This window comes from Microbispora bryophytorum (assembly GCF_006874465.1).
Classification (GTDB): Bacteria; Actinomycetota; Actinomycetes; order Streptosporangiales; family Streptosporangiaceae; genus Microbispora; species Microbispora bryophytorum.
Map to the genome: position 1 here is coordinate 112,936 of NZ_VIRL01000016.1, position 56,359 is coordinate 169,294.

Genomic DNA, 56,359 nt, shown 5'->3' on the forward strand with positions numbered 1-56,359 from the left:
CCCGGCGCCCCGCGCCGGACGCGACGAAGCCCTGACGGCCCCGCCGCACGCCCGGCGAGCCCCCGCCGCGTCCTCCACCTCGTCCTCACGGGGCGGGGGCGCGGCGGGCCGGGCCGGGAACAGCCGGCGGGGTCACCCGTGCACCGGTCACCCGTATACCTGGGAGACCCGGCGCTCGTAGGCGCGGCGCCAGGAGAGCCGGTAGAGGACCCGCATGACGGCCGGAGCGGAGCCGAAGATGTGGTCGCGGTCGGCGGGGGCGGCCACGTCGAGCAGCCAGGCGGCCAGCATCGGCAGGTCGCGGGCGTGGCTCTTGGTGACCTTCTTGCCCGACTCCTCCCACCAGGCCGCGCTGACGTGCTCCCTGATCAGCGGGACGACCTCGGACTCCTCCAGGTCGAGGTGGGTGTTCAGCAGCCGGTCGAGCGAGCGCAGGTCGGCCGCGACCTCGCGGGCCGGCCGGCCGCCGCCGGAGAGTCTGCCGATGACGGTGTCCATCTCCTGATGGTCGGCCTCCAGCCGGTCCAGCGTCGCGGCGGCCTCCGGGACGAGACCGCGCAGCAGCGGCCAGATCGCCTCGTCCTCCTCGGTGTGGTGGTGGTGCAGCGCGCGCAGCAGCAGTGCGAGGTGCTCGTCGACGACCGCGCGGCGCCGCTCGTCGCGGGGGTCGCAGCGGTCGAGGACCTCGGCCAGCCTGCCGAACTCGCGCCGCAGGCCGGTGTGGAAGACGAGGAACGTGACGAGGTCGGGGACGGGGTCGCCCGGTCGGCGCCGGGTCTGCGTCGGTGTTGTCATGGCCCCACGATGGCCCCGCCGCCTTCACCGCCACTCAACGTCCACTTGCGGCCCACTCCCGGAGGCGTCCGCGTGTCATGAAGGGCAGGCCGGACGCGCCGGAAGGGCGACGGGTCAGGGCGCGATCCGGTCCCGCTCGCGGGCGATCCGGGCGGCCCACCAGGTCAGCCCGTTCGCCGCGCAGCGCTTCGCGGCCGTGTCCAGATGCGCCCGCGCCGTCTCCGGCCCGGCCGCCCGGCCCAGGTGGGCCATCCGGCCCAGGTAGTAGCCGACCGGCCCGGCGCAGAACGTCCCCGCCCCGAAGGCGATCCTGTCCTCGTACGGCAGGAGCCGGCGATAGGTCAGGGCGCACGCCTCGTGGTCGCCCGCGATGATCTGGGCCTCGCCCTGCAGGCACAGCCCCGGCAGCTCGCCGAAGTCGCGCGGCAGCGGATGCCAGCCCTGCTCGCGCGCCGCCTCGGCCGCCGTGCGGTCGCCCCGCCAGTCGCCGATGAGCACGCCTATCACCTGCCGGTGGGCGGGGAAGGGGGAGTAGTGCGCCATCAGCTCCTCGGCGCCGTCGTAGTCCCCCATCGCGAAGTGCCGGGTGAGCAGCGCCGAGGAGAGCGTGTTGCTCGTGTGCCACAGGTTGAGCCGCTCACCGGCCTCGGCCGCCGCGGCGTACGCGTTGCCCGCGCCGTCGAAGTCCCCGTCGAGCAGGCGCCGGGTCCCGGTCCAGATGAGGTGCTGGAACCGTGGCCAGGGCAGGTCGAGCCGCTCGACCAGCACCCCCGCCCGTTCGGCGGCGCGGTCGGCGCCCGCCATGTCGAACAGGTCGATCCGGGTCCGCTCTCTGATCATGTGGCCGAGCAGCTCGAACCCGGGCAGCCCGAGCCGGGTGAGCTCCTCGCCGATCGCGTCGAGCTCCGCCATGTGCTCGGGGAGCTGCACGCCCAGATACCGCGCGTTCAGGGTGATCGCCAGCAGTTCCGGACCGGCCTCCCCCGAGGCCGTCAGACGGCGGGCCATCGCCAGCGCCTCGGCCGTGGCGGTGTCGCAGCGGGGGTCGGCCGAGCCGTCGTAACGTTCCATTCCCAGGCAGCCGAGCAGCCTGCAGCGCAGTTCGGAGTCTCCCTCCGGCAGCGCGGTGAGGGCGTCCTCGATTCGCCGCACGGTGTGCAGCTCGACGTCGCCGTAGGTGTAGAACTTCCACAATCCCGGGGCGTCCAGGCTGGTCAGCGCCCGCGCGGCGAGCAGCGGGTCGCCGGACCTGTCGGCCGCGAGCACCGCCTCCGCCCGGGTCTGCCTGGCCGAGAAGCCGTGACCGGCCGCGAGCTGCGCGCGGACCAGCTGGAGCAGGAGCTCGACGTGCTCGCGGGGGTCGGCGCCGGGCAGCGTTCCGTGCGCCTCCACCGCCCGGCGCCACCACTGCGCGGCGTCCTCGTACGCGTGCCGCCCGGCCGCCTGCCCCGCCGTGGCCGACGCCCAGCGCACCGCCTCCGCCGCGGCGGCCGAACCGGCGGCCAGCGCGTGCCTGGCGAGGACCGCGAGATCGGCCCCCGGCCGCAGTTCGAGCGCCCGGAGCGCGGCCAGGTGCAGCCCGGCCCGGCGGCGCGGCGGGATGTCGGCGTAGACCGTCTCCCGGACCAGATCGTGGGTGAAGCGCAGGTCCTCGTCCAGAACGCGGAGGGCGGTCGCGGCGTCGAGCGCCTCGTCCACGTCCGCGCCCGAGGCGTCCGCGACGACCTCGGCAAGCAGCCGCCGGTCCGCGCCGGTGCCGAGCACGGCCGCCGCGTCGATGGCGGGACGGTGCCGGGCGGGCAGGTCGAGCAGGCGGCGGCGCAGGACGTCGGCCAGCCCCTCGGGCACCCCGGTGAGCGCCCTGTCGATGCCCTGGTCCTCGGCCAGCCGGAGGGTCTCGCGGATGAACAGCGGATTGCCCCGGGTGCGCTCGGCGAGCGCCGCCACGCTCGCCGCGTCGCGCAGCCCCGACAGCTCGGCGACCGCGGCGGGGTCGAGCCCGGCCAGCGGCAGGCGGAGGGCGTCGTGCCGCCCCAGCAGGCCGAGCGTGTCGTGCACCGCGGCCGCGCCCTCGCCGGACCGCACGGTGATCACGATGGCGACCGCGCCGCGCAGCAGCAACGCGAGGTCGGACAGCAGGCCCAGCGACGCCGTGTCGGCCCACTGGAGATCGTCGATCGCCACGAGCAGCGGCCGGTCGGCCGCGACCGCCATCAGGTACGCCGCGGTCGCCTGGTGCAGCCGGAACCGGGCCTCGCTCGCCTCGGCGGGCCGTCCGGCACCCGGAGCGGGGTCGTCCCCCGCGGCGGCGTCGCCGAGCAGCACCCGCAGGGCGGCGGCCTGCGCGGGGGAAGGGGGGACCCGGCCGGCGAGATCCCGCACGACCTGCTGCCACGGCCACAGCGCGGGCGCGCCGGAGGTCTCGTGACACCTGCCCCAGGCGACCAGCCAGCCCTCGGCGGCCCGCCGCTCCGCGAACGCCTCCGCCAGCCATGTCTTGCCGATCCCCGGCTCACCGGAGATCACCGCGATGCCCGGCCCGCGCTGTGCCACGCCCCGGGCCGCCTGGATCACGTCCCGCGCCAGCTCGTCGAGCCGGTCGCACTGCGTCCCCCGGCCGACGGCGCGCCGCTCCGGCCGGTCCGCCCGCGCCGCCTCGGCCCGCACCGCTCCCGCCCGCGCCGCTTCGGCCCGTGCCGTTTCGATTGGCGCCGCCCGGCCCTGCCGTACGGGGGCGGGACCGTCGAGGGCCGGGTCCTGGGCGAGGATCGCCTGCTCCAGGCGTCGCAGCGCAGGTCCGGGGTCGAGGCCGAGCTCCTCGGCCAGGTGGCCCCGGGCCGTGCGCAGCGCCTCCAGGGCGTCCGCCTGCCGGCCCAGGGCGTAGAGCGTGCGGGCGAGCAGCTCCCACAGCCCCTCGCGCAGGGGATGGGCGGCCACCAGTGCCTCCAGCTCGCCCACCACGTGCGGGTCGCCCACCCGCCCGGCCAGGAGCCGTTCCCGCGTCACCAGATGCGCCTCGGCGAGCCGTTCGATCTCCGGCCGCAGCCAGGGCACGTCGCCGAACTCCTCGTACGGCGTGCCGCGCCACAGGGCCAGGGCGCGTTCCGGCTCGCCGGCCTGGGCCAGGCGGACGAAGTCGTCGGCGTCCACCTCGTGCGCCCCGAGCGCATAGCCCGGAGGGCGGCTGAGGAGCACGGACGAGGGCGTGCGCGGAGCGCGGCCGGGTTCGAGCACCCGGCGCAGGTTGGAGATGTAGCTGTGCAGCGTGCTCTGGGCGCGCGGCGGCGGCGTGCCGTCGTACAGGTCGTCGAGGATCGCGTCCACCGACACGGTCGCGCCCCTGGCGATCAGCAGACGGGCGACCAGCAACCGGGGCCGCGGCCCGCCGAGGTCGACGGGAACGCCGTCGACGTACGCCTCGACCGGGCCGAGCACCCGGAACATGACCGCCATGCCGGGATTGTGCCACGATCATCGGCCGAGACAGAGCTCTCAGGCCCACAGCGACGCGGTCTCAGGCCCACAGCGACGCGGTCTCAGGCCCACAGCGACGCGGTCTTAGGCACAGAGCGACGCGGTCCTAGGCACAGAGCACGGCGGGCACGGCCTCGCGCAGGTGGGCGAGGCTCGCCGCTGCGGCGTCCATGGCCCGCCCGACCGGCCCGGTGAGCACGCCGTCCCGCTTCACGACCACGCCGTCGCAGACGACCGTGCGGACCAGCCCGGGGTGGCCGGCGAGGACGACGGCGGCGCGCGGGTCGAGCATCGGCGCCATGGCGGGGGTGCCGGCGTCGACCACGATCAGGTCGGCCCGCTTTCCGGGCGTGAGGCTGCCGGTGACGGCGGACAGCCCGGCGACCGCGGCGCCGTCGGCGGTGACCATCCGCAGCAGGCCGGCGGCGGTCAGCGGCGCCGGGTCCTGCGTGAACCGGTGGTGTGCCAGGGCGGCGCGCATCTGCGTGAACATGTCTCCCGAGGTGGCGACCTCGGTGTCGGTGCTGAGGCCGGTGACGAGGCCCGCTCGCAGGAGACGGCCGGTCGCGGGCGTGCCGAGCCCGGGCATGGTCATCTCGATGAACGGCGACACGCTCGCGGTGGCGCCGGCGCCGGCTGCGGCCTTCAGCTCGTCGTCGCCGGTCGCGCTCGCGTGCACCAGCGTGATCGTCTCGTCGAGCAGGCCCTCGTCGTGCAGCCATCCGACGCTGCCGGCCTTGTCGGCGGAGCCGACGTGCATGGTGGCGCGCAGGCCGAGCTCCCGCGCGAGCAGCAGGTCGCGCCGGGCCGCGGCGGGGGCGGAAATCTCGGGGCCGCGCGCCGCCAGGGCCATCGTCACGCGGGCGGTGTCGTCGCGGAGCACGTCCCTGACCCGGCGGACGTCGGCCGGAAGCTCCGCGTCGCTGTGGTCGCCCACCCAGCGGAGCGGGTCGACCTGGGGCCAGCCGTAGGCGAAGACCCCCCGGATCCCGCTGTCGCGCAGCGCGGCCACGGCGGCGTCGCTGTGCTCGGGGGTGTTCTGGATGTGGGACCAGTCGACGAGCGTGGTGATCCCGGATTCCAGCGCGCCGAGCGCGCCGAGCAGGGTGCCGGCGTAGACGTCCTGCGGCCGGAAGTTCGGCCCGAGCTGGAGGAACGCGGCCCCGAGGTAGTCCATCAGGCTCCAGTCCAGCCCGATGTGACGCAGCGCCGACTGCCAGGTGTGGCGGTGGGTGTCGACCAGGCCCGGCATCACCACGCAACCCGAGGCGTCCACGACGTCCGCCTCCGGGGACACTCCGGCGGCGGGGCCGACCGACACGATGACGCCGTCGCGGACCACCACGTCGGCGGGGCCGTCCGGCACCGCCGGGTCCATGCCGATCACGTGGCCGCCGGTGATGATCAGATCGTTGCTGAGAGGCATCCTTGGCTCCTTCGTCGTTCGAGGTGATGCCTCTTTGTCCCACCGCGCACTTGTGGCCGGCTCCACGCGGAACGTCCCGCCGCGTCAAGCCGGCCACAAGTCGGCGTGGATCCCGATCAGGCGGCGGGCGCCGTGGTCTCCAGTTCGTGGACGCGCGGGTCGCCCTTGTCGGCGAAGTAGTCCTCCGGCCGGGTGCCGTCCGGGCCGTCGGCGCTCTTGAGCGCGCGGGCCACGACGGTCCCGAGCACGGCGACGACCAGGTTGACGATCAGCGCGAGGAACCCGGCGTACACCGTGATCTTGGTGTCGAACCCGAGCTGCGACAGGGGGAAGGCCGAGCTGCCGAAGTGGTCGTGGTTGGTGGCCGGGTTGGCGATGTTGTACAGCAGCAGCATCCCGGCCGCCATGCCGGTGGCCCAGCCCGCGATCAGGCCGCCCCGGTGGAACCACCGGGTGTAGAGGCCGAGGCCCACCGAGGGGAGCGTCTGCAGGATGATCACGCCGCCGATGAGCTGCAGGTCGATCGAGAACTGCGGATCGATGAGCAGGATGCACAGCACCGCGCCGACCTTCACGACCAGCGAAGCGATCTTGCTGGCCGTGGCCTCCTGGGAGGCACTGGCGTTCCGGTTGAAGTACTCCCGGTAGATGTTGCGGGCGAACAGGTTGGCCGCGGCGATCGACATGATCGCGGCGGGCACGAGCGCGCCGATGCCGACGGCCGCGAACGCCACTCCGGCGAACCAGTCGGGGAACATCTTGTCGAACAGCTGCGGCACGATCGTGTTGTTGTCCTTGCCGATCGGCGTGACCCCGGCCGCGATCGCCATGTAGCCGAGCAGCGCGATCAGGCCGAGCAGCAGGCTGTAGGCCGGCAGGGCCGACATGTTCCGCTTGATCACGTTCCGGTTGCGCGAGGCGAGGATGCCGGTGACGCTGTGCGGATACAGGAACAGCGCCAGCGCCGAGCCGAACGCGAGCGTGACGTACTGGAGCTGGTTGTTCGCGTTGAGCAGGGTGCCGTCGCCCGGAGCCGGGGTCGCGTCGAACTTCGCCTTCGCGGCGTCGAAGACCGAGCCCATGCCGCCGAGCTTGGCCGGGATGTAGATGATCGCGACCAGGATCACCAGGTAGATCAGCGAGTCCTTGACGAACGCGATCAGCGCGGGGGCGCGCAGCCCGGACTGGTAGGTGTAGGCCGCGAGGATCGCGAACGCGATGATCAGCGGCAGGTCGCCGGTCAGGCCCATCGTCTTCAGCACCGCCTCGATGCCGACGAGCTGCAACGCGATGTACGGCATGGTCGCGACGATGCCGGTGATCGCCACGAGCAGCGCCAGCGTGGGAGAGCCGAAGCGCACGCGGACGAAGTCGGCCGGCGTGACGAGGTTGTGCACGTGCGAGACCGACCACAGCCGGACCAGCACCAGCATCACCATCGGGTAGACGACCACCGTGTACGGCACGGCGTAGAAGCCCATGGCGCCCGCGCCGAAGATCAGGGCGGGCACGGCCACGAACGTGTAGGCCGTGTAGAGGTCGCCGCCGATCAGGAACCAGGTGATCCAGCTGCCGAAGCTGCGCCCGCCGAGACCCCACTCGTCCAGCGTGGCGAGGTCCTTGGGACGGCGCCAGCGGGCGGCCACGAAGCCCATGCCGCTGACGACCAGGAACAGGAGCGTGAAGATGACGATCTCGGTGGTCTTCACCGGCTCCTCCTCGTCGCGCGGTAGACGAGGGTGGTGGAGGTGACGCCGAGGATGATGAAGGCGAGTTGCAGCCAGTAGAACATCGGGATGCCGAACAGCCGCGGTTCGTCGGAGTTGAACAGGGGCGGGATGAGCGGGATCGCGATCGGCAGCAGGAGCAGCCAGTTCAGCGGGCTTCGGTCGGGGTTTCGGCCGCGGTCGGCGCGGGGGGTCGTCACACGTTCTCCAATCGGACACGGACCAGGCGTGCCCGGCCGATCCGCGTGACGGAGCCGTCGCGCGGGCCGGCGGGACGGTTACTCGGCGGCAGCGTAAGGACTCACGAGTCACAGGGAGATCACCAATCGCCGAACGGTCGTGTTGGCGCGCCCAGCGACGATCGGTGGCCGCCGGTCAGACGACCGCCGATACCTGACGCGGGCTGACAGGAACGGGCGGTAGCCTCCGGCGGGAAGGAGGCGATGCGATGCGATACGTGGCGCTGCTGCGCGGCATCAACGTCAACCCCGCCACCGCGCTGGCGATGGCCGATCTCAGGGCACTGCTGGAACGGCTCGGATACGGAAACGTGCGCACGCACCTGCGCAGCGGTAACGCCCTGTTCACCGCGGACGGCGACGCCGGCTCGGTCGCCGCCGCGATCGAGCGCGGGCTCCGGGAGGAGCTCGGCCTGTCCGTCGCGGTGATCGTCCGTACGGCTGAGCAGCTTCGCGGCGTGGTGGAGCACAACCCCCTGGAGGTCCGGGACCCCGCCCGGTTCGCCGTGGTCTTCCTGTCCCGTCCCCCCGACCGGGAGGGGCTGGCGAGCATCGATCCGGCGGCGTACGCCCCGGAGGAGATGCGGGCAGGCGAGCGGGAGCTCTACGTCTACTTCCCCGACGGGCTGCGACGTCCCAAGCTGCCGCCTCTGCTGGACAGGCATTCGGCCGGCCCCGCGACCATGCGCAACTGGAACACCGTCACCCGCCTGCTCTCGCTCGCCGAGGACCTCTAGGAATACGTGGCGGCCCGGGACCCAGTAGGGTCGGTGTCCTGATGAGCGCCACTCTTGTCGCGAAGGAGCTCGCCGCCGGGCACGGCGAGCGCGTCCTGTTCGCGGATCTCGATCTGGTCGTCGCGCCCGGAGACGTCGTGGGGTTGGTGGGGGCGAACGGCGCGGGCAAGTCGACGCTGCTGCGCCTGCTGGCCGGCCTCGACGCCCCCGAGCACGGCGGCGTACGGCTCAGCCCGCCCACCGCCAACGTCGGCCACCTGCCGCAGGAGCCCGAGCGGCGGCCCGGCGAGACCGTCGCCGCCTTCCTCGCGCGCCGCACCGGGGTCGCCGCCGCGCAGCAGGCCCTCGACGCGGCCACCGAGGCGCTCGTGAGCGGCGATCCCGGCGACGCGTACGCCGAGGCGCTCGACCGCTGGCTCGCCCTCGGCGGCGCCGACCTGGAGGAGCGGGCCGCGGAGGTGGCCGCCGACCTCGGGCTCACGGTCGGCCTCGACCAGGAGATGACGTCGCTTTCCGGCGGTCAGGCGGCCCGGGTGGGGCTGGCCTCGCTGCTGCTCAGCCGTTATGACGTGTTCCTGCTCGACGAGCCCACCAACGACCTCGACCTCGACGGCCTGGACCGGCTCGAACGCTTCGTGACGGGGCTGCGCGCCGGGACCGTGGTAGTCAGCCACGACCGCGAGTTCCTCGCCCGTACGGTCACCAGGGTGGTCGAGCTCGACCTGGCCCAGGGGCAGGTCCGCGCGTACGGCGGCGGTTACGACGCCTACCTGGAGGAGCGCGAGGTCGCCCGCAGGCACGCACGCGAGCAGTACGAGGAGTACGCCGACACCAGGGCGTCCCTGGAGGCCCGCGCCCGGGCACAGCGCGCCTGGATGGAGAAGGGCGTCAAGAACGCGCGCCGCAAGGCCCCGGACGGCGACAAGCTCGGGCGCAAGTTCCGCACCGAGGCGACGGAGAAGCAGGCGGCCAAGGCCCGGCAGACCGAGAAGACGATCGAGCGGCTGGAGGTCGTCGAGGAGCCGCGCAAGGAGTGGGAGCTGCGCATGGAGATCGCCGCCGCGCCCCGCTCCGGGGCCGTGGTCGCGACGCTGCGCGGCGCGCTCGCGCGACGTGGCGCCTTCACGCTCGGACCCGTCGACCTGCAGATCGACTGGGCGGACCGGGTCGCGATCACCGGCGCGAACGGCTCGGGCAAGAGCACCCTGCTCGGCGTGCTGCTCGGCCGGGTGCCCCTCGACGAGGGGACGGCGGCGCTCGGCCCCGGTGTGGTCGTGGGCGAGGTCGACCAGGCCCGCGCCCTCTTCGAGGGCGACGAGCCGCTGCTCGACGCGTTCGGCGCGCTCGTCGACCTGCCGCCCGCCGAGGTCCGCACGGTGCTGGCCAAGTTCGGCCTGCGCGCCGGCCACGTGCTCCGCCCGGCGGCCACGCTGTCGCCCGGCGAGCGCACGCGGGCGGCCCTCGCCCTCCTGCAGGCCCGTGGGGTCAACCTGCTCGTCCTGGACGAGCCCACCAACCATCTCGACCTCCCGGCGATCGAACAGCTGGAGTCCGCGCTCGACTCGTACACGGGGACCCTGCTGCTCGTCACCCACGACCGCCGCATGCTGAAGGCCGTCCAGACGACACGCCGCGTCGTCGTCGAGGCCGGCCGGATCCACGAAGCCTGAAGGCCCCGTCGCGTACGGCATATCGCGCTCTCGTCAGATAGATCGCGCGATGTCACCATGTGGGGATGAGAGGCTGGGCCGGTTGGCGTCGCGTCGTGCTCCCCGCCGCAGGGGTGGTCGCGGTCGCCGGGATCGGCTACGGGCTCACCACGCTCTCCGAGTCGGACGCGGCGGTCAACTGGGCACAGCTCGCCAGCGTGGCCCTCGGCGTTTTCGCACTCGTCCCTCCCCTGGTCGGCATCTGGCGGCGGCGGCAGACGGGCGGCACGAGCACAGTCGAGCAGATCGATCGCGCGGAGCGGGCGCTGCGGGCGCTCGTGCACGAGCAGTGGCGCGAGGAGATCGTGATGCGCGATCTCGACGAGCCGGCGCGGTTGCCGGTCCGCTGGAAGATCTCCGGTCTCGACGTGATGGACCAGGACGAGCGCGTCGACGGGTTGCGGCTGGTGCGCTCGTGGTTCGGCTTCGGGCGGGTGCGCTTCGACGGGCGCACCGACCGGATGCCGGAGATCGCCGATCGGTTTCGTAAGCTCGCCCGGCGCCGGCTGGTGATCCTCGGCGAGGCCGGCATGGGCAAGACGACGCTGGCCGTGCTCCTGCTGAGGGAACTGCTGATGGAGCCCCAGCCCGGTGATCCGGTGCCCGTGCTGCTGTCGATGTCCGGATGGGATCCGGCGGCCGAGCCCGTCCATCGGTGGCTGGGCAGGCGGTTACGGGAGAACTATCCGGCGCTGCGCGCCCCCGAGCTCGGTCCGGACGCGGCTCGCGGCCTGGTCACCTATCGGCGGATCCTGCCGGTCCTGGACGGCCTGGACGAGCTGCCCGACACCGTGCGGCCGAGGGTGATCAACGCGCTGAACGCCGCCTCGGCCGTCGAGTCGCTCATCCTCACCTGCCGCACAGCCGAGTACGTGACGGCCGTCAACCTCCGCGACGGCGCGGCGCTCGCCGGCGCGGCCGTCATCGAGCCCAGGCCCGTGAAGAGCTCGGACGTCATCGCGTATCTCCGCTACCGGCTCACTCCCGGGCAGCGAGCCGATTGGGCCGGTCTGCTGTCGGCGTTGAAGGCCGACCCGGACGGCCCGCTGTCAGAGGCCCTCTCCACGCCGCTCGTCGTGTGGCTGCTGCACAAGGTGTACGTCGAGACCCGCGCGAACCCCGCGCCGCTGTTCGACACCGATCGCTTCCCGACGGCGGCCGCCGTCACCGACCACCTGCTCGACAACCTCGTGCAGGCGAGCTTCGCGGCCACGCCGCCCGACGACGATCCGAGCGAACGGCACGAGCACGACCACCCGTTCCGTTCACAGCGGTCGTGGGATCCGGACGAGGCCCGCCGGTGGCTGTCGTTCGTCGCTCATCACATGTCGGCGATCGGCGCCAGGGACTTCCGCTGGTGGCGCCTTCATCGGGCGATCTCGCGACGCTGGAGCATTCTTGTCGGAGGCGTGACCGTCGGGCTGTCCGTCGGCGTCACGGTGGGGCTGACCAGCGACGCCGTGGTGGCGCTGCGCAGCCCGCACGAAGGCAGCCTCCGGGACGCGCTCCTTTTCGGGCTCGCCGGTGGACCGGTGGGCGGGCTCGTCGGCGGGCTCACCGGCGGGCTCATCCTGGAGCGTTTGAAGGGCTACACGCTGGAGCCGGCGTATGCCAACCTGCGCTGGCGCGGCAGCGTGCGCCGGTTCGTCATGCAGCTCACGCTCGGGCTGGTCACGGTGCTCCCGGTCGGGATGATCGCGGCGTACGCGCTGTGGCGGGTCGCGGGGATATCCTCGCGGGCCGACGGCCTGATCCTGTACGCGCTCGTCATCGGCGCCATCGGCGGTGTCACCCTCGGATTCAACAGGTGGGTGACGACCCCGCTCACGAACGACCGGCCGCAGGGCCCGCTGATCACGCTGCGGCGGGACCTGCGGCTCGTGTACGGGCGCTCCCTCACCTTCGGGCTGGCGCTGGGCCTCGCGTTCGGCTTCGCCGGGACGCTCGTGAACGGTTTCTCCGGGCTGCTGCGCGGCGCCGAGGCCGGGATCGCCTTCGGGCTCGCGGGCGGTGTCGTGTTCACGCTCACGTTCGGGTTCACGGGAGCCAGCTCCATCTACCTCGTCGCCGTCGCCATGCTCCGCGCCCGCGGACGGATCCCGTTACGGCTGATGAGCCTTCTGGAGGACGCCCATCGCGTCGGGCTGCTCCGCCAGGTGGGGCCGGTGTACCGGTTCCGGCACGAGAAGCTGCAGGACCGTCTCGCCCACCTTCACGCGCACAACGACTCCTGAGCCGGCTCAGGGGAGCGTGGGGAGGATCACGGCCGAGGGGTGGCGGGGGTCGTGCAGGATCTCCTGGTCGGAGGCGACCATCGGGGTGCCCGCCGTCAGCGGCGCGCCGGTGCCCGGGTTGCGCGCGATGCGCGGGTAGGCCCCGCTGGCCACCTGAACCCGGATGCGGTGTCCGCGGCGGAACCGGTGGCCCATCGGCCACAGGTCGACCTCCACCCGGCGCACGCCGTCCTCGTCGCCGCGGTCCGCCGGGGTCAGGCGGCGCACGCCCTCGCAGACGTTCATCGACGTGCCGTCGGGGTGCACGTCGCACACCCGTACGACGAAGTCGGTGTGCTCCCTGCCGGTGCGCACGAACAGTTCGGTGCTCACCGGGCCGATCATGTCGGTGTCCCGGTCGAGCACCTCGGAGCTGTAGACGAGCACGTCGCGCCGGGCCTCGAGACGCCGGTTGTCCCTCGGTTCGGAGTTGCCGATGAGCACCGGGCCGCCGATCACCGGGGTCGGGTGCTCGGGGTCGTAGCGGTAGCGGTCCGGCTCTCCGTCCGCCGGGTTGTCCGGCGACAGGGCGAAGCCCGGCTGCAGGTGCCAGCGCTCGCGCCGCATGCGGGGCGGCGGCCAGTCGGGTTCGTCCCGCCACTCGCCCGCGCCGGTGACGTACAGCCGGACGGGGGAGGGGCGCAGCCCCGACGGGTCGCCGAGCAGGTGGGCGCGGAACCAGGCCAGGGCGTCGGCGTTGGCGGCGCGCCCGTGGCGGATGTCGGCGTGATACCACGGCCCGATGGTCAGGTGCGGCTGCCGCCCGGCGGCCCGCAGCGCCGCGTAGTCCTTGAGCTGCCAGGGCAGGAACACGTCGTACCAGCCGCCGGTCATCGTGATCTCCGCGCCGACCTGCCCCACCGACGCGGAAAAGTCTGCCTTGTCCCAGTACGTGCAGAGAGTCTCGCCGTGATGGGCCAGCAGTTCGCGGAAGAACGGCAGCGGCCTGCCCGCCGACAGCAGGTCGAGCTCGGGCAGCGGGCGGCCCGACAGCACGGCCCGCCGTGTGCGCCGGGGGGCGATGAACGCGGCCACGCCGCCCAGCCGGCCCTCCAGATGCGCGGTGAGCGTCGTCCAGATCAGCGTCGACTCCAGCGCGAACGACCCTCCGACGTACGCCGCGTCACGGAAGCACGAGGCGGTCACCTGGACGGCCATCGCCCGCAGGTCGGGAGTCTCCGCCGCGATCGCCCACTGGGTGTAGCCGAGGTAGGAGGGCCCGTGCATGGCGAAGCTGCCGCCGTACCACGACTGCGCCCGCATCCACTCCACCGTCGCGAGGCCGTCCGCCTGCTCGTGGACCAGCGGATCGAGCCGTCCGCCGGAGCCGAAGCCGCCCCGGCAGCTCTGCAGCAGCACCTGGAACCCGTGCCGGGCGAAGGTCCAGCCGTACATCCAGCCGACCACTCCGCCCCTGCCGTACGGCGTGCGGATCAGGATCGTCGGGGGCCGGTCGGCGCCGACGGGAGCGTAGTGATCGGCCAGGAGCGTCACGCCGTCCGGCATCGGCACGGGCACGTCACGGCGGACCCGGACCCGGCGGCCCTGCGGCCCGCCCGGATGCCCGACCGCACCCCTCGGCCCGCCCAGCCCTTGCGGGCCGTGGCGGTGCACGGGCAAGTGGGCCGGCACGCGGACCATGCCCCCTCCTTTCCCGGCTTCGGGCTGATCGCCCCGCGCGAGAGTGAGGTTTCCCGACCAGTAACAGAATATCTATCCGCTGTTCGCCCTTCCAGTCATGCCGCGTTGCATGATCGCGCTTGTCGCCGCTACCCTTGGCTCATGCGAACTCATGCACCTTCCCAGTGGTGGCGCCGCTGACAGGCGGCGTTTTCGCATTCGCGTCGAAGAGACCGGCCGCCCCATGAGTGGCGGCCTTCTGTGTGTCCGCCCCGGGGCATACGAATAAAGGGGCGTGGACAGTGGAGATCAGCGGATTTACCACGGCCGGCGGCATCGCGGTCGAGCGCCGGGTGCGCGAGGTGGCCGAGGAGGCGCTGGAGGAGATCGTCACGTCGCTGGGGGAGCGGCGCGGCGGGGCCTTCTCGTCCGGCATGGACTACCCGGGCCGGTACAGCAGGTGGGCGTTCGGCTACGTCGATCCCTGCCTTGAGATCGTGGCGCGGGGGCGGACCATCTCCGCCCGCGCGCTCAACGAGCGGGGACAGGTCGTGCTGCCCGTGGTCGCCTCCTGCCTGCTGGCGGCCGGCAAGCCGGTGGCCGAGCCGGCTCACGGCTACATCGAGGTGCACGTCCCCGAGTCCGAGGACCTGCTGCCCGAGGAGATGCGCAGCCGCAGGCCCACGGTCTTCACCGCCATCCGCGAGATCATCGCGGCCTTCCGGTCCGACGACCCGCACCTCGGCCTGTACGGCGCCTTCGGCTACGACCTAGCCTTCCAGTTCGAGCCGATCCGTTACCGCCTGACCCGCCCCGGCGACCAGCGCGACCTGGTGCTGCACCTGCCCGACCGGCTCGTCGTGATCGACCGGGTCCGCGAGACCAGCGTCGAGCACTGCTACGAGTTCACCGTGGACGGCGTCTCCACCAGCGGCCTGGCGCGCACCGGCGAGACGATCCCCCCGGTCGAGCCCCGCGAGATCCCGCCGAACCCGGTGCGGGGGACCTACGCCGAGGTCGTCGCCAAGGCCAAGGAGAAGTTCCAGCGCGGCGACCTGTTCGAGGTCGTCCCCGGCCAGGTCTTCCACGGTGCCTGCACCGACCCGTCCGCCTTCTACCGCTCGCTGCGCACGGAGAACCCGGCGCCGTACGAGTTCCTGCTCAACCTCGGCGACGGCGAGCACCTGGTCGGCGCCTCGCCCGAGATGTACGTCCGGGTGAGCGGCGATCGGGTCGAGACCTGCCCGATCTCCGGCACCATCGCCCGCGGGGCCAACCCCGTCGAGGACGCCGAGGCGATCCGCACGCTCCTGTCCAGCGTGAAGGAGGAGTCGGAGCTGACCATGTGCACGGACGTGGACCGCAACGACAAGTCGCGGATCTGCGTGCCGGGCAGCGTCCGGGTGATCGGCCGCCGTCAGATCGAGATGTACTCCCGGCTGATCCACACCGTCGACCACATCGAGGGCCGGCTGCGCCCCGAGTTCGACGCCCTCGACGCGTTCCTCACCCACATGTGGGCCGTCACCGTCACCGGCGCTCCCAAGACGTGGGCCATGCAGTTCGTCGAGGACCACGAGGAGACCACCCGGCGCTGGTACGGCGGCGCGGTCGGCTTCATCGGCTTCGACGGCTCGATGAACACCGGCCTGACCCTGCGCACCGCCCAGATCCGCGACGGCGTCGCCACCGTGCGTGCCGGGGCCACGCTGCTGTACGACTCCGACCCCGAGGCCGAGGAGCGGGAGACCGAGCTCAAGGCCAGCGCCCTCCTCGGCGCGCTCGCCGCGTCCGCCCGTCCCCGGGAGGAGGCGCGGGCGGAGCCCCGCGCCGACCTGCCGGGCGAGGGCCACCGCGTGCTGCTGGTGGACCACGAGGACTCCTTCGTCAACACGCTCGCCGACTACTTCCGCCAGCAGGGCGCGTCGGTGGTCACGCTGCGGCACGGGTTCCCGCTGGAGAAGCTGGACGAGATCGCGCCCACGCTCGTCGTGCTGTCGCCCGGACCCGGCTGGCCGTCCGACTTCGGCTGCTCGGCGCTGATCGAGGCGCTGTATGCCCGCAGGCTCCCCGTGTTCGGGGTGTGCCTGGGCCTGCAGGCCATGGTCGAGCAGGCGGGCGGCACGCTCGAACTGCTGCCCTACCCGGAGCACGGCAAGCGCGGCCGGGTCCGCCGCGAGGGCGACAGCGCGCTGCTCGACGGCCTGCCCGGCGAGTTTGTCGCGGCCCGCTACCACTCCGTGCACGCCAAGGAGCCGGGAGTCAAGGGCTTCCGGGTCACCGCGTACACGCCGGACGGCGCGGCCATGGCGATCGAGGACGCCGAGAACCTGCGCTTCGGCGTGCAGTTCCACCCCGAGTCGATCCTGACCACGCAGGGCGGGGCCGGGGCGCGGATCATCGCCAACGTCCTGCGGCTCTGCACACGCCATGGCTGAGTAAAGGGGCCGTTTAGGGCGGTGCCGGCGCGGCGGGGGAGCCGTAGAGTCCACTGCCGTGCCGGAGCCGAGATCCCATGACATGCTGCCCGCGACCCTTCCCGACGCGGTGCGGGCCGCCCTGCTCGCGCCCATGGTCGACCAGCACTGCTGCGGTGTGCGCCGTGACGACACCACCAGGTCGGGATTCGAGCAGCTCATCGGCGAGGGCGGCACGCCGGCGCCGCCCGGGACCACGCACTTCGACACCCCGGCCGGCGCCGCCATCCGCCGTTGGTGCGCGCCGGTTCTCGGCCTGGAGCCGCACGCCTCGCCCACCGTCTACCTGTCGCGCCGCGCCGAACTCGGCGCGGGCGAGGTCAACCGGCGGCTGCTGCGCGGCGCCGGGGTGTCGGCCTTCCTGGTCGACAGCGGGCTCGACGTCCCCGCGCTGCTCTCGCCCGCCGAGATGGGACGTCTCGGCTCGGCCGCCGCCGACGAGATCGTCCGGCTGGAGCAGGCCGAGCAGGACGTCGCCGAGGCCGGGCTGCCCGCCGCCGACTACGCCGGGATGCTGCGGGACGAGCTGGCGGTCCGCGCGGCCCGCGCCGCCGCGCTCAAGTCGGTCGCGGCGCACCACTGCGGCCTCGGCTTCGACCCCTCCCGGCCCTCGCGCGGCAGCGTGATCGCGGCGGCCGGGCGCAGGCTCGCCGACCCCAAGTCGCGCCTGGACGACCCCGTCCTCGTACGGCACCTGCTCTGGGCGGCGGTCGACGTCGCCAGAGAGCGGGGTCTGCCGCTGCAGTTCCACTGTGGTCTTTCCGGATGGGGCGTGACCGGATGGGGCGTGTCCGGATGGGGCGTGTCCGGCGCCGCGGCCGGCCACCTGACCGATCCCGCACTGCTGACCGGGTTCGTCCGCGCCCTCGCCCCGCTCGGGGTGCCGGTCGTCCTGCTGAACTGCTACCCCTACCACCGTCAGGCGGCCCACCTCGCGGGCGTCTTCCCGCACGTGTACGTGGACGCCGGGCCCGCCGTCGCCCACGCCGCCGCCGGCTCCGGCCACGTCCTGCGCGAGTTGCTCGAACTCGTCCCGTTCCACAAGCAGATGTACGGCTCCGGCTGCCACGGCGCCGCCGAGCTGTGTTTCCTGGCCGCGCTCAACCATCGCCGCGGCCTGGCCCGCGTGCTGGCCGACCGGATCGACGAGGGCGAGTGGAGCCCCGCCGACGCCGCCCGGATCGCCCACATGATCGGCTCGGGCAACGCCCGCCGCGTTTACCGCCTCTGAAGCGGTGGAGTTGGGGGAGCGCGTACGGTGAGTGCCGGCCGCCGTCGCCTGCGGTGGGTCATGTCAGGGGGGCCGGGTCGCGATCGTGAGGCCGAGCTGGTTTGCTTGGACGGTCATCCATCGGCACCACTTCACGGGGAATGTGAATGCGCAGCGTCGAGCCCGAGGTCTTCCTCGTCGCCAAACCGTCCGTCGACTACGACGAGCTGGCCCGCTACCTCCACGAGATCGGCGGGGAGAGCTGGCTTGAGCGGCTGGAGCGGGGCGAGTTCGACGCCCAGAACCTCGCCGAGTTCGCCGGTCGGCTGTGCTACCGGTCGTTCGAGCCGGGCCTGAATCCGAACGTCACGAGGGTGCGCACCGACCAGGAGGCGTACCTGCGCAACATCCTGGCCAGCGCGCACGGCAGCGTCCTGGAGCACCTCAGCTTCAGCTTCGTGCTGCACAACGTCTCGCGGGTGCTCACCCACGAGCTGGTGCGGCACCGGCCCGGAGTGGCGATCTCGCAGGAGTCGCTGCGGTTCGTCCGGCTGAACGACATCCCGTTCTGGTTCCCGGAGTGGGCGCGCGAGGACGCCGAGCTGATGAAGCGGGCGACCGAGATGCTCGACCGGATGGAGGAGTTCCAGAACTGGATGGCGGTCCACTTCGGGCTGGACGAGGACGGTGTGCCGTTCGCGGAGAAGAAGCACCGCACCTCGTTCATGCGCCGCTTCGCGCCCGAGGGCGTCGGGACCGGCCTGGTCTGGACGGCCAACGTGCGCACCCTGCGGCACACGATCGAGGCCCGTACGGCCGCGGGAGCCGAGGAGGAGATCCGCCTCGTCTTCGACCGCATCGGGACGATCATGCAGGAGGAGGCCCCGGCCCTGTTCGGCGACTACGTCGTCGAGGACGGCGCCTGGGTTCCCGGTTATCGCAAGGTCTGAGCCGCCGTGAACCGCGGCCCCGCGGTCGCCCGGAAGGGCGCCGCGGGACCCCTCGCGGCGGCTGCTCAGAGGACGGCCGCCCGCACACACAGCACGTCGGGCAGGTGACGGGCGATCAGCGACCAGGTCTCGCCCGCGTCGGCCGAGCCGTACACCTCGCCGTCCCGGGTGCCGAAGAACACGCCGGCGGGCCCGGCGGACATCGCGTCCCTGAGCACCGAGGCGTGCACCGGGCCCTCGGGCAGCCCGGCGGAGTGTCCGTGCCACGTGCCCCCGGCGTCGTCGCTGCGGAACACCTGGTATCGGTAACCGAGCGGCGTCCGGTCGACGTCACCGTGCAGCGGCAGGACGAACAGCCTGTCCGGATCGTCCAGGTCGACCGTGATCGGGAACCCGAAGTCGGAGGGCAGGCCGGACCCGATATCGGTCCAGGAGTCGCCGAAGTCGTCGGACCGGTAGACCCCGAAGTGGTGCTGCAGATAGAGCCGCTCGGGCGTCGCGGGATGCTGCGCCACCTTGTGCACGCACTGGCCGAACTCGGGATACTGCGCGCCCTCGGGCAGGAAGGGCGCGCGAATGTTCTTGTTGGACGGCCGCCAGGTGGCTCCCGCGTCGTCGCTGCGGAAGAACCCCACGGCGGAGGCGGCGACCCCGATGCGCCGCGGGTCGGAGGGGTGCGGGATCACGGTGTGGAGGCACAGGCCGCCGCCGCCCGGCTGCCACTGGGGCCGGGTGGGGTGGTCCCACAGGCCGTCGACCATGGTGTAGGTGGCTCCGCGGTCCTCCGACCGGAACAGCGCGGCGGGCTCGGCGCCCGCCCAGACCACGTCGGGCTCGGACGGCGACGGCTGCAGTTGCCAGACCCGGGCCAGCGCGGTCGCGGTGCGCTCGGGGAAGGCGACCGGCGGGGTCGTCGCCTCCTCCCAGGTCTCGCCGAGGTCGTCGGACCACATCACCGACGGGCCGAAGTGGCCGTACTCGATGCCGGCGAGCAGGCGGGGCGTGCTCCCCCGCGTGTCGATCGCGACCGAGTGGATCCCGATCGAGGAGAATCGCACGGGCTCGACCTCGAACGAGCCGCCGTCCGAGGAGCGCGCGAGGAACAATCCTTTGCGAGTGCCGATCGCGAGCAGTGCGGTCATATGTCCTCCCTGTGCTGATTTCGATTATGTTTTCGATTCGAATCCTGCCAGGAAACCATCCACGTCGCGCGCCGTTCCGGTCAAGCCTCGCTCCTCACCGTGTGGTTCTGCTGTCGGGTCGCTCTGCATCGGGTCACGGTGGATGCGCGCGAGCGGCACCCCCGACAACTGCAGGCGCCGTACCGTCTCGTCGACCATCGCGGGCGGTCCGCAGACGTACGCCTCGTGGTCGGCCCAGGAGTGGAACCTCTCGACCACGTCGGGGAGCCGGCCGCGCATCCCGTCGTAGCCCGGGTCGTCGGACACCACCGGCACGACCCGCAGCCAGGGGAAGGCGGCCTCCATCCTCACCAGGTCCGGCATGTCGTACAGATCGGACGCGCGCCGGACGCCGAACAGCAGGTGGATGTTCGGGCGGTCGCCGGAGGCGATGACGTGCTCGATGACGGCCTTGAGCGGCGCGAGGCCGGTGCCGCCGGCGACGCAGAGGAGGTCGCGGTCCGACTCGGGCGGCGTCATCGTCCCCACCGGCGGGCCGAGCAGGAGCTGGTCGCCGATGCGGGTGTGGCGGACCAGCGCCGTGCTCACCCAGCCGCCCGGCACGGCGCGCACGTGCAGGCGGAGCGTGCCGTCCAGGCGGGGCGCATTGGCGATGGAGAACCGTCGCCACACCCGTGGCCACCTGGCCGTCTGGACCGTGACGTACTGCCCGGGGACGAAGTCCATGCGCTCCGAGGGCCGCAGCGTGAGCACCGAGATGTCCCGGGTGCGCGGCTCGTGGTCGATCACCTCCGCCAGCCACCAGGCGGGCGTGGTCTCCCCGGCGGCGGCGTCGATCATTATCTGCGCCGCCATGGCGTACGCCTCGGTCCAGGCGGCCTCGATCTCGTCGGTCCAGATCTCGGCGGCGAAATGCCGGATCGTGGCGAGAAGAGCGCTCCCCACGGCTCTGTAGTGGTCGGGGGACACGCCGTACTTGCGATGGTCCCGCCCGAGCTGGGCGAGATAGGACTCCAGCCCCTCAGGGCTGTCGAGCATCCAGACGACCCTCGTGAGCGCGGTGAAGAGCCGGTCGCGCTGCACCTCCATGCCCGGCGGGAACATGCCCCGCAGGTGCGGGCAGTGCGTGAACAGTCGCCCATAGAAGTACCCGGCGGCCTTCGCCGCGACGGGCTCGACGGCCGAGAAGCTCTCCTTGACGAGGCGTGGATTCAGCGGCATCAGTTGTGTCCCACCCTAGGGACCGGAAACGTGCTCCGGTCTGTCGATCCACCTCCCTGACGGCTCCGGGTGACGAGCGCCGGCGGCCCCGGCTCGACCGATCGCTCAACCGGGAGTGTTCCACTCGCTCTCGGGCGTCACAACCGATTCCCCACAAGGCAACCGACTGCGAACACTTCGTTATTTTTCGTGACCCCCATCTCTGTGACTGGTGTGACTGATGTGAAAACTGACAAAAAGGAAATAGATCTGCGCCATGATGGGCCTGCCTGCTCGCACACCCCCAGGAGATGGCAATGGCGCGTCCCATCGTCGGCATCACCACCTATCTCGAGGCTGCGCGCTGGGGCACATGGGTCCGTGAGGCGGCGCTCTCGCCCCAGGCGTACGCGCGGGCGGTGGAGAAGGCGGGCGGCGCGCCCGTCCTGCTGCCGCCGCTGAGCCCCGTGTCCGCCGGCGACTACGTGCGGCGCCTGGACGCGGTCATCCTCGCCGGGGGCGTGGAGGTCGATCCGGTGCTGTACGGCGAGGTCGCGGCGGGGGAGCCGGACGACGACGGGCTTGGCGGGCCGCAGCCCCAGCGCGACCGGTTCGAGACCGCGCTGGCGCAGGCGGCGGTGGAGGCGGAGGTGCCTCTGCTGGCGATCTCGCGCGGCATGCACGTGCTCAACGTCGCCCAGGGAGGCACGCTGATCACATCGTTGCGGGAGGCCGTCGGCCACGACCGTCACGAGACGGCCGCGCACGTGGTCACCGTCAGCGTGTCGAGCAAGGTCGGCAAGGCCGTGGGCGACCGCGCGGAGGTGACCGGCGCGCACCGCCGGGCCGTCCGGCGGCTCGGCAGCGGCCTGATCGCGGTGGCGTGGGCCGACGACCAGATCGTCGAGGCCGTCGAGCTCCAGGGGCACCGGTTCGCGGTCGGCGTCCAGTGGCACCCCGAGCGCGGCGCGGACAACCGCCTGGTCGAGGCCCTGGTGGACGCGGCCCGTCCCTGAGCCGTACCGGCGGGGAGAGCGCGCCGCGGCCGCTTCGGCGGTTGTGTCGGCGGGCGCTGTTACTGTGCCGGGCATGGCGTTGCATCCCCAGGCGGAGGCCTATCTCAAGCTCTTCCCCTCAGATCTCGGCATGGACCTCGCCTCCCTCACCCGTGAGCAGATCGCCCGGCTGCGGTCCCTCGACGGGGTGATGGAGCAGCGCGGGTCGCGGATCGACCTGCCGGTGGTCAGGGACGAGACGGCGGCCGGGGTGCCGGTCCGGATCTACCGCCCGGAGCCGGGCGAGCATCCGCTGCCGGTGCTCGTCTACTTCCACGGCGGCGGCTGGGTCTTCGGCAGCGTCGAGCGCAACGACGCCCTCGGCCGCGACTTCGCCCGCAGGACCGGAGCGGTCGTCGTCTCGGTGGACTACCGCCTCGCGCCCGAGCACCCGTTCCCCGCGGCCGCCGAGGACGCCTTCGCAGTGGTCCGCGACGTCCACGCCCGCCCCGCCTTCTACGGCGCGGACGCGCGCAGGGTGGCGGTCGTCGGCGACAGCGCCGGGGGCAACCTCGCGGCGGTGACGGCCTGGCTGGCGAGAGACGCCGGGCTCCGCCTCGCCCACCAGGCGCTGATCTGTCCCGTCATCGACGTCGCGGCCGACACCCCCAGCTACCGGACGTACGGGAAGGGGTTCGGGCTCGACGCGGCGGAGATGAGGTGGTTCATCGAGCAGTACGCGGGCGGCGCCGACCCCCGCGACCCCCGTCTCGCGCCGATCCACCTGCCGGACAAGTCGGGCCTGGCGCCCGCGACGGTGATCACGGCGGAGTGCGACCCGCTGTGCGACGAGGGGGTGGCCTACGCGCGGGCGCTGGCCGAGGCGGGCGTCCCCGTGGAGCAGCGCTGCTTCGAGGGGGCGCTCCACGGCTTCCTCGGCCTGCCCGGGTTCTTCGACCAGGCGCTGGAGGGCCGCGACTTCCTCGCCGCCAGGATCAGGGAATCCCTGGCCGCGGCGCCGTAAGGGAATACGCGACGCCGAAATTCGGCGGGGGCTGGCGGTCAGAAGCTCCTGGGCAGGCCGAGCACCTGGGTGGCCAGGTGGTTGAGCAGCAGTTCCTCGGTGACCGGCGCGATCCGGCCGATCCTGGCGTCGGCCAGCAGGCGTGCGACGGGGTATTCCAGCGAGTACGCCATGCCCCCGTGGGTCTGGAACGCGGCGTCGGCGGCCTCCCACGCGGCCTGCGAGGCCGTCAGCTTGGCGATGTTCGCCTCAGTGCCGCAGGGTAGGCGGTTGTCGAACGACCAGGCCGCCTTGTACAGCATCAGCCTGGCCAGCTCGATCTTGGCCTTGACCTGCGCCAGCGGGAACGCGATGGCCTGGTTGGCCCCGATGGGCCGGCCGAAGACCTCTCGCTGCTTCGCGTAGTCCACGCCCACCCGCAGCGCCACCTCGGCTCCGCCGAGCGCGCTGGCCGCCAGCAGGATCCGCTCGGGATTCAGCACGTCCCACAGCACGGCCGCCCCCCGGTCCACCTCGCCGAGGACGCTGGAGGCGGGCAGCCGCAGGTCGTCGATGAAGACCATGTTGGACGGCGTGGTGTTGGCGCCCATCTTGGGGATCGGCCGGTAGGACAGCCGCCCCGCCGCCACCGCCTCCGGCACGTTCACCAGGAACACCGTCAGCCCGTCACTGCGCGGCCTGGCCTGCGCCGCCGGGATCGTCCGGGTGACGAGCAGCATCCAGGTGGCCCGCTGGACTCCGGTGATCCAGATCTTCTGGCCGTTGACGACGAAGTCGTCGCCGTCCCTGCGGGCGAAGGTCGAGATCGCCAGGGAGTTGGACCCGGCGTCGGGCTCGGTCAGCGCGAAGCAGGTCTCGATCTGTCCGGTCGCCAGCTTCGGCAGCAGCGCGGCCCTCTGCTCGGCCGAGCCGTGCCTGGCCAGCGTGAGCGCCCCGAACCCCGGCGTCAGCACGTACATGAACGCCGAACCGCCGGCGGAGCCGGAGGCCGACAGGGTCTCGGTGGCCACGGCCAGCTCCAGCAGGCCCTGTCCGGCTCCGCCGTGCTCCTCGGGCACGGCCAGGCCGAGCCAGCCGCCCTTGGCGAGTTCGGCCCACACCTCCTCGGGCCAGCGTTTGTCCGATTCGCAGCGCTGCCAGTAGTCGATGTCGTACCGCGAGCAGATGGCCGCGATGCCCCGGCGCACCGCCTGCGCGCTCTCCGGCAGCGTGAAGTCCATGCCCGCCACTCTAGAACGCCGTTCGGCGGGCTGCGAGATCACCGGCGGGGGCGGCGCGCGTGGTAGACGAAGGCGGGCGGCAGGTTCCGCCACACCGTGCGCCCGGCCACCACCTCCTCGAACGCCTCGCCCAGCCTGCGGCGGAACCGCAGGGCCGCGGGCAGGGCGCGGGCGTGGACGTAGGAGAACGTCGTGAACGCGCCCTCCGGGGCGAGTGAGGCGACCACGGCCCGCAGCAGGTCCGCCTGGTGGGCGGGGGGAAACGCCGCCCAGGGCAGCCCGCTCACGATCACGTCGGCGGCGGCCACGCCCCGGCCGGCGAGGAGCTCGGGCAGCCGCGCCGCGTTGTCGACCACGAGCTCCACCCCCGGATAGCGGGCGCCAAGGTGGCCGGCCAGCCGCGGATTGATCTCCACAGCCAGGTGCCGCCCCCGCCCGCCGATGCGGCGCTGGATCTCGGCGGTGAAGGGGCCCGTGCCCGGACCCAGCTCGACCACGACGGGGTCGCCGCGCTCCGGCACCGGCACGCACACCGCCTCCGACAACCGCCGTGAGCTGGGCGCGACCGCTCCGGTGACGGCGGGGGAGCGCAGGAACTGCCCGAAGAAGATCGTTGTCTCTCCTGTCATGGGGCCGAGGCTAGGGCCACGCCACCGCTCGGTTCGCCCGCCGTCCGGACCGACCTGGTGGCCGGATGGTTCAGCGCGTACGGCCACTTGGCGTACGGAAGCGGCCAGAAGGAGGGGAAGGCGTCCTCCCGGCGGAGGATCGGCTCTCACGCGGGCGGGCGGTAGCGTTCCCGTATGCGGTGGCCATCGACGCGCCGGCTCGTTCCCCAGCGTCCCCTCACTGGCGGGCCTTTCGCGCTCTCGCGCGGCACGGCCCTCGACATCGGCCTGGCGGTGGGCGGGACCGGGCTCGACGTGCTCGTCAGCGCCGGTTCCTGGAGCGGCGGGAGCGGCCCGGCCCCGGCGTGGGTGGGAACGGGCTTCGCCCTGCTGGCCGGGCTGCCGATGGGCCTGGTGCGCCGATGGCCCGGCCCCGTGGCCGTCTACCTGTCCGTGCTGCTGGTGGTGTGCGACCAGATCGGCGCGTTCACCGTCAACACCCTCCAGGTCCTGCTGCCGATCTCGGTGGGCGTGCTGGCCAGGTCGCGCGGCTGGGGCTGGACGGCGCCGGTCGCCGTGCTCGCCTCCGCCGCGACCGCCGTGAACCTCGCCGATCCCGGCATCGCCCTCACGAGCAACACCTGGTTCTACTCCGTCGGACTGATCGCGGCCCCGGTGCTGATCGGCCGCTACCTGCGCGGTCAGGAGGGGCGCCGCAAGGAGGATCCCGCGCCGCTGCTCGACCTGCTGCTCGCCGGCGGCGGGGTGGCGCTGTCGGTGCTGACCACCTGGCCGTACTGGCACGGCGGCGAGCCGCCCGTGTGGGCGGTCGCGCTCGGGGTGATGCTCGCGGGGCTCGCGCTGGGCGTCGTGCGGCACCTGCCCGGCGCTGTGCTGCTGCTGGAGAGCCTCGCGCTGGTCGTGGCCGACCACTACGTCCCGAGGGCCGGCAACAGCCTGCAACTGCTCGCCCTGGTGGCCCTCGGCGTGTTCGCGACCCGCGCCGCCTGGCCCTGGGTCGCCGCGGCGTACGCCCTGACCTGCTCGGTCGCCGCGATCGTGGTCGTGGACGACCCCGGCGACATCACCCTGTTCCGGGTGGTGGCGCTGATGACGATGGTGACCGCGCCCGTGGCGATCGGCCGGTACGTCGGCGTGCGGCAGGCCCAGGCCAGGCACGCCGCCGAGCTGGCCGCGGAGCGGGACAGGGCCGGCCGGCTCGCCGAGCGGGAGCGGATCGCCCGCGAGGTCCACGACATCGTGGCCCACCATGTGGGGGCGATGGTGCTGCGGGCGAGCGCGGCGCAGTACGCGGGGGCCGGCGGCCCGGCCGCCGAGGCGCTGTCCGACATCAGGGACACCGGCCACCGCGTGCTTGAGGACCTGCGCGGCCTGCTGGCCGTGCTGCGCGACCCGGACGAGGCGCTGGGCTCCGACCTCACGCTCGCGAACATGCTGGCCGACCCCGGCGACGTGCTGCGCGACGCCGTGTCCCGGATGTCGGCGGCCGGCCTGCGCGTGGACCTGCGTCTCGCGCCCGAGGTGGAACGGGCCCCGCTGGTGGTGCGGGCCTCGGCGGCGAGGATCGTCCAGGAGGGGCTGACGAACGTGCTCAAGCACGCCGGGCCGGGGGCCCGGGCGGAGGTCGACGTGGGGATACGCCCGGACGCGCTCACGGTCGAGGTGCGCAACGGCCCCGGCACGTCCCGTCCCCCGGACGTCCTGCCCTCCCACGGCCAGGGCATCGCGGGCATGCGGGAGCGGGCCCGCGCCTCGGCGGGCACGTTACCGCGGGCCCGGCCGAGGGCGGCGGCTGGCGGCTGGCCGCCTCACTGCCGGTGCCGCGTGAGAGCCGGTCGGAGTGCCGCATGACGGGGAGGTTCGCGTGATCCGCGTCGTGGTCGCCGACGACCAGGCGCTGGTGCGGGCGGGCGTCCGGATGATGCTGGAGGCGGCCGGCGGCATTGAGGTGTGCGGGGAGGCCGCCGACGGGGCCGAGGCCGTACGGCTGGCCGAGCGGCACCGTCCCGACGTGGTGCTGATGGACCTGCGGATGCCGCGCGTCGACGGACTGGAGGCCACCCGCAGGATCCTCGCCGCCCAGCCGTCCGCCCGGATCGTCGTGCTCACCACCTTCTCCGAGGACGAGAACCTCTACGCCGCGCTGGGCGCGGGCGCGCTCGGGTTCCTGGTCAAGGACGACCCGCCCGCCCGGATGGTCGAGTCGGTGCGGCGGGCCGCGACGGGAGACCCTCCGCTCGCGCCGTCGGTGCTGCGGCGCGTCGTCGAACGGGCCCTCGCGGCCGAGCGGCAGGCGGCGCCGCTTCCGCCGGGCCTCACCGAGCGCGAGGCGCAGGTGCTCACCCTGGTCGGGGTCGGCCTGTCCAACGCCGAGATCGCCGACCGGCTGCACGTGGGGGTCACGACGGTCAAGAGCCATGTCGCCGCGCTCATCGACAAGCTGGAGCTGCGCAACCGCACTCAGGCGGCGGTCATGGCGCACCGGTTCGGCTTGGTCGACACCGGGTTCAAGCCCGTGGCTCCTGCCCGGAGCGACCGGGAGGGCGGCATGTAGGGTCTGGGGCGTGAACGCTGCCGAGGACCGGATCTGGACGGTGCCCAACCTGCTGAGCGCCCTGCGGCTGCTCGGCGTCCCCGTCTTCCTCTGGCTGGTGCTCGGCCCTCACGCCGACGGGTGGGCCATCGCGCTGCTGGCGCTGGCCGGCTTCAGCGACTGGCTCGACGGCAAGCTCGCCCGCGCCTGGAACCAGATCAGCAGGCTGGGCCGGCTCATCGACCCGCTCGCCGACCGGCTCTACATCCTCGCCACCCTGCTCGGCCTGGTGCTGCGGGGCGCCGTCCCCTGGTGGCTGGCGCTCGCGGTGCCGCTGCGCGACGTGCTGCTGCTGTGGATGCCGCCCGTGCTGCGGCGGCACGGGTACGGCCCGGCGCTGCCCGTCCACTTCCTCGGCAAGGCCGGCACCGCCGCCCTGATGTACGCCTTCCCGCTGCTGTTCCTCGCCTCGCACGAGGGATGGTACGCCGAGATTGCCGCGATCTTCGGATGGGCCTTCGCCATCTGGGGAACTGGTCTGTATTGGTGGGCGGGGGTGTTGTATGTCGTACAGGTGCGCCAGCTAACGAAGGGGTGACCCGTGAAGGCCGTCGTCATGGCGGGCGGGGAGGGGACACGGCTGCGGCCGATGACCGCGAACCAGCCCAAGCCCCTGCTCCCCATCATCAATCGGCCGATCATGGAGCATGTGCTCCGGCTGCTCAAGCGGCACGGGTTCACCGAGACCGTGGTGACCGTGCAGTTCCTGGCCGCGCTGATCCGCAACTACTTCGGCGACGGCGACGAGCTGGGCATGACCCTCCACTACGCCACCGAGGAGATCCCCCTCGGCACGGCCGGCAGCGTGAAGAACGCCGCCGACAAGCTCCGCGACGACCGCTTCCTGGTCATCTCCGGGGACGCGCTCACCGACATCGACCTGACCGACATGCTCCGCTTCCACCGCGAGAACCGGGCGCTGGTCACCATCGGGCTCAAGCGCGTGCCCAACCCGCTGGAGTTCGGGATCATCATCGTGGACGACAACGGCCGCATCCAGCGCTTCCTGGAGAAGCCCACCTGGGGCCAGGTGTTCTCCGACACGGTCAACACCGGCATCTACATCATGGAGCCGTCGGTCCTCGACGAGATCGCCCCCGGCCAGTCGGTCGACTGGTCGTCCGACGTCTTCCCCGACATGCTCGAACGGGGCTGCCGGCTGTTCGGCTACGTGGCCGAGGGCTACTGGGAGGACGTCGGCACGCACGAGAGCTACCTCAAGGCCCAGGCCGACGTGCTGGAGGGCAAGGTCAAGGTCGACTTCGACGCGTTCGAGCTGGCTCCGGGCGTGTGGGCCGCCGAGGGCGCCTCGGTGGACCCCGAGGCCGTGCTCAAGGGCCCCCTCTACATCGGCGACTACGCCAAGGTCGAGGCCGGCGCCGAACTGCGGGAGTACACGGTGCTCGGCAGCAACGCCGTCGTCAAGGAGGGCGCCTTCCTCCACCGCGCCGTGGTCAGCGACAACGTGTACGTCGGCCCCGCCGCCCACCTGCGCGGCTGCGTGATCGGCAAGAACACCGACGTGATGACCGGCGCGAGGATCGAGGAGAACGCCGTCGTCGGCGACGAGTGCGTCATCGAGGCCGAGGCGTACGTCTCCTCCGGCGTGAAGATCTACCCGTTCAAGACGATCGAGGCGGGCACGGTCGTCAACACCAGCGTCATCTGGGAGTCGCGCGGCCAGCGCAGTCTGTTCGGCCCCCGCGGGGTGTCCGGGCTGGTCAACGTCGAGATCACCCCGGAGCTGTGCGTACGGCTGGCCAGCGCGTACGCCACGACGCTGCGCAAGGGCGACACCGTCGTCACCTCCCGCGACGCCTCGCGCGCGGCCCGGGCGCTCAAGCGAGCGGTGATCAGCGCGCTGAACTCCAGCGCGATCAACGTGGTCGATCTGGAGGCCGCCGCCCTGCCGGTCGCCAGGTTCAACACCTCACGGGAGAACGTCCGGGGCGGCATCGCCGTGCGCACCACGGCGGGCGACCCCCAGAGCGTCGACATCGTGTTCATGGACGAGACGGGGGCCGACCTGTCCCAGGCGGCCCAGCGCAAGCTGGAGCGGGTCTTCTCCCGGCAGGAGTACCGCCGGGCCTTCCCCGGCGAGATCGCCGAGCTGACCTTCCCGGCCCGCGCCGTCGACACGTACGCGCGGGAGCTGCTGGCCTGCATCGACATGTCCGGGGTGAAGGACGCCGAGATGAAGGTCGTGGTCGACTGCGCGGGCGGCACCTCCTCGCTCGTGCTGCCGAGCCTGCTGGGCCGGGCCGGGGTCGACGTGCTCACCGTGAACAACCGCCTCGACGACGCCTCGCCGACCGAGACGCTCGCCGAGCGCCGCCGCGACCTGCAGCGCCTGGCGGAGCTGGTGGCCTCGGCGCGGGCCGCCTTCGGCGTACGGTTCGACCCGGTGGGGGAGCGCGTGTCCCTCGTGGACGAGATGGGCCAGCTGATCAGCGAGGAGCGGGCCCTGCTCGTCGTGCTCGACCTGGTGGCGGCCGAGCGCCGGGGCGGCCGGGTGGCCCTGCCGGTCACGACGACCCGGGTGGCGGAGATGGTGTGCCGCTTCCACGGCGTGCAGGTCGACTGGACGGCCACCAGCCTCGACACGCTTACGCGGTCGGCCCGGCATCCCGACACGATCTTCGCGGGCGACGGGAAGGGCGGCTTCATCGTCCCGGAGTTCGCGCCCACCGTGGACGGCCTGGCGGTGTTCCTGCGTCTGCTCGGCCTGGTCGCGCGCACCCGGCTGTCGCTCAGCCAGATCGACGCCCGCATCCCGGAGGCCAAGCTGCTCAAGCGGACCGTTCCCACGCCCTGGGCGCACAAGGGGGCCGTGATGCGCTCGGTCGTCGAGGCGGCCGAGGGCCACCGCCTGGACACCACCGACGGCGTCCGCGTCGTGGAGGACGACGGGAGCTGGGCCCTCGTCCTGCCCGACCCCGCCGAGGCCGTCACCCACCTGTGGGCGGAGGGCCACGACATGGACACCGCCCAGGCACTCCTGGAGCGCTGGGCCCGCGTCGTCGAACAAGCAGCGGGTGCTAGATGACATTGAACCTCCGCTGGCTGTAGCGTTGGTCAGTCCGCGCCCAGCCGCGGTCTTGACCTTTGTGCCTGATCAGCGTAAGTTGCGGCATTCGCAGTTTGAGCTAGTCCTAGAGCAAGTCGTGAGAGAGGCCGAGCCGTTCGATGCCCAGCGTCTACTGCACGCAGTGCGGTCATGCCAACCCCGAGGATGCCCGTTTCTGCTCACGATGCGGTTCGCCGCTGAGCGCTCCGGCGCCCGTCGCAGCCGACACCACCTCGACGATCTCACTTGAGGCGCTTGAGGCGGAGACGGGCCAGACGCTTCTGCCGGACAGGGCCTCGGTCGAGCAGTTGCCGCCCGGCACGGCTCTTCTGGTGGTCATGCGGGGTCCGAACGCGGGGAGCCGATTTCTGCTCGACAGCGACCTCACTACGGCGGGTCGCCACCCGGAAAGCGACATTTTCCTGGACGATGTGACCGTGTCCAGGAGGCACGTGGAGTTCTACCGGCGCGGCGGCCAGTTCACCGTGCGTGACGTGGGCAGCCTCAACGGCAGCTACGTCAACCGGGAGCGCATCGAGGAGTCCCCCTTGCAGGGCGGCGACGAGGTGCAGATCGGCAAGTTCCGGCTGGTGTTCCTCACGCGTGGTCCCGGAGGGCTGTGATCGGTGAGGAGGAGGAGTCATGAGCGCGCAGGCCGTACGGGCGTTCATGAGCATCGGGGAGGTGCTCGCCCTGCTGCAGGTCGAGTTCCCGGACGTGACCGTCTCCAAGATCCGGTTTCTGGAGGGTGAGGGGCTGATCGAGCCCCAGCGGAGCCCGTCGGGCTACCGCAAGTTCACCTACAACGACGTCGAGCGCCTGCGGTACATCCTGCGTGCGCAGCGTGACCAGTACCTGCCGCTCCGTGTGATCAAGGATCAGCTGGACGAGCAGGCGGCCCGTCCGCACGCGGTGTCCGCCGGCGCCCCGCCCGTACGTCTCAGCCGGGAGGAGCTCATCGAGGCCGCCGGCATCGACGAGGAGACCCTGACCGAGATGGAGAGCTTCGGTCTGGTCGCGGCCGTGGCACGCCGCTACGACGGGGAGGCGCTGGAGATCGCGCGCAGCGTGGGGGCGCTGGCGCGGTTCGGCCTGCGGGCGCGGCACCTGAGGGCGGTCCGCGCCGTGGTGGAGCGGGAGACCGGTCTCATCGAGCAGGCGGTGGCCCCGCTGCTTCGGCGCAAGGCGCCGGGGGCGATCGCGGAGGCGGACGAGACCGCCCGGGAGATCTCCGGACTTCTCCAGGAACTGCACAATGCATTACTGCGTGGGAGTGTTCGCGGCGTTCTGGGGCGGTGACCGGCACATCCGCACCTCCGTGGGTGTTACGTTGAATGCCTGGTGATATGCCGCGACGCTTGAGACGGAGCCGCCCGTGTTGCAGATGGAGGTCGTGGGGGTTCGCGTTGAGATGCCCACCAACCAGCCGATCGTTCTCCTGAAGGAGACGAGCGGTGATCGGTACCTGCCGATCTGGATCGGGATGACCGAGGCGACCGCCATCGCGCTGGCCCAGGCGGAGGAGCCCCCGCCCCGGCCGCTCACCCACGACTTGTTCCGTGACGTTCTTGAGGCCCTGGGGGTGCGGTTGCGCACCGTCAACATCGTCGCGCTCCGCGATGGCATCTTCTTCGCCGATCTGGTCTTCTCCAACGGTGTGGAGGTCAGCGCCCGTCCTTCGGACTCGATCGCGCTGGCGTTGCGTACGGGTGCGACGATTTACGCGAGTGAGGACGTGATCCAGGAGGCGGGCGTGAGCATGCCCGACGACCAGGAAGACGAAGTGGAGAAGTTTCGCGAGTTCCTGGACAAAATCACACCGGAAGACTTCGGCCGGGCGGGCTGACGTGCCGGACGATTTCGGGAGATTACGCTTCACGACGCGCCGGACGGGGTCGTTGACTGACGATGGCCCCGGTCCTACGGTGCAAGGGAAACCACGGTTGTAATTCACGAACCCCCAGATCAGACCGTGGGATGAGAGAAAGCCGGAGGTCCGCAGTGGCGGTCAGCAGCGGCGAGGGTAAGTCGGCCGGCCAGCACGACCCGGTTCGGCAGGCGGCGCGCGAGCGCGCCGGCGAACAGGGCCTGCTGTTCGACGAGCAGCCGACGGCGCTGCCTCAGGGCATCGGATACCGCGGGCCCACGGCGTGTGCCGCGGCCGGGATCACCTACCGGCAGCTCGACTACTGGGCCCGGACCGAGCTGGTGCTCCCGACGATAAGGGCCGCCCAGGGATCCGGGTCCCAGCGACTGTACAGCTTCCGCGACATCCTCGTCCTGAAGGTCGTCAAACGTCTTCTGGACACGGGGGTCTCCCTCCAGCAGATACGCACCGCCGTACAGCATCTGCGCGACCGCGGCGTCAACGACCTGGCCCAGATCACCTTGATGAGCGACGGCGTGAGCGTCTACGAGTGCACGAGCGCCGACGAGGTGATCGATCTGCTGCAGGGCGGCCAGGGCGTGTTCGGCATCGCGCTCGGGCGGGTGTGGCGGGAGGTCGAGGGATCGCTGGCCGAGCTTCCGGGTGAGCGCGCGGAGGCCGCTCCGGATGCGGAGGGGGACCATCCGTCGGACGAGCTGGCCCGCCGGAGAAAGGCCCGCAGGACCGGCTGAGCGGATGCCGCGGCGATCACCGGGCTCGAACGGTCAGGCACGCGCGCCGGGCCTGGCCGGGGGCAGGTCGAACTCGTCGTTACGCATGCGCAGCAGGGCGACGGACGCGCCGGCGAAGCCCACGGCCGTGATCAGCAGGCCGACGCCCGACGCGGTGTGACCGGGCATGAACGGATGGGTGAACCCGCCGGCTGCGAGCAGAAGGCCCATCCAGGCCGGCGCCGCGCCGCCGCGCCACAGCGCGAGGCCGAGCAGTAGCAGGCCGACGACGATGCCCACGATGAACAGCAGGCTCGCCACCAGCTGTACGGGGTCGTCCTCGAGCGCGTTCTGAATCCTCGCCATGGTCGCCACGTCGAAGTGCCTGGTCACTGTCAGGTACGCGAGGTCGTCGCCGCCGCGGATCAAGGGGAAGCCGGCCAGGTCGCCGAGCAGCGCGAGGAGGACGCCCGCCGTGGTGAGCCTGGGAGCGCCGCGACGGGCCACCCAGGCCACGGCGAAGGTGGCCGGGATCAGCCCGACCAGGAACGGCAGGGCGAACCATCGGATCACGCCCGCGGCCTGCTCGTGGGCCGCGTACGCCGCGACCGTGGCCTCGAACGACTCGCCGCCGTCCACGGGGCTGAACAGGTAGTGGAGACCCATGCCGAGCATGGGGAGCGGGGCGACGACGGCGAGCAGCACCCGCCAGAAGCCGCGCACGTCCCGCGGTGGTTTCTGCGGGGTGGCGGCGCGGGCGTCGATGGTCGGCTGCATGATGATCCTCCGAGAGTCCGGGAGCTGTCCGATCGAGTCCGAGGATGGGCCCGGACCGCTCCCTTCGTCGTGGGGGCATGGTCCCGATTCCGGTCCCATGCTCCCCGTGATCCGGGAGCACGCTCCTATGGCCGATGGGAGCGCCGGGGTCCGATGATGAGCGCATGGCAGTCAGGCGGGCCGGTCCGGTCGCGGTGCTCATCCTCACGGCCGTCGTGGTGGCGGCGGCGTGGGTGTCGTGGTTCCTCGGCGGGTTCACCTTCGCCGACGCGGCCGACGACTCCTACCTGCTGACCAACAGCGTCCAGGCGCTGACCTTCACCGCGTTCGGCGCGCTGGTGCTCGCCCACCGCCCCGGGCACCGCATCGGGCTGCTGTTCGTGGCGTACGGCGCCTGTTACACGCTGAGCGTGGCCTGCCTCGGGCTGATCACCGACGCGGTCGGGCTGCCGGAGGGGTGGGCGCGGGCGGTCGAGCTGTTCGGCATCACCGTGTGGATCCCGGCGCCGGCCGTCTGTCTTCCGCTGATCGTCCAGTTGTTTCCCGACGGCAGGACGCTGTCGCGGCGCTGGCGGCCGCTGGCCGTCGCGACCCTCGCCGTCCTGCCGCTCACGCCCACCCTGACCCTGCCCGTGGTGGCCGGGCTGGCGGGGGACGGGCCGGCCACGGGGGAGCCGATGCTGCCCGTCGTCGCGGGTGAGGTCTCCCAGCGGCTGATTCCGGTGTTCGCCGCCGCCGACGCGCTGGTGCTGCTGGCCTCTCTCTGCGCGCTCGTCCTGCGCGTCCGCCGGTCCCGCGGGGTGCCACGGCTGCAGCTGATGTGGCTGCTGTGGGCGGTGGGACTGTTCGCCGCGCTCAACGCGCAGCGGATCGTGACGACCGACGGGCCGGTGTTGTTCCTGCTGACCCTGCCGCTGATCCCGGCCGCGGCCACGGTGGCGATCCTGCGCCACGGGTTGTACGACATCGAGCTGATCGTCAACCGGTCGCTGGTGTACGGGGTGCTCACGCTCGGCGTCGTGCTGGCCTACCTGGGCATCGTCGCGGGGCTGTCCGCGCTGGCGCGGGACCGGCTGTCGGCCACCCCGCTGATCGCGACCGCGGTCGTCGCGCTCGCCTTCGCGCCCGCCCGCTCGGCCGTGCAGTCCGCGGTGGACCGGGTCATGTACGGCCAGCGCCGCGATCCTGCGGCGGCCGCCGCCCGGGTCGGCCTGCGGCTCGGCACCGGCCTGGACGGGGTCTTGCGTGCCGTGTGCGAGGCGCTGCGGCTGCCGTACGCCGCGGTCAGCTCCGACGGGCGGCTGGTCGCGACGTACGGCCGGGCGCCGCGGCTGCGGCACACCGTGCCGCTGGAGGTGGCCGGCGGGCCGCCCGCGGACCTGCTCGTCGGGCTGCGGGCGGGGGAGAGCCGGCTGTCCGGCGCGGACCGGCGGGCCCTGGGACTGCTGGCCGCCCCGGTCGGCCTGGCCCTGCAGGCGGTGCGTCTGTCGGAGCAACTGGGCGAGTCCCGCACGCGCATCGTGGCCGCGCGGGAGGAGGAACGCCGGCGGCTGCGCCGCGATCTGCACGACGGCCTCGGCACCGTGCTCACCGCGGTGACGCTCAAGGCCGACGCGGCCCACAATCTGCGTCACACCGACCCCGAGCGGAGCGGGCGGCTCCTGCTCGACCTGCGCGCCGACCTGACTGCCGCGATCGCCGACATCCGCCGGCTCGTCTACGATCTGCGCCCGCCCGACCTCGACGAGCTCGGACTGCTGGGCGCGCTGCGCCAGCGCGCCCAGCAATCCTGGCGCCGCGAGCACGCCGGGTGCGTGGTCACGGTCGACGCCCCGGACGACCTGCCGCCGCTGCCCGCCGCGGTGGAGGTGGCCGCCTATCGCATCGCCACCGAGGCGGTCACCAACGCGCTGCGCCACGGCGGGGCGACGGCGTGCCGGGTCTCCCTGCGCGCCGATCACGCCCTGCACGTTGAGGTGAGCGACAGCGGCTCCGGGGGCGCCGGAGCGTGGCCGCACGGCGTCGGCCTGCGATCCATGCACGAGCGGGCCGGAGAACTGGGCGGTACGCTCACCGCCGGCCCCACCGACCGCGGCGGCCGCGTCCACGCCCGCCTTCCACTGGAGCAGACATGAGCGACGGGGAACCGATCAGGATCGTCGTCGTCGACGACCACCCGCTGATGCGGGAAGGCCTGCGTGCCCTGGTGACGTCGCTACCGGACATCGAGGTGGTGGGCGAGGCCGGCGACGGCGACGCCGCCCGCCGTGAGGTGCAGCTCACGCGCCCCGACGTCGTGGTCATGGACCTGCACATGCCGGGCGTCAACGGGGTGGAGGCCACCAAGGCCATCGTGCGCGCCGTGCCCGCCACCCGGGTGCTCGTGCTCACGATGTTCGAGGACGACGAGTCGGTGTTCGCGGCGATGCGCGCCGGAGCCTTCGGATACCTGGTCAAGGGCGCGAAGCAGGAGGAGATCGTCCGGGCGGTCCGCTCGGTCGCGGCCGGACACGCCGTCTTCGGCCCGAGCGTGGCCCGCCGGATCATCGACTTCTTCGCCGTCGGGGCCTCCCGCGCGCCGGCCCCGGAGCCCTTTCCCGAGCTCACCGCGCGTGAACGGGAGGTCCTCGACCTCATCGCGGCGGGACGGTCCAACCCCGCGATCGCCCGGCATCTGGCCATCAGCGGCAAGACGGTGAGCAACCACATCACCACCATCTTCGCCAAGCTGGCGGTCGCCGACCGGGCCGAGGCCATCGTCCGCGCCCGCCAGGCCGGTCTCGGCGCCGATCTCGAGCAGGGTGCGAGTCGGGCCGATCCGGGGTAGCCGGTAGAGTGGGAACGGCCGACGACCTCGTGCGGGAGAGACCCCTGGCATTTCAGGGGCGCCGAAGGAGCAAACCTCCCCGGAATCTCTCAGGCATCCGTACCGCACGGACGAGGCGACTCTGAAAAGCAGGCCCGCCGGCCAGGCGGCGCCTCACCGAAGGGGAAAGCCGGGCTCGACGGCCCGGTGAAGCTCTCAGGTCCGATGACAGAGGGGGAGACCGCTTCACGACCGGCCGCGCCACCCAGGGCGCCGGACGGTCGCCGCAGGTCTCGACCCGCCCAGGAGGCCCCTGTCATGACCGATCGGTCCACACTTCGCGATCTTTCCGCTCCGCCCTTCGCCACCCGTCATATCGGCCCCTCCGAGGCCGGCCGCGCCCGGATGCTGGAGGCCGTCGGCTACGAGTCGGTGGCCGACCTGCTCGCCGTGGCCGTGCCCGAGGCCATCCGCACGCGCGGCCCGCTGAACCTGCCCGCGGCGGTGGGGGAGGCCGAGGCCCTGGCCGAGCTGCGCGCCCTCGCCGGCCGCAACCGGGTGCTGACTCCGATGATCGGCCTCGGGTACCACGACACGATCACCCCGGGTGTCGTCCTCCGCAACGTGCTGGAGAACCCCGGGTGGTACACGGCGTACACGCCCTACCAGCCGGAGATCTCACAGGGGCGGCTGGAGGCGCTGCTGAACTTCCAGACGGTCGTGTCGGACCTCACCGGCCTCGACGTCGCCGGTGCGTCCCTGCTCGACGAGGCGACGGCCGCGGCCGAGGCGATGACGCTGGCGCGGCGGGCGAGCAAGGCGAAGACCGACGTGTTCGTGGTGGACGCCGACGCGCTGCCGCAGACCAAGGCCGTGCTGGCGACCCGCGCCGAGCCGCTCGGCATCACGCTGGTGGAGTCCGACCTCGCCGGTGAGCTGCCCGAGTGCTTCGGGGTCCTCGTCCAGTATCCGGGCGTGAGCGGCCGGGTGGCGTCCTTCCGCGCGGTCGCCGAGCGGGCGCACGCCCAGGGGGCGCTGCTGGTGGCCGCGGCCGACCTGCTGGCGCTGACCCTGCTGGAGCCTCCGGGCGAGCAGGGCGCCGACATCGCCGTCGGCTCCTCCCAGCGCTTCGGTGTCCCGCTGGGCTACGGCGGCCCCCACGCCGCGTACATGGCCGTCCGTGAGGGCCTGCAGCGGCAGATGCCGGGCCGCCTGGTCGGCGTCTCGGTGGACGCCGACGGCCGCACGGCCTACCGGCTGGCCCTGCAGACCCGCGAGCAGCACATCCGGCGGGAGAAGGCCACCAGCAACATCTGCACCGCGCAGGTCCTGCTCGCCGTCATGGCCTCGATGTACGCCGTCTACCACGGCCCGGACGGTCTCAGGAGGATCGCCCAGCGGGCGCACCGGCACGCGGCCGTCCTGGCCGCCGGGCTGCGCGAGGGCGGCGTGGAGGTCGTCCACGACGAGTTCTTCGACACCGTGCTCGCCCGCGTGCCCGGCCGGGCCGCCGAGGTCGTGGCCGCCGCCGCGGAGCGGGGCGTGAACCTGCGCCTGGCCGGCGACGACCATGTCGGCGTCGCCTGCGACGAGAAGACCACCACGGACCACCTGCGGGCGGTCTGGGCGGCGTTCGGCGCGCCTGACCTCGTGGTCGAGGACCTCGACCGGGTGACCTCCGACGCGTTTCCGGCCGACCTCCACCGGACCTCGGACTTCCTCACCCACCCGGTGTTCCACTCCCACCGGTCCGAGACGGCGATGCTGCGCTACCTGCGGCGGCTGCAGGACAAGGACATCGCGCTCGACCGCTCGATGATCCCGCTGGGCTCCTGCACGATGAAGCTCAACGCGACCACCGAGATGGAGCCCATCACCTGGCCGGAGTTCGCGTCCATCCACCCGTTCGCGCCGGCGGAGCAGGCCGAGGGGTACGCCGAGCTGATCGCGACGCTGGAGGGCTGGCTGGCCGAGGTCACTGGCTACGACCGGGTGTCGATCCAGCCGAACGCGGGCTCCCAGGGCGAGTTCGCCGGGCTGCTGGCCATCAGGTCCTACCACCGCTCCAGGGGCGAGGGTAGCCGCGACGTGTGCCTCATCCCGTCCTCCGCGCACGGCACCAACGCCGCCAGCGCCGTCATGGCGGGCATGCGGGTCGTCGTGGTGGCCTGCGACGAAAGCGGCAACGTCGACCTGGCCGATCTCGCCGTCAAGATCGGCAAGCACCGCGACGCGCTCGCCGCGATCATGGTGACCTACCCGTCCACCCACGGGGTGTACGAGGAGACGATCGTCGAGATCTGCGAGCGGGTGCACGAGGCCGGTGGGCAGGTCTACGTCGACGGGGCCAACCTCAACGCGCTGGTGGGCCTGGCCAAGCTGGGCGAGTTCGGCGCGGACGTCTCCCACCTGAACCTGCACAAGACCTTCTGCATCCCGCACGGCGGCGGCGGCCCCGGCGTCGGCCCGGTCGCGGTCAAGGCCCACCTCGCCGAGCACCTGCCGGCGCACGTCTCGGCCGCGCCGTACGGCTCGGCGGGCATCCTGCCGATCTCGTGGGCGTACGTCAGGATGATGGGCGCCGACGGGCTGCGGCAGGCCACCGAGCAGGCGATCCTGTCGGCCAACTACCTGGCCCGGCGGCTGTCGCCGCACTACCCGGTGCTCTACACCGGCAAGGACGGCCTCGTCGCCCACGAGTGCATCGTCGACCTTCGCCAGATCACCAAGGAGACCGGCGTCACGGTGGACGACGTGGCCAAGCGGCTGATCGACTACGGCTTCCACGCGCCCACGATGTCGTTCCCCGTCGCCGGGACGCTCATGATCGAGCCGACCGAGAGCGAGGATCTGGCCGAGCTCGACCGCTTCGCCGACGCGATGATCGCCATCCGGGACGAGATCGCGAAGGTGGCGTCGGGAGAGTACGACGCGACCGACAACCCGCTCCGCAACGCTCCGCACACGGCCGAGTGCCTCACCGTCGGCGAGTGGACCCACCCGTACTCGCGGGCGGTGGCCGCCTACCCGGTTCCCGGCCTGCGCGACGACAAGTACTGGTCGCCGGTGCGCCGCATCGACCAGGCGTACGGCGACCGCAACCTCGTCTGCTCCTGCCCGCCCCTGGAGGCCTACGAGGACTGATCGGTTGGGTATGTCGGCCCCGCCCGGCGGCCGGTCTCGTTAAGATCGCGGTGATCGTTTCTCATCACCTGCGACCATGCGAGGCCCCTGTATGACGGCCATCGATTCCGGGCGGCGGTCCGACCGGCTCGACCACGCGCGCCGGCTCGCCGAAGGCGGCGACCTCGACGGCGCGGCCGCGATCTTCGCGGAACTCGCCGCGGACGAGGACGCGCCGGACCGCGGCGAGGCCGGCGAGGGTCTGTCCGTCGTGGTCGAGCGGATGGCCGAGCGGCTGCTGGAGGACGGCGAGCCCGAGCGGGCCGCCGACGTCCTGCTTGAGGCGCTGTCGGTCAGCGCGGTGGCCGACCCGGCGCGCCTGCGGGTGCTGCTCGGCATGGCGCACCTGGAGATGGCGTGCGCGCAGTTCGCCGGAGCCGTGGAGGACAGCCGTCAGGAGGGGGCCGACGCCGGTACCGGCGCGCTCGCGATCGAACTGCTGGCCCGCACGCTGCCGCTGCGGGGCCGCGACGCCGACGCGGAGACCGTGTGGCGCTACGGCCTCGACCATCCCGATCCCGCGCTCGCCGAGCAGGTGCTGCTGCGCCTGGGCCGGGACGTCCGTCCCGGGATGGAGGCCGGCGCGGCCGGCTGAGGACGCTCAGCCGGCGGCGGTGAACCGACGGGCCGGACGTCAGCGCTGGGAGCGGCGGCTGATGGCGTAGGCGAAGTTGACCGCGATGATCCCGCCCCAGGACAGGAGCAGGCCCGGGAGGTTCGCGTTTCCCACCGCGATCCCGGTCAGGGGGATGCCCAGGGCCAGCGACCCCATGGCCACGCCCACGGCGCCGTCCCTCTGCTTGACCACGGGGCCGGGCGGCTGGTGACGCAGCTGGGCCGCCACCTCGTTGCGTATTCGTGCGGCGATCTCGACGTCGAGCTTGTCGAGGAACGAGTCGACCAGCGCGTCCTCGTACTCGGGGCCGAGGTCACGACGGGCCGCCATGACGGCGCGCAAGTCCTCGCGGGTCGAGGAGGCCGCCGACGGCGGAGGAAGCGGCGGAGAAACGGGGCGCCCGGTCGCGGGCGGCGGCTGCTGCGATGTGATGTCCGTCACTGTGACATTCTGGCCCCTTCCGCGGGGGCGTGCCATCCTCCGATCGGAGGGTCGTGTCCTCCTGCTCCGGTCGGACCCGCTACCGTCGCCCGCATGGAGATCGAGACCCCGCACGGCCGTGCTCTGGCCGAGGTGGACGAGGCGGCCGATCCCCGGCTGCTGCTGGTCCTGACCCACGGGTCCGGGGGAGGTGTGGACGCCCCCGACCTGCTCGCCGTACGGGACGCGGTGCTGGCGATCGGGGGGACCGTCGCACGGGTGACCCAGCCCTTCCGGCTGCGCGGCGCGCGGGCGCCGGGGTCGGCGGTCAAGCAGGACGAGGCGTGGCTGTCGATCGTCGCCGCGCTTCGTGAGCGCCACCCGGACCTGCCGCTCGTCCAGGGCGGGCGCAGCAACGGCGCGCGGGTCGCCTGCCGCACCGCGCGCGCCGCCGGAGCCGAGGCGGTGGTGGCGCTCGCGTTCCCGCTCCACCCGCCGGGCAAGCCGGAACGCTCACGGGCGGAAGAACTACGGCAGGCGGGGATCCCCGTGCTCGTGGTCAACGGAGATCGGGATCCGTTCGGCGTGCCGGACGAGAAGGACACCGCACGTCTCGTGGTCCTCCCCGGGGAGGGGCACGAGTTCAAAAAGGACCCCGCCCGGGTGGGCGAGGTGGTGGCCCGGTGGCTGCTTTCGCCTAAGCGGCGCTGATGGCCATGTCGGTGGGGCGGTGCGGGGCGATGACGCCGCCGTCGGGCAGCAGCTCGCCGGTGTCCTCGAACAGCACGACGCCGTTGCAGAGCAGGCTCCAGCCCTGCTCTGGGTGACAGGCTATCGTGCGGGCGGCTTCTCGGTCCTTTGCATCCGCGCTGGGACAGGCCGGTTCATGAGGGCACATCGCCGGGGCTCCGTGTCTTTATCGTTCGCTCTTGTTTGTCTTCCGGGTGCCCGTGGGGTATGACGCACACCACACTGGACTCCACCAGTTTGCGGCTCGGCCGCATCCGTACGACATAGTCCGTTCGGAGCATTTCCGCCGGTCGGGCAGGGGACCCGACCGCACCCCGAGCAGGCTCGCGCACACTGATGTGACCTAGTACACAAGAATGCCCCATTGGCGGCACCGGTCGGGCCTCGACACGCCGACAGTCGGGTAACCGAGATGTCACAGATTCCGGTCGGCAGACACGACCGATGCGGACCGACCGGAAATTCCAGGGGCTCAGCCGCCGAGGCCCGCGACCAGCGCGTCGAGGCCGTGCTCGAAGTCGCGCTCGCCCTCGGCGGTGCGCGCGTCGCGCACCTCGGCGTCCGGATCCGCCCACCCCGACTGCTGAACCTCCACCGCCACGCTGCCGAAGACGTAGGCGCGCAACGCGCGGACCGCTCCGGCCGGGTCGCCCGCCCCCGACTCGCGCAACTGCTCGATCTGCTCCGTGATCGCGATGAGGGCCGACCCCTTCGGCGGCTTGGTCAGGGCCAGCGACAGCACGCCGGGGTGTTCGAGCAGCGCGGCACGGCTCGCGCGGGCCCAGGCGCGCGCCCTGTCCTGCCAGGTGGCGGCGGCGGCCGGATCGACCTGCACGGTCGTGACGTGCTCGGCGAGGGCATCCATCAGCGCCTCCTTGCCCCGCGGCAGGTGGTGGTAGATCGCCATGGCCTCCACCTGGAGGGCGTCGCCGAGCCGGCGCATGGTCAGCCGGCGCAGGCCCTGGCCGTCGGCGATGTGCAGGGCGGCGTCGATGATCCGCTCGCGGGACAGGGGGACGGGTGGTCGCTTGGCAGGCACACGATCATGCTGCCATACCGATCCTTACTATGTAAAGGGGGGCGCACCCTGCGGTGCGGGTGCCCGCGCGGAGCGCGTACGCTACGGACTGCGACGCGAGTTCGATTGCGCGCGTCCGATCGCGCGAGTTCGATACCGAAGGGGCTGACGATGGCGTTTTTCCGTCCGCGGGTGAGCCGGGAGGCGGAGGTCCGCTACCACGCGGATCTGGAGATCCGGAAGGACTTCGACCACGTGCTGGAGAAGGTCCGGGTGGCGCAGCGGCGGTTCCAGGAGGCGAAGGCGGCGGGCGCGCCGCTCCCCGAGCTGCGTGAGGCGGCCCTGGGCTTCGACGCCGCCCTGACCGAGGGGCTGCGCGCGGCGGAGGCGGGCCAGCGCGCCACTTTCGGCGTGAAGTCCTACGACAGCAGGATCGCCCGGCGCAAGGCGAAGGCCACCCCCGACGGCGCGCTGTGGACCGACGAGGTGAACCGTCTGCGCACGCTGCGCGAGGCGCACCGCCTCAGCGGCATCCCGCGGGTGCCCCGCGCCTCCAAGACGGGCGACCCCGCCCGCCTGACCCCGCGCGACGTGCGCAAGGGCCTGGCCGCCGCCGGCCGCTGAGCGCACGCAGCAGTACGGCCCGCACCCCCAGAGGGTGCGGGCCGTACGAATATCCGGATCAGCCGGCCCGAATCTCAGCTGGCCAGAATCTCAGCTAGCCCAGTCGAGCAGCGGGCGGGTGTTGCTCGGGTGGCGCAGCTTGGACAGCGACTCCTTCTCAAGCTGGCGGATCCGCTCACGGGTCAGGCCCAGGTGCTTGCCGATCTCGTCCAGCGTGTGCGGCTTGCCGTCGGCCAGGCCGAAGCGCAGGCTCATGATCTTGGCCTCGCGCGGCGACAGGTTGCTCAGCACGCCCTTGAGCTGCTCGGCCAGCAGCTGGCGGTCCACGACCTCGGACGCCTCGGGGGAGTCGACGTCCTCGATGAGGTCGCCGATACGCGTCTCGCCGTCCTCGCCGATGGTCGAGTCGAGGCTGATCGGCTGCCGGCTGGTGCGCAGCAGCTCCTCGATCTGGTCCGGAGTCTTGTCCAGCTCGGCGGCCAGCTCCTCCGGCGTGGGCTCCCGGCCGAGCCGCTGGTGCATGTCACGCTCGACGCGCGACAGCTTCGACAGCATCTCCAGCACGTGGACGGGCAGCCGGATCGTCCGAGCCGAGTCGGCGAAGCCGCGCTGGATGGCCTGCCTGATCCACCACATGGCGTACGTCGAGAACTTGTAGCCCTTGGTGTAGTCGAACTTCTCGACGGCGCGGATCAGGCCGAGGTTGCCCTCCTGCACGACGTCGAGCAGGGCCATGCCCCGGTCGGTGTACTTCTTGGCCACCGAGACGACCAGGCGGAGGTTGGCCTCCAGCATGTGGTCCTTGGCCCGCCTGCCGTCCTCGATGACCCACTCCAGGTCCTCGCGCACGTGCGGGGGCAGGTGCTCGCCGTTATCGAGCCCGGTCTCCAGCTTGTACTCGGCGTACAGCCCGGCCTCGATCCGCTTGGCCAGCTCCACCTCCTGGGCGGCGGTGAGCAGGGTGCGGCGGCCGATGGACTTCAGGTAGGTGTGGACCGAGTCGCCCATGACCGAGGAGGTGTCGTCGAGGTCGAGCGTCCCGCCGTCCTCCACCTCGGCCTCGTCGGCCTGCGGCTCCTCGTCGTGTGGCTCCTCGGCGGCGGCCTTGGCCGTCTTCTTCGCCGCGCTCCTGGCGGCCGGCCCGTTCTTCGCGGCCTGCGCCGCGGCCTGGGCGGCCCGGCGGGACTTCCTGGCCGGCGTCGCGGGGGGAGCCCCCGCGCCCGTCTCGGCTGCCGCCTCGGTCTGCGCGACCGGCTCGCTGTCCGGGCCGCTGTCGGCGGCCAGGTTCACGCCCGCCTCCGTGAGCTCGCGCAGAATCGAGCGGCCCTCGACAGGGCTGACGCCGGCCTTGGCGAAGGCCTCGCGCAGCTCCGGCAGGGAAAGGCGACCCTGTGCGCGGCCTCGCTCCAAGAGCAGGTCGAGCGTCGTCGGGGTCGCCTCGCGCTCGGGCGAGGCCGCCACGGCGGTCCGGGGCATGAGGACACCTCCTCCTTGCGGAGTTCATGGTTGGTTCGCGGTCTGATGCTTGCGATCGGGGCGCGGCGTCCGGCGGCTCAGCGCACCAGTATCAATAACGCTCTCGCGCCCGGTTTGTTCCCTCACCTCGCGGGGGAGGTTGTCAGGTTCGCCCGGATGGGCCGTTCAATTGGGGATGATGCTGACGCTGACCTGGGGCACCGGCAGGGGATTCGCCCCCTGGATGCGCTCGTCCGTCCAGTAGTCGGCGACCCCGTCCGGGTCGTCCGTGAGCTCCTTCAGCACCACGTCGGGGTCGACCTCGGATCCGGACCGCGGCCCGGTGGGGTCGTCGTGGCCGGGATCGCCGGGGGAGACCTCGACCGAGCTCCCGTGGCCGCCCGCCGCCGGGCCGAGCTTGGCGGCGGGGGCGTCGCCCACCTTCGCGACGTCGTCCAGGCGGCCGGCGAAGGCGGCGGCCGTGACCGACGCCCCGCCCACGATGACGACGCCGACGAGCACGGCGGAGGCCATCATCTTGTGGGCCGGCGTGAGGCGGATCGGTTGCATGCGGCGTCCCCTTCCCCCTGCTCTTACAGACGCACGAAGGTCATCCGCGGTTCCGGTTCTTGAGTTCGACCATATCGGGTTTGCCGTTCGGCAGGAGCGGTATCCGGGACACCAACTCGACGGCGCGCGGCGCGGCGTAGGCGGGCAGCCGCTCCTTGGCGAACGCCCTCAGCTCGCCGAGCGTGACCTCGCCGCCATCGCGGGGGACCACGACGGCGACCACGATCTCGCCCCACTCGGGGTCGTGCCGGCCCACCACAACGACGTCGCGTACGGCCGGGTGCCCGGCCAGGACGTCGGCGACCGAGCCGGCCACGACCTTGCGGCCGCCGGTGTTGATCACGTCGTCGGCCCGGCCCAGCACGGTGAGCCGTCCGTCCTCGATCGAGCCCAGGTCGGAGGTGACGAACCAGCCGCCCTCGAAGGGCCGCTCCTCGCGCAGGCGGTAACCCGAGAACAGCACCGGGCCCGCGATCCGCACCCGTCCGTCGCCGCCGATCTTGACCTCGACTCCGTCGAGCGGCAGGCCGTCGTACACGCAGCCGCCGCTCGTCTCGCTGGAGCCGTACGTGGTGACGATCCTGGCCCCCGCCGCGCGGGCCTCGGCCAGCAGGCCCTGGGGGGCGGCGGCCCCGCCGAGCAGGATCGTGCCGAAGGCCGCCACATCGGCTCCCGCGTCCAGCATCCGCCGCAGCTGGGTGGGGACCAGCGAAACGTGGTCCGCCCCGCTCGCGGCGACCTCGCCGGGGGAGAAACGCGCGTGGACGATCGGCTCGGTGCCGCACAGCAGCGACCGGACGAGCACCTGCGCGCCCGAGATGTGCGACGGCGGCAGGCAGCACAGCCAGCGGTCGCCCTCGCGGGCGCCGAGCCTGGCCAGCGAGGCGCGGGCCGAGGCGAGCAGCGCCTCGGCCGTCAGTTCGACCCCCTTCGGGGCGCCGGTGGAGCCGGAGGTCGCGATGATCAGCGCGGCGTCGGACGGCTCACCGTCCGGCTCGCGCCGCACGCCGTCGGCGGTGACGACGTGGGTGGGGCGCAGCGCCTCAAGCGTCGCCTCGAGCGCGGGTCGCGGCAGGTCGGGCGACAGCGGCAGCACGGCGGGGCCGTCGCCGGTCAGGGCCTGCCGTACGGCCTCGGACAGAGCGGGCCCCGGAGGCAGGACGAGGGCGTGCACGGGTCGCTGTCTTGGGCGGTGTCCTGGACGGCTGAGCACGGTCGTAAGGTTAGTCCCGGCGCCTGATTGAGGACGACGCCTGGTTGGTGACGACGCCTGGTTGATGACGATAGGAGCGGGTGTGACGAGCGGGGTCGACTGGAAGCGGTCGGGCGAGTACGAGGACATCATCTACGAGACCGCGGAGGGGATGGCGAAGATCACCATCAACCGCCCCGAGCGGCACAACGCCTTCCGGCCCACGACCTTGTTCGAGCTCCGCGAGGCCTTCAACCGGGCTCAGGAGGACACCGAGGTCGGTGTGATCATCTTCACCGGGGCCGGGGAGAAGGCGTTCTGCTCCGGCGGCGACCAGAAGATCCGCGGCGACGACGGCTACGTGGACGACAAGACCCACGGCATCGGCCGGCTCAACGTCCTGGACCTGCAGGTGCAGATCCGCCGCTGCCCCAAGCCGGTCATCGCCATGGTGGCGGGCTACGCCATCGGCGGCGGCCACGTGCTGCACGTCTGCTGCGACCTGACGATCGCCGCCGACAACGCGAAGTTCGGCCAGACCGGCCCCAAGGTGGGCTCGTTCGACGGGGGATACGGCTCCTGGCTGCTCGCCGAGACCGTCGGCCTCAAGCGGGCCCGCGAGATCTGGTACCTGTGCCGTCAGTACGACGCCCAGACCGCGCTCCAGTGGGGCCTGGTCAACGCGGTGGTGCCGTTGGAGCGCCTGGAGGAGGAGACCGTCCAGTGGGCCCGCGAGCTGCTGGAGAAGTCGCCTCTCGCGCTGCGCATGCTCAAGGGCGCGCTCAACGCGGTGACCGACGGCGCGGCCGGCATGCAGCAGTTCGCCGGCGACGCGACGCTCATCTACTACATGAGCGAGGAGGCCCAGGAGGGCCGCGACGCGTTCAAGGAGAAGCGCAAGCCGGACTTCTCGAAGTTCCCCCGCCGCCCGTAGAGGGCCGCGCGATGACGGCGGCCTCTCCGTTTTGCCGTACGCTTGCGGCTCCGAGAACGGGAGGAGACGGGCGGGTGGACAGGAACCGGGCCGGCCGGGGCGTTCTGGGGGCGCGGCAGTGAACCCGGCGACCGCTCTTTCGACCGTCCTGATCGACGAACTGGTGCGCTGCGGGGTCACCGACGTGGTGCTCGCCCCGGGCTCCCGGTCCGCGCCGCTGGCGCTCGCCGCGCACGCCGAGTCGCGGGTGCGGCTGCACGTGCGCTTCGACGAGCGTTCGGCCTCGTACCTCGCGCTCGGCCTGGCCAAGCGGTCCGAGCGGCCGGTGGCCCTGATCTGCACCTCGGGCACGGCGGCGGCCAACTTCCACCCCGCCGTGATCGAGGCGTCCGAGTCGGGTGTTCCGCTGCTCCTGCTGACCGCCGACCGGCCGCCCGAGCTGCGCGGCACCGGCGCCAACCAGACGATCGACCAGGTCAAGCTGTACGGCTCGGCCGTGCGCTGGTTCGCCGAGGTCGGGGTGCCCGAGGAGCGGCCGGGCCAGGTGGCCTACTGGCGGTCGCTGGTGTGCCGGGCCTGCCAGCGCGCCGCCGGGCCGCCGGACCCCGGGCCCGTCCACCTCAACGTGGCCTTCCGCGAGCCGCTGATCCCCGACGGCGACGCGAGCTGGTGCGAGCCGCTGGACGGCGGCGCCTCCGGCGCGTGGTTCCGGGCACGGGTTGCGCCGCCCTCCGCCGCCCTGCACATCCCGCCGACCCGGCGCGGAGTGCTGGTCGTCGGCGACGGCGCCGCCAACGTGCGGCGATACGTCGCGGCCGCCGGCATGGCGGGCTGGCCCGTGCTGTCGGAGCCCAACGGCGGCGGCCGGTACGGCGACCACGCCGTCTCGACCTACCACTTCCTCCTCGGCGACCAGGAGTGGGCCGACGCCCACCGGCCCGACGTCGTGGTCACCCTCGGCCGCCCCGGACTGTCGCGCCCCCTGCTGTCGTGGCTGCGCCGGGCCGACGAGCACATCGTGGTCGCCCCCGACCTGACCCGTTGGCCCGACCCGACCCGCTCGGCGACGCAGGTGGCCCAGGCCGTGGAGATCCCGATCGCGGCCGGCGGGGACGCCTGGCTGCGCGCCTGGCGGCACGCCGACCACGTGGCCCGCGAGGCGATCGACGACGTTCTCGACTCCTCCGGGCTGACCGAGCCGCGGCTGGCCAGGGACCTCGCCGAGGTGGTGCCCAACGGCTCGCTGCTGTTCTGCGGGTCCTCCATGCCGATCCGCGACCTCGACCAGGCCATGCGCCCCCGGCGGGGGCTGCGGCTGATGGCCAACCGGGGCGCGTCCGGCATCGACGGCCTGGTCTCCGCCGCCGTCGGGGCGGCGCTCGCCCACAACGGCCCGGCGTACGCGCTGATCGGCGACCTCACGCTGCTGCACGACCAGAACGGACTGATTCTCGGGCCGCGCGAGCCCCGGCCCGACCTGTGCCTGATGGTGGTGAACAACGACGGCGGGGGGATCTTCTCCCTGCTGCCGCAGGCCGCGCTGGAGGACCCGTTCGAGCGGGTCTTCGGCACGCCCCACGGGGTGGACATCGGCTACCTGGCCGCCGCGAGCGGCCTGCCGTACACACTGGTCGAGGACCCGGAGGAGCTGTCCAGGGCGATCAAGGGGGACGGCCTGCGCATCGTGGAGGCGCGCACCGACCGGGTGAGCAACGCGGCCGTCCACGCCGCGATGCGCGAAGCCGTGCGCGCGGCGATGCGCGACTGACCGCCTCCCGGACGGGGGCGGGGCACGCCCGTCGTTCTCCCGGGTGACCCGCTCTGGTCCTTCCGGCGGATGGCTCACCCCCGGGGCGACGGCAGAATGGGTGCTGTTACCGCGTTGAGGGAGTGAGATGCACGTCGACGAGTGGCTGCAGACCATCCCGTCCGTCTGGGTCTACGTGCTCGTGGGCGCCGTCATCGGGCTGGAGAGTCTGGGCATCCCGCTCCCGGGTGAGATCGTGCTGGTGAGCGCCGCGCTGCTGTCGGCCAAAGGGGTCGTGGACCCCGTGGTCGTCGGGCTCTGCGCGAGCGGCGGCGCAATCGTGGGGGACTCCATCGGCTATCTGATCGGCCGCAAGGGCGGACGGCCGCTGTTCGACCGGCTGGGACGGCGCTTCCCCAAGCACTTCGGCCCCGCGCACATCGCCAAGGCGGAGCAGGTGTTCAACCGCCACGGCATGTGGGCGGTGTTCTTCGGCCGCTTCGTCGCCCTGCTGCGGATCCTCGCCGGTCCGCTGGCCGGTGCCCTGCACATGCCGTACTGGCGCTTTCTGGTCGCCAACGTCCTCGGTGGCGTCGTGTGGGCCGGCGGGACCACGGCCGCGATCTACTACCTGGGCGTGGTGGCCGACAAGTGGCTGAAGAACTTCTCCTGGGTGGGGCTGGCGGTCGCCGTCCTGGGCGGCCTGGGCACCACCGTGTGGCTCAAGCGCAAGGCCGCCAAGGCCGCGGACGAGGAGGACACGGTGCCGGAGACCGTCAGCGCCTCCTGACGCGTCGTCCGTTTTCCGCCAGCCCTCCGGACGGCCGTACGGCCACGATGAGGGCATGACGTTCGACATCAGGGCCATCGCGCCCGACGTGCTTGACCAGCTCAGGAAGACCGACGACGCCGGGCGGCGGCCGCGCCGGATCGTCGAGGAGGAGGGCGGCAACCCGCTGCGCTGCTGCCTGCGCCGCTCCCGGCCTGGAGAGGCGATCCTGCTCGCGGCCTACGCGCCGCTGCGCCGCTGGGCGCTGGAGACCGGCGCCGACCCCGGGGCGTACGAGGAGGTCGGGCCGGTGTTCGTCCACGAGGAGCCGTGTGAGGGGCCTCAGCCGGAAACAGGACCCGGCTATCCGGCCGCGATGGGCGGCCCGCGCCGGGTCTTCCGCACCTACCGCGCCGACGGCTCCATTCTGAACGGGCACCTCGTGGAGGGGCACCAGTCGGCCGACCCCGTCGCGGCGTCGATCCTGCTGGACACCCTGCTGGAGGACCCGGAGACGGCGCTGGTCCACGTGCGGGCCGTGGAGTTCGGCTGTTTTCTGTTCGAGGTGCGGCGCGCTGTGCTGGAGAGTCCCACTACGAGCGATGCGCCGGTTCGGTGAGTTGGACTTGGTGGCGGCGGGAAAGGACGCCTAGCGTTCGGGCAACCACGAGGGAGAGGTCCACGAGTTCGCCGCCGGGGTGCTCAACGTCGCCACCGGCGTCGAGGCGACCTCCGACTCGCTCTTCCAGATCGGCTCGATAACGAAGCTGTGGACGGCGACGCAGATCATGCTGCTGGCGAGCAGGGGCGGGTCACCGTCGACACGCCGGTGTGGGAGATCCTGCCGGAGTTCCGGGTCGCGGACCCGGAGGTGTCCACGACGGTCACGTTCCGGCGGCGCACACCTCGGGCATCGACGGCGACCTGTTCCTCACAACGACGCACTCAACGGGGATTCTCGACCGGCCGGGCCGGCGATGTGCAACCGTTGGTTGCGCAAATGCCGGCCTCCGGGATAGCCTCATGTGCAACCAAACGTTGCAGGAGGCTGACATGGAGTTCGGCACCATCGAGCGCGAGATCTACATCGAGTCGGCGCCGGAGATCGTCTTCGAGGTGGTGAGCAGTCCCGACCACCTCAAGGAGTGGTGGCCTGACGACGCCCGGTACGAGCCGGCGCCCGGGTCGGCGGGGGAGATCGTCTTCGGCGACCGCGACGCCGGCGGGGCGGTGGTGGCGTTCACTGTCGTCGACGTGCGGCCGCCGCGGACGTTCTCCTTCCGCTGGACGCACCCGGCCGGCGAGGTGGCGGCCGGGGGCAACTCACTGCTGGTCACCTTCGACCTGACCCCCTCGGGCGGCGGGACGCTGCTCAGGATGACCGAGTCCGGCTTCCGCGAGATGGGCTGGGAGGTCGCCGTCCTGGAGCAGCAGTACCGGGAGCACGTCACCGGCTGGGACTTCTACCTGCCGCGGCTGGCGCCGTACGTCGCGACGTTGCGGGTGCGGCCGTGAGCGCCACAACGGCCGAGAACGTCGACGACGACCTCTGGTCGGCGATCGGAGACCCGACCCGGCGACGGATGCTCGACCTGCTGCTCATCGAGGGCGACGGCACCGCGACCTCGCTGGCCCAGCGGCTCCCGGTCACCCGTCAGGCGGTGGCCAAGCACCTCGGCGTCCTCGACCGGGCCGGCCTGGTCCGGGGGACGCCGGCGGGCAGGGAGAAGCGCTATCGGGTGGACGACGCCCAGCTCGCCCGCGCGGTGGCCCAGCTGTCGTCCGTAGGGGCGGCGTGGGACGCCCGGCTGCAGCGGATCAAGCGCATCGCCGAGGCGATCCAGCGCACCCAACAGGACTGACTAGACCGAGGAGAGCCGAGGATGGCAGACATTCTGCACAGGATCGGGGTCAAGACCCGGTCGCCGGAGAAGGTGTACGACGCGCTGACGACCGTCGAGGGCCTCGCCGGCTGGTGGACCGACGACACGAAGGGGAGCGGCGACGTCGGCGGCGTGCTCGAGTTCCGGTTCCCGCCCGGCGGCTTCGACATGGAGGTCGTCGAGCTGCGTCCGTCCGAACGGGTGGCGTGGCGGGTGGCCGACGGCCCCGAGGAGTGGATCGGGACGACGATCGACTGGGATCTCCGCCAGGACGGCGACTACACGATCGTGCTGTTCAAGCACCAGGGCTGGAAGGAGCCCGTGGAGTTCATGCACCACTGCAGCACCAAGTGGGCCACGTTCCTGATGAGCCTGAAGTCCCTGGTGGAGATCGGCGAGGGCGCGCCGGCCCCCCGGGACGTGCAGATCAGCGACTGGCACTGAGCCGTCGCAGGCGGGCCGGCCGGCCGCCGGCGGAGGTCAGAGCGTGATCCACTCGCTCGTGACGGTGACCTCGTCCAGCAGCGACGGGATCGGCTCGACCCCGATGCGGTCAGGCACCAGACGGCGAGCACCCGGTCGGACTCGTCCCCGGCGTTGATCGCGTCGCCCATGCTGCCGTAGAAGGCCGACAGGTACTCCTCGGGTCGGGCCCCGAGCTTGACGAGGTCGAAGTGGGCGTTGCGGCGCACCAGCGGATCGTACGTCCAGGTGATCGTCTCCAGGCCGCGGTCGAGCGCCCACTGCCGCTGGTGCAGCTTCAGTGCGAAGCCGACGCCTCGCCCGGTGAGGGTCCCGGTGATGTGGGAGTGCAGCGTCCGCCGCGGCGGGGCCGCGACGAACCCGACCGACGCGCCGACCGGCCGGTCGTCCAGGTAGGCCCCCGCCGCATAGTTTCCGGCGTGCGACAGCGCACGCAGCATCTCCACCGTGACCGGCGCACCGCCGGGATCCGGCCGTCAGATGCCGCAGAACAGGCGGCAGACCTCCTCGAACTCCTCGATGTCGTGCAACTCGCGCGGACGTGGCTCCCGCAGGTCCGGTTCGTCAGGGCCGCTCATCCGCGCACCGCCTCGACCAGGCCCGCCAGCAGCCTCGCACGGCCCGGCAACTCGGCCACGACCACATGCTCGTCGTCGGCGTGCGCGCCGCCGCCGACCGCGCCCAGCCCGTCCAGGGTGGGGCAGCCGGCCCCGGCGGTGAGGTTGCCGTCCGACGCGCCTCCGACGGCCGCGCCCGCGAGCGGAGCGAGCCCGAGGTCGGCGGCGACCCGCCGGGCGAGCGCGAACAGGTCGGCCGACGCGGCCGGTTCGAGCGGCGGGCGGTTCGGGCCGCCGAGCACCTCCAGGCGGGTGCGGGGCATCCGCGGCCGCCATCGCGGCGACCGCGAGGATCTGGTGGGCGAGCTCGACTCCGGCGTTGGCCCCCTTGCCGGGGTCGAGGCCCGCGTGGGCGGCCCGGCCGTGCACCACGATCTCGTACGCCGAGATGCCCTTGCGCGCGGTCTTCAGCGCCCCGCCCTCGGCGCTCGCCGCCGACCGACCACGGCCGCGTGCGCAGGGACCCGTTCGGCCAGACCGTGTCGTGGTGACCGAGCAGCAGCACGCGCGGCTCGCCGAAGCTCCACCGCAGGTGCGTCACCCCGTCGACCACGATCGACTCGGGAGACGCCCCGCAGGCGGCGCCCCAGGCCGGCGACCACGGCGGCGCTGCGGGCCACCGCCTCGTGGTCGGCGGAGAACGACTCGCAGCAGACGAGCTCCTCCAGGTCGGCCAGCATGGCGGAGAGGTTCACAACGGCCTGCCCAGCTCGGCCAGGAACAGCCGCCGCACGTTGCCGCCGAGGATCTTCAGGATCTCGTCGCCGGACCGGCCGCGCCGCAGCAGGGCCTCGGTGACCAGGGGGCAGCCCGCGTGGCCCGTCCAGCCCGGGCAGGGCGGCGTAGGGGTCGATTCCGTCGAAGCCCTCACAGCACGGGGGAGTGATGTCGTGCAGCACCTCGCGTACGAAGTCGGGTCCCAGCCCCACGTGGTCGATCCCGGCGACCCCGCGACGTGCTCGATGTGGTCCACCAGCCGGTCCACGGTGTGGTCGGCCGGATCCTCGGCGAGGAAGACCGGGAAGAAGTTGACGCAGACGACCCCGCCGGTGGCGGCGACGCCGCGGATCTGGTCGTCGGTGAGGTTGCGGTGGTGGTCGCGCAGGGCGCGGGCGGACGAGTGCGTCGCCATCACCGGGCGGGTGGCCAGCTCCAGCACGTGCTCGACCCCGCGTGCGCCCAGGTGGGAGACGTCGAAGATCATGCCGAGCCGCTCCATCTCGCGTACGGCCGCCACCCCGGCGTGGGTCAGCCGGCCACCGGTGGCGTCCTCGCCGCTGCCGTCCGCCAGCGGCGTGCGCCCCCAGTGGGCGATCGAGGCGACCCGCACGCCGAGCCGGTGCAGGGTGGGCAGCAGTTCGACCGATGGGGGTGCTGGTGGAGTTCGCCTGACACCTCGCAGAGGGTACGGCAGGGAGGGAACGGGATAGTTCATCGGGTCTCACCAAAGAACGGTGTGATGTTCGTCCGCGTGCACGAAGAACCGACATTACTTTGTAAAGGCGGTGTGGTGAATAAGCTGATCCCGTGGCAGCGCCGTACCGGACCATCAGGGACATTGTCGAGCACGAGATCGAGATCCGCCGTTCGCGTTTCATCTGCGCGCTCGCCCCTGCGGCCACGGAGGAGGCCGCGCGGGAGTTCGTCGCCGAGCGCAGGCGGCTCTACGCCGACGCGACCCACAACTGCTCGGCGTACGTCGTCGGGGAGAGCGTGCGCAGGGCGGACGACGACGGGGAGCCCGGCGGCACGGCCGGCACGCCGATGCTGGAGATGCTCACCCGGCGCGGCTTCGCCGATGTGGCTGCGGTGGTCACCCGCTACTTCGGCGGGGTGCTGCTGGGCGCGGGCGGCCTCGCGCGGGCGTACGGCGGCGCGGTGGGGGAGACGCTCGACCGGGCGAAGGTGGTCGAGATGGTCCCCGCGGCGGTCGTGACCGTGTCGGTCGGCCACGCCCAGGCCGGGAGGCTGGAAAGCGACCTGCGCGCCTCGCCGTACGCGTTACGCGGGGTGGACTACGGCGCGCGGGTCGCCTTCGAGGTGGCGGTGGCCGAGGACCGGCTGCCCGTCTTCGAGGAGTGGATCGCGGCGGTCACCGCCGGGCGGGCCGTGACCGCGCTCGACGGCACCGTTCACCTCGCTCGCTGACGCGAGTCCCACCTCGCCCGTTCCGACAGGGCGACGCGCGTCACCCTTCCAGGGCGTACCGCATCACGCGGAGCTTGGCCTGCGCCTCGGCGAGCTCGGCGGCGGGGTCCGATTCGGCCATGATGCCGCAGCCGGCGAACAGCCGGGCGCGCCTGCCCGAGACGTACGCGCAGCGCAGCGCGATGCCCCACTCGCCGTCGCCGCGCGAGTCGATCCAGCCGACCGGCCCGGCGTAGCCCCCGCGGTCCATGCCCTCCAGCTCGCGGATGACGCCGATCGCGGCGCCGGTCGGCGTCCCGCCGACGGCGGCCGTGGGGTGCATGGCCGCCACCACGTCGAGCACCGACGCGCCGTCGGACAGCCGCCCGGTGACCCGGCTGGCCAGATGCTGCACGTTGGGCAGCACGAGGAGCTCGGGCTCGTCGGGGACGTTCAGCGTCGAGCACAGGGGGGCGAGAGCCTCCCGGACCGAGGCGACCGCGTAGGCGTGCTCGTGACGGTCCTTCTCCGAGGCGTACAGCGCGGCGCCGCGGGCGGCGTCGTCGGCCGGGCCGCCGCCCCGCGCCGTCGTGCCCGCGAGCACCAGCGACTCCACCGCCTGGCCGGTGTGCCGCACCAGCAGCTCCGGTGTCGCGCCGACCAGCCCGTCCACGGAGAACGTGTAGCACTCGGGGTAACGCTCGGCCAGCCGGTCCAGCAGCACGCGGGGGTCGATGTCCCGCTCGGCGACGGCCGTCAGGTCGCGGGCGAGCACGACCTTGTCCAGCATGCCGTCCTTGATCCGCCGTACGGCTCGCGCGACCCGGTGCTCCCACTGGGCCGCCGTCAGCGAGCCGTCGGCGTACCGGATGCGGCCGGGCTCCCTCGGCGGGGAGAACAGGTCGAAGGCGCTGTCGCCGATCGTGGTGAGCCAGGCGCGGCCGTCCCGCCGGGCGAGCACCACGCGGGGGACGACCAGCACGGTCCCCGGGGCGTGGCCGTCGAAGGTGAAGGAGCCGAAGGCGACCGGTCCCGAGCCCGGCACGCCGACCTCGTCCTCGATGAGCGCCCCCGCGAACAGCGAGGAGAGCCAGCCGCGTGCCCAGTCGAACCGGCCGGGGCCTGCCGGCACCGCGGCCCGTGCCGCCTCCCCCCAGCCCACGAGTCCCTCACCGTGTCTGATCCAGGCGTACGGCGCGGCGTCGGGCAGACGCGCCAGCAGATCGTCAGGGTCGCTCACCGCGACCGTGCGAACCACGAGGGGCCGGATAAGAGCGACACTC

The 56,359-nt window shown here is 72.5% G+C and carries 52 protein-coding genes, 1 pseudogene and 1 riboswitch (2 of these 54 running past the window's edge); of the genes and pseudogenes, 32 read left to right on the plus strand and 21 right to left on the minus strand.

The genetic code is table 11. From position 1 onward, the window contains the following. Positions 1-35, plus strand: partial view of an MFS transporter gene (locus tag FLX07_RS25705; RefSeq protein ID WP_229689597.1) — the 3' end only. The gene continues 1,795 nt to the left of window position 1, outside the view; 35 of the gene's 1,830 nt are visible here — the last part of the coding sequence; its start codon lies off the left edge, out of view; it ends in the stop codon at positions 33-35. A gap of 112 nt (positions 36-147) precedes the next feature. On the opposite strand, the gene FLX07_RS25710 is transcribed toward FLX07_RS25705, so the two are convergent. The 5 genes from FLX07_RS25710 to FLX07_RS25730 all read right to left on the minus strand — a co-directional run bounded on the left by FLX07_RS25710 (position 148) and on the right by FLX07_RS25730 (position 7,622). Continuing rightward, complete coding sequence (locus FLX07_RS25710; RefSeq protein ID WP_142574221.1) at positions 148-795, minus strand: hemerythrin domain-containing protein; 648 nt, start codon at positions 793-795, stop codon at positions 148-150. A 114-nt stretch (positions 796-909) separates the two neighbouring features. Beyond that, positions 910-4,248, minus strand: a complete 3,339-nt coding sequence (locus tag FLX07_RS38550) for an ATP-binding protein (RefSeq protein ID WP_142574223.1) — start codon at positions 4,246-4,248, stop codon at positions 910-912. A 127-nt stretch (positions 4,249-4,375) separates the two neighbouring features. After that, a complete protein-coding gene (locus FLX07_RS25720; RefSeq protein WP_142574225.1) occupies positions 4,376-5,695 on the minus strand; it encodes an amidohydrolase family protein in 1,320 nt (439 codons plus the stop codon). Between the two features lie 116 nt (positions 5,696-5,811). Continuing rightward, positions 5,812-7,404 (minus strand): monocarboxylate uptake permease MctP, encoded by a 1,593-nt coding sequence (mctP, locus tag FLX07_RS25725; protein ID WP_280116557.1) that lies wholly within the window; start codon positions 7,402-7,404, stop codon positions 5,812-5,814. After that, a complete protein-coding gene (locus FLX07_RS25730; RefSeq protein ID WP_208762386.1) occupies positions 7,401-7,622 on the minus strand; it encodes a DUF3311 domain-containing protein in 222 nt (73 codons plus the stop codon). Before FLX07_RS25730 ends, mctP begins: the two co-directional genes overlap by 4 nt. Positions 7,623-7,870: 248 nt before the next feature. Here FLX07_RS25730 and FLX07_RS25735 point away from each other — a divergent pair, with 248 nt between their 5' ends. From FLX07_RS25735 to FLX07_RS25745, 3 genes are all read left to right on the plus strand, one after another. After that, a complete protein-coding gene (locus FLX07_RS25735; RefSeq protein ID WP_142574228.1) occupies positions 7,871-8,398 on the plus strand; it encodes a DUF1697 domain-containing protein in 528 nt (175 codons plus the stop codon). A gap of 41 nt (positions 8,399-8,439) precedes the next feature. Further along, positions 8,440-10,068 carry an ABC-F family ATP-binding cassette domain-containing protein gene (locus tag FLX07_RS25740; protein ID WP_142574230.1) on the plus strand — a complete coding sequence of 543 codons (1,629 nt, stop codon included), beginning with the start codon at positions 8,440-8,442 and terminating at the stop codon, positions 10,066-10,068. A 65-nt stretch (positions 10,069-10,133) separates the two neighbouring features. Continuing rightward, on the plus strand, positions 10,134-12,341 hold the full coding sequence (locus FLX07_RS25745; protein WP_142574232.1) for an NACHT domain-containing protein: 2,208 nt from the start codon (positions 10,134-10,136) through the stop codon (positions 12,339-12,341). Between the two features lie 6 nt (positions 12,342-12,347). Here the strand turns inward: FLX07_RS25745 and FLX07_RS25750 are convergent, their stop codons facing one another. Further along, entirely contained in the window at positions 12,348-14,021 is a 1,674-nt protein-coding gene (locus tag FLX07_RS25750; protein WP_189104924.1) for a CocE/NonD family hydrolase, read from the minus strand. A 281-nt stretch (positions 14,022-14,302) separates the two neighbouring features. Here FLX07_RS25750 and FLX07_RS25755 point away from each other — a divergent pair, with 281 nt between their 5' ends. The 3 genes from FLX07_RS25755 (at position 14,303) to thyX (ending at position 18,637) form a co-directional block, all read left to right on the plus strand. Continuing rightward, positions 14,303-16,438, plus strand: a complete 2,136-nt coding sequence (locus tag FLX07_RS25755; protein WP_142574234.1) for an anthranilate synthase component I — start codon at positions 14,303-14,305, stop codon at positions 16,436-16,438. 58 nt (positions 16,439-16,496) lie between these two features. Then, complete coding sequence (locus tag FLX07_RS25760; RefSeq protein ID WP_229689596.1) at positions 16,497-17,708, plus strand: amidohydrolase family protein; 1,212 nt, start codon at positions 16,497-16,499, stop codon at positions 17,706-17,708. Between the two features lie 146 nt (positions 17,709-17,854). Beyond that, a complete protein-coding gene (thyX, locus tag FLX07_RS25765) occupies positions 17,855-18,637 on the plus strand; it encodes an FAD-dependent thymidylate synthase (protein WP_142574237.1) in 783 nt (260 codons plus the stop codon). Between the two features lie 65 nt (positions 18,638-18,702). On the opposite strand, the gene FLX07_RS25770 is transcribed toward thyX, so the two are convergent. Both FLX07_RS25770 and FLX07_RS25775 read right to left on the minus strand, forming a co-directional pair. Continuing rightward, positions 18,703-19,779: a WD40/YVTN/BNR-like repeat-containing protein gene (locus FLX07_RS25770; RefSeq protein WP_142574239.1), complete on the minus strand. Its 1,077-nt coding sequence runs from the start codon at positions 19,777-19,779 to the stop codon at positions 18,703-18,705. 24 nt (positions 19,780-19,803) lie between these two features. Then, a complete protein-coding gene (locus FLX07_RS25775) occupies positions 19,804-21,000 on the minus strand; it encodes a globin domain-containing protein (RefSeq protein ID WP_142574240.1) in 1,197 nt (398 codons plus the stop codon). Between the two features lie 296 nt (positions 21,001-21,296). Between FLX07_RS25775 and FLX07_RS25780 the strand changes: the two genes are divergently transcribed. Both FLX07_RS25780 and FLX07_RS25785 read left to right on the plus strand, forming a co-directional pair. Then, positions 21,297-21,995 (plus strand): gamma-glutamyl-gamma-aminobutyrate hydrolase family protein, encoded by a 699-nt coding sequence (locus FLX07_RS25780; protein WP_142574243.1) that lies wholly within the window; start codon positions 21,297-21,299, stop codon positions 21,993-21,995. A 73-nt stretch (positions 21,996-22,068) separates the two neighbouring features. Beyond that, positions 22,069-22,998 carry an alpha/beta hydrolase gene (locus tag FLX07_RS25785; RefSeq protein ID WP_142574245.1) on the plus strand — a complete coding sequence of 310 codons (930 nt, stop codon included), beginning with the start codon at positions 22,069-22,071 and terminating at the stop codon, positions 22,996-22,998. A 38-nt stretch (positions 22,999-23,036) separates the two neighbouring features. Here the strand turns inward: FLX07_RS25785 and FLX07_RS25790 are convergent, their stop codons facing one another. Both FLX07_RS25790 and FLX07_RS25795 read right to left on the minus strand, forming a co-directional pair. Continuing rightward, on the minus strand, positions 23,037-24,218 hold the full coding sequence (locus FLX07_RS25790; RefSeq protein WP_142574247.1) for an acyl-CoA dehydrogenase family protein: 1,182 nt from the start codon (positions 24,216-24,218) through the stop codon (positions 23,037-23,039). A 38-nt stretch (positions 24,219-24,256) separates the two neighbouring features. Continuing rightward, complete coding sequence (locus FLX07_RS25795; RefSeq protein WP_142574249.1) at positions 24,257-24,847, minus strand: class I SAM-dependent methyltransferase; 591 nt, start codon at positions 24,845-24,847, stop codon at positions 24,257-24,259. 174 nt (positions 24,848-25,021) lie between these two features. Here FLX07_RS25795 and FLX07_RS25800 point away from each other — a divergent pair, with 174 nt between their 5' ends. The 8 genes from FLX07_RS25800 (at position 25,022) to FLX07_RS25835 (ending at position 33,126) form a co-directional block, all read left to right on the plus strand. Next, positions 25,022-26,698: an ATP-binding protein gene (locus FLX07_RS25800; RefSeq protein WP_142574251.1), complete on the plus strand. Its 1,677-nt coding sequence runs from the start codon at positions 25,022-25,024 to the stop codon at positions 26,696-26,698. A gap of 13 nt (positions 26,699-26,711) precedes the next feature. Continuing rightward, entirely contained in the window at positions 26,712-27,401 is a 690-nt protein-coding gene (locus FLX07_RS25805; protein ID WP_189104923.1) for a response regulator, read from the plus strand. Between the two features lie 10 nt (positions 27,402-27,411). After that, entirely contained in the window at positions 27,412-27,978 is a 567-nt protein-coding gene (clsA, locus tag FLX07_RS25810) for a cardiolipin synthase ClsA (RefSeq protein WP_189104922.1), read from the plus strand. 3 nt (positions 27,979-27,981) lie between these two features. Continuing rightward, positions 27,982-30,486, plus strand: coding sequence for a mannose-1-phosphate guanyltransferase (locus FLX07_RS25815; protein ID WP_142574254.1), 2,505 nt, complete (start codon positions 27,982-27,984; stop codon positions 30,484-30,486). Positions 30,487-30,626: 140 nt separating this feature from the next. Further along, complete coding sequence (locus FLX07_RS25820; protein ID WP_142574255.1) at positions 30,627-31,130, plus strand: FHA domain-containing protein; 504 nt, start codon at positions 30,627-30,629, stop codon at positions 31,128-31,130. Positions 31,131-31,149: 19 nt separating this feature from the next. Beyond that, complete coding sequence (gene ftsR / locus FLX07_RS25825) at positions 31,150-31,806, plus strand: transcriptional regulator FtsR (protein WP_142574256.1); 657 nt, start codon at positions 31,150-31,152, stop codon at positions 31,804-31,806. Positions 31,807-31,882: 76 nt separating this feature from the next. Continuing rightward, positions 31,883-32,353, plus strand: a complete 471-nt coding sequence (locus FLX07_RS25830) for a bifunctional nuclease family protein (protein ID WP_139577972.1) — start codon at positions 31,883-31,885, stop codon at positions 32,351-32,353. Positions 32,354-32,508: 155 nt separating this feature from the next. Further along, the gene (locus tag FLX07_RS25835; protein WP_244311170.1) at positions 32,509-33,126 is read left to right on the plus strand and encodes a MerR family transcriptional regulator; all 618 of its coding nucleotides are present in this window, start codon (positions 32,509-32,511) and stop codon (positions 33,124-33,126) included. Between the two features lie 33 nt (positions 33,127-33,159). On the opposite strand, the gene FLX07_RS25840 is transcribed toward FLX07_RS25835, so the two are convergent. Beyond that, positions 33,160-33,882, minus strand: a complete 723-nt coding sequence (locus FLX07_RS25840) for a hypothetical protein (RefSeq protein WP_142574258.1) — start codon at positions 33,880-33,882, stop codon at positions 33,160-33,162. Positions 33,883-34,046: 164 nt separating this feature from the next. Between FLX07_RS25840 and FLX07_RS25845 the strand changes: the two genes are divergently transcribed. From FLX07_RS25845 to FLX07_RS25860, 4 genes are all read left to right on the plus strand, one after another. Beyond that, the gene (locus FLX07_RS25845) at positions 34,047-36,017 is read left to right on the plus strand and encodes a sensor histidine kinase (RefSeq protein ID WP_142574259.1); all 1,971 of its coding nucleotides are present in this window, start codon (positions 34,047-34,049) and stop codon (positions 36,015-36,017) included. Then, positions 36,014-36,709, plus strand: a complete 696-nt coding sequence (locus FLX07_RS25850) for a response regulator (RefSeq protein WP_189104921.1) — start codon at positions 36,014-36,016, stop codon at positions 36,707-36,709. The genes FLX07_RS25845 and FLX07_RS25850 overlap by 4 nt, the downstream gene beginning before the upstream one ends. A gap of 22 nt (positions 36,710-36,731) precedes the next feature. Further along, a riboswitch (glycine riboswitch) is annotated at positions 36,732-36,824 on the plus strand. A gap of 182 nt (positions 36,825-37,006) precedes the next feature. After that, on the plus strand, positions 37,007-39,832 hold the full coding sequence (gcvP, locus tag FLX07_RS25855) for an aminomethyl-transferring glycine dehydrogenase (protein ID WP_142574260.1): 2,826 nt from the start codon (positions 37,007-37,009) through the stop codon (positions 39,830-39,832). A 91-nt stretch (positions 39,833-39,923) separates the two neighbouring features. Further along, positions 39,924-40,466 (plus strand): hypothetical protein, encoded by a 543-nt coding sequence (locus FLX07_RS25860; RefSeq protein ID WP_142574261.1) that lies wholly within the window; start codon positions 39,924-39,926, stop codon positions 40,464-40,466. Positions 40,467-40,505: 39 nt separating this feature from the next. Here the strand turns inward: FLX07_RS25860 and FLX07_RS25865 are convergent, their stop codons facing one another. Further along, a complete protein-coding gene (locus FLX07_RS25865) occupies positions 40,506-40,928 on the minus strand; it encodes a hypothetical protein (RefSeq protein ID WP_142574262.1) in 423 nt (140 codons plus the stop codon). A 93-nt stretch (positions 40,929-41,021) separates the two neighbouring features. Here FLX07_RS25865 and FLX07_RS25870 point away from each other — a divergent pair, with 93 nt between their 5' ends. Continuing rightward, positions 41,022-41,618 (plus strand): alpha/beta hydrolase family protein, encoded by a 597-nt coding sequence (locus FLX07_RS25870; protein WP_142574263.1) that lies wholly within the window; start codon positions 41,022-41,024, stop codon positions 41,616-41,618. Here the strand turns inward: FLX07_RS25870 and FLX07_RS25875 are convergent. Beyond that, positions 41,605-41,805, minus strand: a complete 201-nt coding sequence (locus FLX07_RS25875; RefSeq protein ID WP_079313908.1) for a DUF5999 family protein — start codon at positions 41,803-41,805, stop codon at positions 41,605-41,607. The two genes, FLX07_RS25870 and FLX07_RS25875, sit on opposite strands and share 14 nt — an antisense overlap. Before the next feature lie 324 nt (positions 41,806-42,129). Further along, on the minus strand, positions 42,130-42,696 hold the full coding sequence (locus FLX07_RS25880) for a TetR/AcrR family transcriptional regulator C-terminal domain-containing protein (RefSeq protein ID WP_142574264.1): 567 nt from the start codon (positions 42,694-42,696) through the stop codon (positions 42,130-42,132). A gap of 150 nt (positions 42,697-42,846) precedes the next feature. Here FLX07_RS25880 and FLX07_RS25885 point away from each other — a divergent pair, with 150 nt between their 5' ends. Beyond that, complete coding sequence (locus FLX07_RS25885) at positions 42,847-43,299, plus strand: hypothetical protein (RefSeq protein ID WP_223853829.1); 453 nt, start codon at positions 42,847-42,849, stop codon at positions 43,297-43,299. Between the two features lie 90 nt (positions 43,300-43,389). On the opposite strand, the gene FLX07_RS25890 is transcribed toward FLX07_RS25885, so the two are convergent. From FLX07_RS25890 to FLX07_RS25900, 3 genes are all read right to left on the minus strand, one after another. Next, a complete protein-coding gene (locus tag FLX07_RS25890) occupies positions 43,390-44,775 on the minus strand; it encodes an RNA polymerase sigma factor (RefSeq protein ID WP_142574265.1) in 1,386 nt (461 codons plus the stop codon). A gap of 165 nt (positions 44,776-44,940) precedes the next feature. Further along, complete coding sequence (locus tag FLX07_RS25895; protein ID WP_142574266.1) at positions 44,941-45,324, minus strand: hypothetical protein; 384 nt, start codon at positions 45,322-45,324, stop codon at positions 44,941-44,943. Positions 45,325-45,364: 40 nt separating this feature from the next. After that, positions 45,365-46,498, minus strand: a complete 1,134-nt coding sequence (locus FLX07_RS25900) for an AMP-binding protein (protein ID WP_229689595.1) — start codon at positions 46,496-46,498, stop codon at positions 45,365-45,367. Positions 46,499-46,619: 121 nt separating this feature from the next. Here FLX07_RS25900 and menB point away from each other — a divergent pair, with 121 nt between their 5' ends. The 8 genes from menB to FLX07_RS25940 all read left to right on the plus strand — a co-directional run bounded on the left by menB (position 46,620) and on the right by FLX07_RS25940 (position 52,293). Beyond that, positions 46,620-47,450 (plus strand): 1,4-dihydroxy-2-naphthoyl-CoA synthase, encoded by an 831-nt coding sequence (gene menB / locus FLX07_RS25905; RefSeq protein WP_142574267.1) that lies wholly within the window; start codon positions 46,620-46,622, stop codon positions 47,448-47,450. Between the two features lie 118 nt (positions 47,451-47,568). Further along, the gene (gene menD, locus FLX07_RS25910; protein ID WP_142574268.1) at positions 47,569-49,218 is read left to right on the plus strand and encodes a 2-succinyl-5-enolpyruvyl-6-hydroxy-3-cyclohexene-1-carboxylic-acid synthase; all 1,650 of its coding nucleotides are present in this window, start codon (positions 47,569-47,571) and stop codon (positions 49,216-49,218) included. Between the two features lie 127 nt (positions 49,219-49,345). Next, positions 49,346-49,987, plus strand: a complete 642-nt coding sequence (locus tag FLX07_RS25915; protein ID WP_142574269.1) for a DedA family protein — start codon at positions 49,346-49,348, stop codon at positions 49,985-49,987. Positions 49,988-50,042: 55 nt separating this feature from the next. Next, complete coding sequence (locus FLX07_RS25920; protein WP_142574270.1) at positions 50,043-50,585, plus strand: DUF1203 domain-containing protein; 543 nt, start codon at positions 50,043-50,045, stop codon at positions 50,583-50,585. 79 nt (positions 50,586-50,664) lie between these two features. After that, on the plus strand, positions 50,665-50,985 hold the full coding sequence (locus tag FLX07_RS25925) for a beta-lactamase family protein (protein ID WP_229689594.1): 321 nt from the start codon (positions 50,665-50,667) through the stop codon (positions 50,983-50,985). A gap of 34 nt (positions 50,986-51,019) precedes the next feature. Then, positions 51,020-51,481 carry an SRPBCC family protein gene (locus tag FLX07_RS25930; RefSeq protein ID WP_142574321.1) on the plus strand — a complete coding sequence of 154 codons (462 nt, stop codon included), beginning with the start codon at positions 51,020-51,022 and terminating at the stop codon, positions 51,479-51,481. Then, positions 51,478-51,828 carry an ArsR/SmtB family transcription factor gene (locus tag FLX07_RS25935; protein WP_142574271.1) on the plus strand — a complete coding sequence of 117 codons (351 nt, stop codon included), beginning with the start codon at positions 51,478-51,480 and terminating at the stop codon, positions 51,826-51,828. The genes FLX07_RS25930 and FLX07_RS25935 overlap by 4 nt, the downstream gene beginning before the upstream one ends. A gap of 21 nt (positions 51,829-51,849) precedes the next feature. Continuing rightward, complete coding sequence (locus FLX07_RS25940; protein WP_142574272.1) at positions 51,850-52,293, plus strand: SRPBCC family protein; 444 nt, start codon at positions 51,850-51,852, stop codon at positions 52,291-52,293. Positions 52,294-52,906: 613 nt separating this feature from the next. Here FLX07_RS25940 and FLX07_RS37975 read toward each other — a convergent pair. From FLX07_RS37975 to FLX07_RS25955, 3 genes and pseudogenes are all read right to left on the minus strand, one after another. After that, complete coding sequence (locus tag FLX07_RS37975; RefSeq protein ID WP_223853830.1) at positions 52,907-53,212, minus strand: M20/M25/M40 family metallo-hydrolase; 306 nt, start codon at positions 53,210-53,212, stop codon at positions 52,907-52,909. A 55-nt stretch (positions 53,213-53,267) separates the two neighbouring features. Next, positions 53,268-53,321 (minus strand): annotated as a pseudogene (locus tag FLX07_RS37980) (hypothetical protein); the annotation flags it as partial. Between the two features lie 319 nt (positions 53,322-53,640). Beyond that, complete coding sequence (locus FLX07_RS25955; RefSeq protein ID WP_142574273.1) at positions 53,641-54,384, minus strand: dipeptidase; 744 nt, start codon at positions 54,382-54,384, stop codon at positions 53,641-53,643. 92 nt (positions 54,385-54,476) lie between these two features. On the opposite strand from FLX07_RS25955, the gene FLX07_RS25960 reads away from it, so the two are divergent. Next, positions 54,477-55,097: an IMPACT family protein gene (locus FLX07_RS25960; RefSeq protein WP_142574274.1), complete on the plus strand. Its 621-nt coding sequence runs from the start codon at positions 54,477-54,479 to the stop codon at positions 55,095-55,097. Between the two features lie 40 nt (positions 55,098-55,137). Here the strand turns inward: FLX07_RS25960 and FLX07_RS25965 are convergent, their stop codons facing one another. Then, positions 55,138-56,359, minus strand: partial view of an isochorismate synthase gene (locus tag FLX07_RS25965; protein WP_142574275.1) — the 3' portion only. Its footprint extends 2 nt past the window's final position; 1,222 of the gene's 1,224 nt are visible here — the last part of the coding sequence; the start codon is cut by the window's right edge — 1 of its three bases falls inside, at position 56,359; it ends in the stop codon at positions 55,138-55,140.

Bases quoted from the DNA above. Each gene is read 5' to 3' on its own strand.
- FLX07_RS25710 (WP_142574221.1), bottom strand. From the start codon at position 795: ATGACAACACCGACGCAGACCCGGCGCCGACCGGGCGACCCCGTCCCC.
- FLX07_RS38550 (WP_142574223.1), bottom strand. From the start codon at position 4,248: ATGGCGGTCATGTTCCGGGTGCTCGGCCCGGTCGAGGCGTACGTCGAC.
- FLX07_RS25720 (WP_142574225.1), bottom strand. From the start codon at position 5,695: ATGCCTCTCAGCAACGATCTGATCATCACCGGCGGCCACGTGATCGGC.
- FLX07_RS25735 (WP_142574228.1), top strand. From the start codon at position 7,871: ATGCGATACGTGGCGCTGCTGCGCGGCATCAACGTCAACCCCGCCACC.
- FLX07_RS25740 (WP_142574230.1), top strand. From the start codon at position 8,440: ATGAGCGCCACTCTTGTCGCGAAGGAGCTCGCCGCCGGGCACGGCGAG.
- FLX07_RS25745 (WP_142574232.1), top strand. From the start codon at position 10,134: ATGAGAGGCTGGGCCGGTTGGCGTCGCGTCGTGCTCCCCGCCGCAGGG.
- FLX07_RS25750 (WP_189104924.1), bottom strand. From the start codon at position 14,021: ATGGTCCGCGTGCCGGCCCACTTGCCCGTGCACCGCCACGGCCCGCAA.
- thyX (WP_142574237.1), top strand. From the start codon at position 17,855: ATGCGCAGCGTCGAGCCCGAGGTCTTCCTCGTCGCCAAACCGTCCGTC.
- FLX07_RS25770 (WP_142574239.1), bottom strand. From the start codon at position 19,779: ATGACCGCACTGCTCGCGATCGGCACTCGCAAAGGATTGTTCCTCGCG.
- FLX07_RS25775 (WP_142574240.1), bottom strand. From the start codon at position 21,000: ATGCCGCTGAATCCACGCCTCGTCAAGGAGAGCTTCTCGGCCGTCGAG.
- FLX07_RS25780 (WP_142574243.1), top strand. From the start codon at position 21,297: ATGGCGCGTCCCATCGTCGGCATCACCACCTATCTCGAGGCTGCGCGC.
- FLX07_RS25785 (WP_142574245.1), top strand. From the start codon at position 22,069: ATGGCGTTGCATCCCCAGGCGGAGGCCTATCTCAAGCTCTTCCCCTCA.
- FLX07_RS25790 (WP_142574247.1), bottom strand. From the start codon at position 24,218: ATGGACTTCACGCTGCCGGAGAGCGCGCAGGCGGTGCGCCGGGGCATC.
- FLX07_RS25795 (WP_142574249.1), bottom strand. From the start codon at position 24,847: ATGACAGGAGAGACAACGATCTTCTTCGGGCAGTTCCTGCGCTCCCCC.
- FLX07_RS25800 (WP_142574251.1), top strand. From the start codon at position 25,022: ATGCGGTGGCCATCGACGCGCCGGCTCGTTCCCCAGCGTCCCCTCACT.
- FLX07_RS25820 (WP_142574255.1), top strand. From the start codon at position 30,627: ATGCCCAGCGTCTACTGCACGCAGTGCGGTCATGCCAACCCCGAGGAT.
- ftsR (WP_142574256.1), top strand. From the start codon at position 31,150: ATGAGCGCGCAGGCCGTACGGGCGTTCATGAGCATCGGGGAGGTGCTC.
- FLX07_RS25840 (WP_142574258.1), bottom strand. From the start codon at position 33,882: ATGCAGCCGACCATCGACGCCCGCGCCGCCACCCCGCAGAAACCACCG.
- FLX07_RS25845 (WP_142574259.1), top strand. From the start codon at position 34,047: ATGGCAGTCAGGCGGGCCGGTCCGGTCGCGGTGCTCATCCTCACGGCC.
- FLX07_RS25850 (WP_189104921.1), top strand. From the start codon at position 36,014: ATGAGCGACGGGGAACCGATCAGGATCGTCGTCGTCGACGACCACCCG.
- gcvP (WP_142574260.1), top strand. From the start codon at position 37,007: ATGACCGATCGGTCCACACTTCGCGATCTTTCCGCTCCGCCCTTCGCC.
- FLX07_RS25860 (WP_142574261.1), top strand. From the start codon at position 39,924: ATGACGGCCATCGATTCCGGGCGGCGGTCCGACCGGCTCGACCACGCG.
- FLX07_RS25870 (WP_142574263.1), top strand. From the start codon at position 41,022: ATGGAGATCGAGACCCCGCACGGCCGTGCTCTGGCCGAGGTGGACGAG.
- FLX07_RS25875 (WP_079313908.1), bottom strand. From the start codon at position 41,805: ATGTGCCCTCATGAACCGGCCTGTCCCAGCGCGGATGCAAAGGACCGA.
- FLX07_RS25885 (WP_223853829.1), top strand. From the start codon at position 42,847: ATGGCGTTTTTCCGTCCGCGGGTGAGCCGGGAGGCGGAGGTCCGCTAC.
- FLX07_RS25890 (WP_142574265.1), bottom strand. From the start codon at position 44,775: ATGCCCCGGACCGCCGTGGCGGCCTCGCCCGAGCGCGAGGCGACCCCG.
- FLX07_RS25895 (WP_142574266.1), bottom strand. From the start codon at position 45,324: ATGCAACCGATCCGCCTCACGCCGGCCCACAAGATGATGGCCTCCGCC.
- FLX07_RS25915 (WP_142574269.1), top strand. From the start codon at position 49,346: ATGCACGTCGACGAGTGGCTGCAGACCATCCCGTCCGTCTGGGTCTAC.
- FLX07_RS25920 (WP_142574270.1), top strand. From the start codon at position 50,043: ATGACGTTCGACATCAGGGCCATCGCGCCCGACGTGCTTGACCAGCTC.
- FLX07_RS25930 (WP_142574321.1), top strand. From the start codon at position 51,020: ATGGAGTTCGGCACCATCGAGCGCGAGATCTACATCGAGTCGGCGCCG.
- FLX07_RS25940 (WP_142574272.1), top strand. From the start codon at position 51,850: ATGGCAGACATTCTGCACAGGATCGGGGTCAAGACCCGGTCGCCGGAG.
- FLX07_RS37975 (WP_223853830.1), bottom strand. From the start codon at position 53,212: ATGCCCCGCACCCGCCTGGAGGTGCTCGGCGGCCCGAACCGCCCGCCG.
- FLX07_RS25955 (WP_142574273.1), bottom strand. From the start codon at position 54,384: ATGAACTATCCCGTTCCCTCCCTGCCGTACCCTCTGCGAGGTGTCAGG.